Below are 57671 nucleotides of genomic sequence, written 5' to 3'. Positions count from 1 at the left end.
GCAGCCGCTGGCCGAGGGGCTGAGCGCGCTCGCCGTCGCAGGCGACCGCTCCCGGGGCGCCGCCGTCGAGGTCGCCACGACCCGCCGGCTGGGCAGGACCGCGCACCCCGTCCTGCTCGCGGCCACGCGCGACCTGGTCCGCGACGCCGAGGTCTCGAGCGCCGCGGCACGCGTCCGGATCGACGCCGACCTGGAGGACGACGAGGTCGTCCTGGTGCTCCGCCACGACGACCGGCGCTTCACGCTCGGCCTCGACCCGTCCGCCGACGCCACGAGGACGCTCACCCAGCTGACGGCCCGGATCCGTGCGATGGACGGTGGCCTAGATGTCGAGCACGGCGCCCAGGGTGAGCGCATCGTCACGATCCGGGTACCCGTAGCCCCCGCCTCTCCCCTCCTCGACCCCGCGCTCCCCTGGTCCCCCGGCGCGATGTCCGGTCCCACCCCGAAGCTCGGCTGATCCATGACCACCCCGCCCGACCCCACCCCCGGTGACCCGCTTCCCGCGACCTCGCGGATCGAGGACGTCCTCGCGGCGGCGCAGCGCGAGGTGGCGCAGATCATCTCGGCCGCCGAGGCGCGGGCCGCGGGGAGCCTCGAGGCCCGCACGGCGGAGCTCGATGCCCGTCGCACGGAGCTCCAGGCGTGGGCCGAGCAGATCGACGACCGCGCACGCGACCTCGACGCCCGGACGGACGCCTTCGACGACCGCTCCCGCCGTCTGGACGCCCGGCGCGCCGAGCTCGACGCCCTCGGCGCGACGCTCGAGCGTCGCCGCGCGGAGCTCGACGACCGGGCCGCCGAGCTCGAGACCCTGACCTCCGGTCTGCTGGCGTCGGCCGCCGACGTGCAGGAGCACGCGGTGCGGCTGTCGAGCCTCCGGCCGCTCCCCCCCACGCGACCCTCCGCGACCGCGGCCGCCGACGCTCCGACGTCGAGGCCGGACGCCGGGGACCAGCCGTCCGGCCGTGGCGCACCCGCCGAGGAGGCCGTCGTCACCTCCCGGCCCGACGCGTCGCCCGCGCCCGCGCGGGAGATCGCGCCCGATCCCGCACCCTCGTCCGCCGCGGCGCCCGCGCGCGACGCCGCCCCCGCGACCGATCCCGAGGGGTCGGCGTCCGTGCGGCCCGTCGTCGACGCCGACGTCCCGGTCGCCGACGAGTGGGAGACCGTCTACGACTCCGGGCCCGGCGAGCCGACCGCGTCGGCCGACACCGGGACGTTCGTCGAGCAGGAGCCCGAGGCGTCGCGCCGGGTCCGCCGGCCGCGCTGGTCCGCGTGGCGCGAGCCCGCACCGCGGTCGGCCGCCCGTCGTGCCCACGACCGGGAGGACTCCGACGAGCCGCGCGCCCTTGACGCCCCTCGCCCGTCGACCCCCGCGGCCCTCCGGATCGTGGAGGACCACGTCCGGGACGAGCACGCGAGCGGACCGCACGAGGTCGAGCCCTCGCGGCCCGGTGCGATCGCCGCCGCACCTGATCCGCGACCGGCGGAGCCGCAGGCCTCGGCGCCCGTGCTCGCCGACACCGCGGCATCACCCGGCCGGGACGCGTCGTCCCCCGGGCGCGAGGGGACGCCGTCGACCGACGACCACACGCCCGCGTCGGGCAGCGACGTCCCGTCCCCCGGTGACCGTCCGTCCCCGGGTGGCTCCGTCGAGGAGACGCACGTCGACCCGCCCGCCAAGCTCGACAGCGCGCGCCTGACCGCGCTCTCGATGGCGGCGGAGGGCCGGTCGCGCGAGGAGGTCGAGGCCGTCGTCCGCGACGAGCTCGGGATCATCGACCACGCCGCGCTGATCGATTACGTCTTCGGGACGTCGACGCCGTCGTCGGTCGTCCCGAGCTGGCCGCCCCTGCGTCGGCGCAGCCGCCCGTAGGCGTCCGAACCCGCCCGTCCGTCGGCGAGCGGGGCTCGCCGACGAACGGGGGCCGGTCTACCAGTTGCGGCCGCCGACGCGACCGCGTCGCAGGACCGCGGCGACGGCGAACAGCAGGAAGATGAGGCCGCCGACCGCGATGATCGTCGGGGTCCTCGACGGCGGCTGCGTCCCGGCCGCGGCGGCCGGGTCGAACCCGGCGACGTTCAGCGACGCGTCATCGCGGCTCGCACGCTCGGACCTGCCGTCGCGCGTCTTCGGCGTCCAGGTCGGGCGGCCCGACCGGGTGCCCGAGGCGGAGCCGCCCGTGCCCGCGGCGCCGGTCGTCGACGCGTCCTTCGCGTCCGTCGAGCCACGGGACGCCCGGTCGGCCCCGGTGGAGGTCCCGGAGGCGACGGTCGCGTCGTCAGGAGCGGGGCCGGCCTGGAGGCCGACGCCGATCCCGGCACCCGGACCGGAGGTGATCGCGGTGCCGCAGGAGGCGGGGTCGGTGCCCGCGTCGTCCTTGGCGGAGCCGAGGACGCCGCCGGCGCCGGTCTCGCCGTAGCCGCTGCCGGTCGGACCCGTCGGGTCGCCGGAGGACGCACCGGCCGGGTCGGAGCCGCTGCTCGGGGAGGTGGGGTCCGTGGCGCCGCCGAGGACGCCGCCGGCGCCGGTCTCGCCGTAGCCGCTGCCCGTGGGACCCGTGGGGTCGCCGGACGCCGGATCGGAGGACGAGCCGGTCGACGGGTCCGAGCCGCTGCTCGTGGAGGCGGAGTCCGAGGCGCCGCCGAGGACGCCACCGGCGCCGGTCTCGCCGTAGCCGCTGCCGGTCGGACCCGTGGGGTCGCCGGAGGCGGGATCGGAGTCCTTGCCCGTCGCGGGAGTCGTCTCGCGGGCGGGGGTGGCGGCCGCGGCGCCGCCGGCCGAGCCGGAGCCCGACGGGTCGGTCGGGCTGCAGGCGACCGTGGAAGGCGTGGCGCAGTCCGACGCCGGGGCTGCCGGGGTCGGGGTCGTGCCGGTGCCGCGCCCCTGGTCGCGGTCGTCGACGGAGGACCCGCCGCCCGTGCCGCTCAGGACGCCGCCGGCACCGGTCTCGCCGTAGCCGCTGCCCGTCGGGCCCGAGGCGGATGCCGCTACCGCGGGGGTGGTCGCCGCGACCTGAGTCGGCGCGCAGGACTCGGTCCGGGCGGCCGCCGACGACGAGAGGTCCGCGACCCGGGCGCCGACGAGCGCGACCATCACGAGGACCAGCAGGGCGAGCGCCGCCAGGACGGTGCGGCCGCCGGACGCGAGGAACGCACCGGGCTTCATGGAGCCGGATCCGGCGTCGGGGTCGGGGCAGAGAGAACCACTCCCTCATGGTCCTCGTCCGTCGCGTCGGCCACCATCGACCGGGCGGATGGCCTTCGGGGTGAGCGTCACGCCCGGTCGCCGGACCGGGCGTGGGGGGATGAGCACTCCACCGATCGACGGAAACCGTGCCGGGGGCCACAGAGCCCGCGCGGGCCCGCCGGCACGGACCGCGCGCTACTCGAGCATGTTGCGCCGCATCGCCGAGGCGACGGCCGCCGCGCGCTCGGAGACGCCGAGCTTGTCGTACACGTTCTGCGTGTGGGTCTTGACGGTCGCGGTGCCGATCTGCAGCTCGGCCGCGATCTCCGGGCCGGAGAGTCCTTCGGCGATCATCCGCAGCACCTCGCGCTCGCGCGGCGAGAGCACCGGGACGTCGTCGTTGACCCGGCCGCGGACCTCGCGGGTGAGGGCGGCCTGGGCCTCCGGGGCCAAGACGGTGCCGCCGCCGGCGACGGTGACGATGGCCTCGCAGATCATCCGGCGGTCGGCGTCCTTCGTCAGGTAGCCGTCGACCCCGGCCTGGACCGCCTCGTAGACGGTGGCCGACGCCAGCTCACCGGAGAGGATGAGGACGCGTGTGGGCAGGTCGTCCCGACGGATCGCGTGCAGCACCTCGACCCCGGTCATCAGCGGGAGGCGCAGGTCCAGCAGCGCGACCGCCGGGCGGTGCTCGCGCACCAGCTCCAGGGCCTCGGCCCCGTTGCCGGCCGAGGCCACCACCTCGACGTCGGGGCGTCTGTCCAGCGCACCCAGCACGCCGTCGAGGAAGACCGGATGGTCGTCTGCGACGACGACGGTGATCGGGGTGTCTGACGGCATCGGGTATCAGCGTACCCGGGACGCCTTCCGGCGGCACTCTCCCGACGGTAGGCTGCGTCGCGTGCACGAGCCGATCGCGCCGATCGCCGCGGCCACCCCCGGCGCCGCGGAGGACGACGTCGTCGCGGAGCGCCCGAGCTCCCCCGTGCCCGAGCGCGACCCGAGCCCGGTCGGCACGACGCTCGCCCGCCTCGCCGGCGCGGCCACCACGATCGTCCTCGTCCTCGTCGCGGACGAGCGCGCGTCGTGGCTGATCCCCGTCTTCGCGGCGTCCGTGGTGTGGTTCGCCCTCAGCACGGCGCACCTGCTCCTGCGCCGCTGGTCGCTGCGCCAGGCCCGCCTGGTCGGGACGGTCGACCTGGCGTTCATCGTCGCTGCGGTCGCCGCCTCCGGCGAGACCGAGTCCCCCGTCCTGCGGATCCTCTGCCTCGCCCCCGCAGCGTGGGCGGTCATCACGGACCGCACGACCACGGCGCTGCTGATCGTCCTGGGCGGCGTCGCCTTCGGCGCGGTGTGGGCGCACGACGTGCGCGCCGGGGCCGAGCAGCCGTGGGAGTCCTTCGCGACGTTCGCGAGCATCTACCTGTCCAGCAGCGCGATCGCGTACGTGGCGCTGCGGCTGCGGGACGGCTCGCGCGCCTACGCGGAGCGTCTCGCCGCCGCCCGCCGGGCGCTCACCCAGGAGCTCGGGCAGGTCGAGCGGGACGAGCGCGAGCGGCTCGCCGTCCAGCTGCACGACGGCCCGCTCCAGACCATCATCAGCGCCCGGCAGGACCTGGTCGACCACCTCGACGGGGACCCGGACGCGCTGGAGATCGGCATCTCGACGCTCGACGAGAGCATCGTCTCGCTGCGCGAGGTCACCACCGACGTGTTCCCGGACCAGGACGGCGGATCCGTCGTCCGGGAGCAGCTGCGGTCGATCGCCGGTGCGTGGGAGTCCCGCGGCGACTTCGAGGTCCGCGTCGTCGTCGACGACGAGGTCGGCGCGCGCTCGGACCCGATGCTGGTGGGGATGGTCGCCGAGCTCGTCGGCAACGCCGCCAAGCACGCCTCGCCCTCGATCGTCCTCGTCGACCTGCGCGGCACCGGCGACGGCGTCGCCCTCAAGGTCACCGACGACGGCACCGGCATGACCCGGGCGGACCGCCTCCACGCGGAGGAGACGGGGCACATCGGCCTGCGGTCGCTGAACCGGCGCATCCAGGCGGTCGGCGGCCGGCTGCAGATCCGCAGCGCCCCGGGGCGAGGGACGAGCGTCCGCGTGCTGCTGCCGCGCTGAGCCGCGCCGGGGCGACGGGATCCGCCGAGCCGGACGGGCGGACCGGGCCCCGACGCAGGCGGGCGCGTCGCTCCGCCGACCCCGACGGGCGCGCCGCCGAGCAGGGGCCGCTACGGCGAGGTCCCGATCGAGCGCAGGCGCGTGGCCAGCCGCCCCGCCACGATCGCCTCGACCTCACCCGGGTCCACCCGGTCGCCGCGCTCCACCGCGGCGAGGACGTCGCGCACCGTCGGCTGGTTCGGGTTCAGCCGGGCCGCCCGCCGGAGGGTGCTCAGCGCGGCGTCGCGTTCGCCCGCCTGCGCCTGCGCCATGCCGAGCTCGAGGTGCGCGAACCAGTCCTCCGGGGCGCGGTCGATCGTCTCCTCCAGGTCGGCCCGCCAGCCGGCGACGTCGCCCAGCCGACGGACCACGACCGCGCGGCTGAGGGGCGCGTCGCCGTCGAGCGGGTTCAGGCGTGCCGCACGGGCCAGGGACGTCGCCGCGGCCTCCGGGTCCTGCGAGGACTGGGCCGTGCCCTTGCGCAGGAAGTACGACGAGCCGCCGAGGGCCGCGAGCACGACCGTCGTGGCCGCGACGGCGACCACGACGCCGGCCAGGCGGGCGCGGGCCGCCCCGCGCGACGGCAGCCACGGACCGGACGGGCGGTCGTCGGGCACGACGATCCCGTGGGCGCGGGCGCGCTCCCGCACGGCGAGCAGCTCGGGCGACGGGGCGGCCCCCGCGGTCCCCGTGGCGCGCGCGGCCGCGCCCAGCAGGACGAACGCGAGCACGGTCAGGGCGGGGAACTCCCAGGTCCAGTCCCACGTCGCGCCCGCCGCCCAGGCGACGAAGGCGGCCAGGGCCGCGGCCGACCCCGCCCGGGCCGGGTCGTCCAGGCCCGACCGCCCCCGCAACGCGGCGAGCAGCGGGACGGCGAGGGCGACCAGGAGGAGCAGGCCGCCGACCAGGCCGATGCCGGCGAGCACCCCGAGCGGCAGGCTGTGGGCGTAGCGGGCGGACTCCTGGGAGTCGCGCTCGCGCAGGTAGGCGGCCTGGAAGTCCTCGGCCCCCACGCCGTTGAGCGGCCGCGAGGCGAAGAGGTCGAGCGCGACGCGGTAGAGGTCCCCGCGGTCGGACCCGAGCTCCCCGGTCAGGCGCGAGCCCGTCGGGGCGACCTCGCCGTAGCCGCCGTGCAGGGCCTGGTCGGCCTTGTCCCCCACCCACGTGACCGGGTTGCCGATCGCGGCCACCGCGCCGACGGCGAGCACCGCCGCGAGGGTCCCGGCGGTCGCGAGGCCGAGCGCCCGGGACGAGAGGGCCTCCCGCCGGACCTCGCCCATCCGGGCGAGCGCCACCTGCCAGGCCGCACCGAGGAGCGCCAGGCCGAGGGCGGCCAGCGCGATGCGCCCGCTCGCCCCGTGCAGGCCGTCCGCCAGCGCCGCGGCGTCCGGGGCGCCGCGGACGTCCAGGAGCCCCGGGGCCACCGGCAGGGTCGCGGCGGCGAGCGCGGCGACGACGAGCAGCACCGCCCCGCGGTGCGGCGAGAGGACGACGAGGACCGCCGTCGCCACGACGAGGGCCAGGACGGCCCCGCGGCTCTGCGACAGGAGCGAGGTCTGCAGGACGACCCCGGCACCGGTCAGCGCGAGGACGCGTCCTCCGGGGCTGCGGAGCCCGCCGGACGCCAGGTGGACGAGGACCACGAGCGCGATCCCCCAGAGCCCCGCCGTCGCGTTGACGTAGCCCGTCGGCGCGACGAGCCTGCCGTCGATGACCCAGCGCGTCGGGTCCGTCGCCAGGTCGACCCAGGCCACGGTGCCGACCGCGAGCAGGACCGCGCCCGCGGCGACCAGCACGAGCAGGCGGCGGAGCGACGCCGCGGGCCAGCGCGGCAGGAGCGCGAGGCCGAGGACCGCCGCGTAGAGGACCGTCCGACCCGTCGCGTCGAGCGCCGCGCCGGGCGTGGCCGCCCAGGTGATCGAGAGGGCCGTCCAGCCCGTCAGCAGCACCGAGGCCGCGATCGCGATCCGCGCGGGACCGGACGTCGCCGGCCGTCCCGGCACGACGCGGGCGACGACGACGGCCCAGAGGACGAGGACCGCGAAGGGCGCGTACCGCGACGGTGCGTACCCGCCCTGCAGCGCCCCGAGGACGAGCGCGCCGGCGGCGACGAGCCCGACGGCCCACCGCGTGCCCTGCTCGGGCGTGGCAGGCCAGGGCACCCCCGGACCGCGGGGCGCCACGACTCAGCGCGTTCCCGTGCGCAGCCGACGGAGCGCGCCGCGCAGCCCGTCCGCGCGTCCGCGGGCCGGCTCCTCGTAGTAGGTGGAGACCATGGTCTCGGCACCCATCACGACCCAGCCCGCCGGCGTGATCCCCGAGCGCTGGAACAGCCCGGCCATCGCGTCGAGCGACCGGCCGTCGGTGCGGCCCGGCCGGCCGACGACGAGCACGTCGTCGACGATCTCCAGCAGCGGCAGCGCGTCGCTGACCTCGCCCAGCGGCGACGTGTCGAGCAGGACGTAGTCCGCGAGCGGGGCGGCCTCCGCGAGGACGACCTCCATCCGACGGGTGAGCGTCGGCAGGAGCGCGACGTCGCCCGGACCGCTGGAGACCTGGACGACCCGCAGCGGCGGCAGGCGCGGGGCCGGGCGCATGATCTCGGTGAGCGGCTGCCCCGTCGCGATCGTGGTCGCCACGCCGGTGGGCTCGACGACGTCGAGCTGCCGGGCGACGTCGGGCTTGCGCAGGTCGAAGTCGATGACGATGACCCGGTGCCCCGCGCTGACCAGCGCGAAGGCGAGGTTCAGGACGGCGGTCGTCTTGCCGTCGCCGGAGCTCGGGCTCGTGACGAGGATGCGGCGGCAGCCCTCGGTGCGCCGCAGGTCCAGCTGGATCTGCAGCGTCCGGAAGGCCTCGCGCACCGCCGGCGGCATGTCGATGCCGTGACGGCCGCGCGGCGACGGGACGCCCGTCAGGACGGGCACCGGCACCCGGCGCAGGAGCCCGGCGCGGTCGCGGACGCGCCGGTCGACGCGCTCCAGGAGCAGCGCGCCGACGGTCCCGAGGAGCACGCCGGCGACCATCGCGGCGACGACGACGAGCCAGCCGGCGGGGCCGTCCGGGCCCTCCGGGGCGGCGGCCTGCTGCGAGAAGAGGAGGGTCGGGTCGCCCTTGTCGCGCAGGGTCCGCAGCTGCTGGCGCGGACCGACGAGCGCGGCCTCGTTGCGCCCGTCGATCTGCGCGATCGCGGCGCGGGCGTCCTGGGCGACCAGGGCGTTGCGGGCGTCGATCGCCGCCCGGGCGTAGGTGTCGGCGAGCCGGACGGCGCCCTCGGGGGTGTCGGCGGTGCCGTCGACGCCGATGACGTCGCCGCCGCCGATCGCGGACAGCGCGATGTGGTCGTGCACGTCGCGCTGCGTCGTCCCGTCGCCGAGCCGCCGGGCGGTCGTCGTCTCCGTCGCCTGGTTGGCGAGGAGGGTGATCGCGGTCTCGACGTCCCGGGTCGGGTCGCCGGAGTTCTGCAGCAGGCGGACCCCGAAGAGGGTGGACTCGTCGCCGGAGAACGGCTTGGCGAGGATCTGCGCCTGCGCGGTGTACGACGGCGCCTTCCGCCCCGTCACGACCGCGGCGGCGACGCCGCACACCGCGACGATGAGGACGACGAGCCACCACCGGCGGCGCACGGCGGCGAGCAGCGGCCACAGGGCGCTGTCGGCCGATGCGGGGTCGTCTCGAGGGAAGTCGGGGTTCATGAGGTGCTCCGTCCCGCGATCCGGTCCGTGCCGCCGGCGGCGTCGCACGGCAGTCGACCGTGGGCGACGGACGGCGACCATAGCGTGCTGCGGGACCGGGTCGGCACACAGCAATCGACGGTGCAGACGGGCGATCGGGGCCCGGAACGCGTCGCGTGAGAACGGTCCACAGCGAGGCGTACTGACGAGTAGCCCCATCGGGGGGTGCGCGGACCCACCGTCGGCGTTCCCCCCAGCGGGACGGGACGCTCGACCCCTGAACCCTCCCGCCGGTCGATGGTGCGTGCAAGCTGCGCGGACGAACATACGACACGTGTTCGGACCCGCCCACCCCGCTGACATCGAGGCCCCGGCAATCGCCCCGGCAGACGCGGTACGGGCTCCGTCGTCCCGGCGGATGACGGGCCGGTCCGTCGCGACGGTACGCGGCGTCGTCGTCCCGCTCGCCGCCGGCGTGCTGGTCGGTCTCGACGCCGATCCGACGTCCGGCCTGCTCGCCGCCGGGCTGCTGGGCGCCGCGGCCCGCCGGAGCCCCGCGGACCGCGACACGGTCGCCGCACTTCCCCTGGCCCGCGTCCTGCTCCCCGCCCTGATCGTCGTCCTGGCGCTCGGGCTCGTCGCAGCGGCCGGCGCGCTGGGCCTCGGCTCCCCCGTCGGCGCGGTCGCCCTCGTCGGGGCCGCCGCCCTGGCCCTGACGGCCGAGGTCCTCGGCGACGTGGTGCTCCGCCGCCACCCGACGCGGGTCCTGGTCATCGGCACCCCGGAGGAGGCCGACGAGCTCGCCGCGACGCTCGTCGCCGTCGGCCCGTCCCGGTTCCGCATCATCGGGTCGACGGGCTCCCTGCTCGACCTCGAGGCCGACCTCGCGCGGCTCCGGCCCGAGCTGGTCGTGCACACCGACCACCTGCACGCCCAGTCCGTCCGCGGCGCCCTGGCGCACCGGATGCGCCACGGCGGCCCGCACGTCCTGTCGCGCACCCGCTTCTGCGAGCACGCCTTCGGCGTCGTGCCGCTCGACGCCGTGGACGAGGACTGGCTCCTGCGGCTCGCCGAGCCCGGCCGCCGGTCCGCGGGCGGCGCCGCCTCCCGTGCCATGGACATCGCCGTCAGCGGCGTGCTGCTGCTGCTCGTCGCGCCGTTCCTGCTGCTGCTCGCGCCGCTGATCGCCGCCGACGGCGAGGGCCGGATCCTCTTCCGCCAGCGCCGCGTCGGCCTGCACGGCCGGCCGTTCACGATCATCAAGCTGCGGACGATGCGCGGCACCGGGTCGGACTGGTCCGGCGCGAACGACCCCCGGGTCACCCGCATCGGCGCGATCCTCCGCAAGACCCACGTCGACGAGCTGCCGCAGCTGTGGAACGTCCTGCGCGGCGACATGGCGCTCGTCGGCCCGCGGCCCGAGCAGGTCGCGATCTCCGACCGCCTGGGCGACGTCCTCCCGCTCTTCCCCTACCGCCACCTCGTGCGGCCGGGCATCACCGGCTGGGCACGGGTCCGGGCGGGCTACGCGGCCACCACCGAGGCCAGCGCGGTGAAGCTGGGCAACGACCTCTTCTACCTCGAGCACCGCTCCCCCGTGCTCGACGTGGCGATCCTCGTGGAGACGGTGCGCGTCGCGCTCTTCGAGCGGCAGTACGACGTCGACCCGCCCGCGGCGCACATCGTGCTCGGTCGCCCGGCGGCGACGCCGCCGACCGCCGAGCCGGCGCCGGCGCAGCGGATCGACGGTGCGTTCTCCCCCCGCACCGACGGCGCCGCCGCGCAGTGGGCCGCCTGAGCGGCGACCCGCCGGGGCCGGTCGAGGCCACGCCCGGCGCGAGCACCGCGCCGGTCCGGGCCTCGGCCCGCGTGAGCGTCGCCCCGGTCTAGACGACGCCCTGCGCCAGCATCGCCTCGGCGACCCGCAGGAACCCCGCGATGTTCGCGCCCGCGACGTAGTCGTCCTGCAGGCCGTGCTCCGCGGCGGTCCGCCGGCACGTCTCGTGGATCTCCCGCATCGTCGTCTGCAGCCGCTCGTCCGTGTTCTCGAACGACCAGCCGGCGCGCGAGGCGTTCTGCTGCATCTCGAACGCCGAGACGGCCACGCCCCCGGCGTTGCTCGCCTTGCCGGGGGCGTAGGCGACGCCGTCCGCGGCGCGGAAGACCGCGATCGCCTCGTCGGTGCAGGGCATGTTCGCGCCCTCGGCCACGAGCGTCGTCCCGTTCTTGACGAGCCGCTCGGCGTCCTTCTCGTCGAGCTCGTTCTGCGTCGCGCACGGCAGCGCGACGTCGCAGGGGATCCCCCACGGGGTCGCCCCCTCGTCCAGCGACGCCTCGCCACCTCGGCGCTCGACGTACTCGCCGAGCCCGCCGCGCTCCTCCAGCTTGATCGTCTTGAGCAGGTCGAGGTCCAGGCCGTCGGGGTCGTGCAGCGCGCCCGAGGAGTCCGAGCAGCCGACGACCGTGGCGCCGAGCTCCTGCGCCTTCTCGATCGCGAAGAGCGAGACGTTGCCCGCGCCCGAGACGACGACCGTGCGACCGTCGAGGTCCTCGTACCGCGCGGCGAGCATCTCGCGCGCGAAGTAGACGAGCCCGTAGCCCGTCGCCTCGGTGCGGACCTGCGCCCCGCCCCACCCCGTGCCCTTGCCCGTGAGCACCCCGGCGGCGTAGTGCCCGGTGATCTTCTTGTACTGGCCGAAGAGGAAGCCGATCTCGCGGGCGGCCACGCCGGCGTCCCCGGCCGGGACGTCCTGGTCGGGGCCGATGTGGCGGTAGAGCTCGCTCATGAGCGCCTGACAGAAGCGCATCACCTCGCCGTCGGACCGGCCCTTCGGGTCGAAGTCCGCGCCGCCCTTGCCGCCGCCGATCGCCAGGCCCGTCAGCGCGTTCTTGAAGACCTGCTCGAAGCCGAGGAACTTGATCGTCCCGAGCGTGACCGCGGGGTGGAACCGCATGCCGCCCTTGTAGGGCCCCAGGGCGGAGTTGAAGCCGACCCGCATCGCGCGCTGCACGTGGACGTCGCCCTCGTCGTCGACCCACGGCACCCGGAAGATGACCTGGCGCTCGGGCTCGACGAGGCGCTCGAGGATGCGGGCCCGCGAATACTCCGGGTGCGCCTCGAGGACCGGGCCGAGCGGCGCGAGCACGTCGCGCACCGCCTGGTGGAACTCGGGCTCGCCGGGGTTGCGGGCCTCCACGTCGGCGATCAGGTCGTCCAGATCGGTGCCGCGTGACGTCGTGCTCATCGTGCTCCTCCGGGGATGCGTGCCGACGCCCCGGCCGTCGACCCGGGCGCCTCCTCTCTCGGGGCGGAGGCTACCCCGGGGTAGGCGGGCGATGCGTCCGAAACTCCGGGCCGCGCGACCGGTTGTACCCGGCATGTCCCCCGTCCCGTCCCGCACCCTCGATCGCCGCCGGGCGGCGTTCGCCGCCGCCGGCACCGCCGCCGCTCTCGCCCTGCTGGGCCCCGCGGCGGCGTCCGCCGCCAAGCCGCCCGTCTTCTCCGCGCTCCAGACCGTCGTCCAGCCCGGCGGCGGGTCGACCGCCGCCGGCAACGGCGTCGTCGCCTGGGCGGTCGCCGACGCCGTGGACGACACCGACGGGCACGCCTTCAACGTCCCGACGACGATCTGGACCGTCCGCGACGGCGCCCCGGTCGCGGTCGCGAAGCTCACCGACGCCGGCGGCTACGGTGCCGATCTCGAGGTCGGCACCGCCAAGGGCGGCGTCCCCGTCGTGGTCGCCACCACCACGGCGAAGGACGAGACGACCGAGGTCCGCCGGATCGTCCGCCTCGACACCGGCGAGGTCGAGCGGCTGCCGGCCACCCGGAAGGGCCGCGTCGTCGGCGGCGTGGCCGTCGACAACGGACGCATCTACTGGGGCCTCCACGACCGGCGGACGACCACGAGGACGACGTCCACCCTCTACGAGGCCACGCTCTCCGGGACGACCTCCGGCCCGTTGCACAGGCGGCACGTGACGCCGAAGGGCGTGACCATCGACGGGCTCGTCGCCGACCGGTACCGGATCGCCGTGGAGACGTCGCGCAAGCTGCCGACGTCGGCGGACGCCGCGCTGCGCCTGGAGATCTACTTCGGGGTTCCGCAGGGCCGGTGGAACACGACCGGGCGCAACGACATCGACGCCGGCGCGTTCCGGCCCTTCGACGCCGTGGGGTTCACGCAGGACCGCACCCGGCTGATCACCGCCCAGCAGGAGGAGAACGGACCGGTCGCCCTCTACTCCACGCCGATCGCCGGCGGCACCTCCACCACCATCGGCCGTCTCGGCGTCGACGAGCAGGACGAGGGCCTCGGGGTCGGGCAGCTCGAGGCCGGCACGGGCCGTCTGTTCACCACCGGCAAGGGTCCCGACGGCGCGGCGGCCGTCGGCTGGTCCGCCCCGGTCGTCCCGGTGAGATCGGCCCCGGCCGGCTGACCCCCGAACCCGGGGCGGGCGGGCCCGGACGGCCGACTCGTCCGTCAGCCGCCGGCGGCCTTCGCCTCGGTGCGCATCTCGCTGAGGATGCGCTCCAGGCGGGGCTCGGTCTCGTGGTCGACGTGGCGCATCGCGGCGCCGACGGCGGGGTGCGCCTCGCCGATCAGGCGGTGCATCTCGTGCGCCACGGCGCGGTACGACGGGTGACCCTCGCGGCCCGAGCGCAACTCGATCATCTGCATCGCCGCACGGGCGTTGAGGTCCATCGAGTAGCGGATGCGGTAGCCGAGCGAGACCGCGTAGGCGGCCTCCTTCGGCCGGCCCTGGTCGCGCAGCACGGTCCACGCGTCCGCGGACAGGGCGAGGGCCCGGCGGTAGTCGTCCCCCGCGCCGGCGCGCTGCACCTCGTCGGGCACCTCGGCGCCGAGATCCGGGGTCAGGGTCTGCCACTGGATCGTCAGCATCCGGTGGCGCTGCAGGTCGCGGAACGCGCCGTAGTCCGAGACGACCTCGAAGCGGTAGCGCAGGCGCTCCAGGCCGCGGCCGGGGCGGTGGCGCCGGTTCTCGCGCTCGCCGACGAGGTCGTGCAGCATCCTGCCGCGCTCCTCCGTCGACAGGCCGGCGACGGCGGCGCGGGCGCGCTCCTCGGTGGTGGCCGTCGACTCGTAGAGCAGGCCCGCCAGCAGGTCGTCCTCGTCGCCGTCGACGTGGACGAGCCGGACCGTCGAACGCGCCTCGTCGGCGTCGCGGCCGGCGGCGGACGCGGCGTCGAGGCCCAGGCGACCGGCCCAGCGGTCCGTCGCCGCCTCGCGCTCCTGCAGGAACTCGATCCAGCGGCCGCCGCGGTCGGGGCGCTCCACCCGCGTGACGAAGCTCGGGGTGATCGCCTGCACCGCCTCGAGGATCCAGCGGCCGTAGCGGCGGGCCTCGGGCAGCGGGTGCGCGAGCAGGTGGAGGATCAGGCCCTCGTACGTCTGCCCCGAGGCGTAGATGCCGACGTGGCTGAGCGTCGACGCCGGCAGCAGGCCGCGCAGCAGGTCCAGCGCCTTGGCCTTCGTCGCCCGCGCGTGCGCGGCGGGCGGCGTGCCGTCCGGGGCCGGGTACTGCTCGGCGCACCACGCGGTGATCCGCGGGATCAGCGCGGCGTAGACCTCGAACACGCCGTCCATCGCGGCCGCGTACTCCGGTCCCAGGTCCGGGTCCCGCAGGTACCGGTAGCCGGCACCGGCGCCCGGCGCCCCGCCGTCCGGGGTCACCACGTCGGATCCGTCGATCCAGCGGTCGGCGGTGACCGGGGTGTCGAAGGCGATGTAGCGCGTGGACTGCTCGAGGTAGGCGCCGATCCGCGGGCGCTGCAGCACCTTGGTCAGGACGTTGGAGCACCACTCCGCGGCGACGTGCAGGCCGCCGAGCTGGGCGACGGAGTCGTCGCCGTAGCCGAGGAAGATGCGGTCGAAGAGCTGCGCGGCGCGCTCGCCCTCGGCCCCGTCGAAGGCGGAGGCCGTCCCGTCGGAGAGGTCCGGGAGCGAGTCGGCGAACTCGTCGAGGAACAGCCGGCGCAACGTGCCGGGGTAGCGGCTGTAGCGGGCGAAGAGCGCGCCCTTCACCGTCTCGGGCAGGCCGACCAGGCCGAAGACCGGCCGCGACGGATGCGTCACGTGCGGGGCCAGGCGGGCCTCTTCGGCGGGGGTCAGGGCGTCAACGGGGTACTGCACGGACGCGCCACGCTACCGGTCCGACCGGCGCCGCCCGCCCGGCGTCCCGGTCCGTCCCCGTCGGCGGCGCGCGGTGGTTCTGCGCGGCGCCCCCGGCGCGGTCACGACCGGGCGTCGTCCCCGCGGGCCGACGCCCGGAAGCGCCGGGCGAGCTCCGCCGAGACCTTCCGCAGGTCGTGGAACTCCTCCACGTGCGCGCGGGCCGCCCGCTGGAGCGCCTGGGGGTCCGGGTGCTCGAGGGCGCGGACGAGGGCGTCGGCCAGGCTCCGCGCGTCCGCGGGCTCGGCGAGGAACCCCGTCTCGCCCTCGCGGACCAGGTCCGGCACCCCGGTCACGCGCGAGGCCACCATCGTCGCGCCGCTCGCCGCGGCCTCGACGAGGGTCGTCGGCAGGCCCTCGGTGTGGCCGTCGGCCTCGATCGTCGACGGCTGCAGCAGCAGGTGCGCCTCGCCCAGGCGCCCCAGGACCCGCTCCTGCGGCCGGGGGCCGGAGAACGTCAGGCGGTCCGCGACGCCGCGCTCCCGCGCAAGCCGCTCGACGTCCTCGCGGAGCGGCCCCTGCCCGATCAGCTCGACCCGCAGCCGGGCCAGGCGGGGCTCGAGCGCCAGCGCCTCGACGAGGTACCGATGCCCCTTGTACTCGCGGAAGCTCGACACGAGGAGCGCGTCGACGGGACCGTCCTGCGGGATCGGCCGGGCGCGGAAGGCGTAGACGTCCAGGTCGATCCCCAGCGGCAGCAGCGGGGTGCTCGCGGCCCGGGCCCCGAAGTGCATGAGGAACATCCGGTGGTACCGCGAGATCGCGACGACGAACCGCGCCGCCCGCAGGCGCGTGCCCAGGCCGGCCTGGTGCGAGAAGACGTCGTGGGCGTGGGCGACCACGCTGTAGGGCACGCCCGTGAGCCGGTGGACCGTCCACGCGGCCTGCGCCGGGATCGCGGCGAAGTGCGCGTGGACGTGTCCGACCCGCTCCCGCTCGACGTGCTCGGCGTGGGCGAACCCCAGCGCCGTGGTCAGGAGCGCCTTCGCCAGGACGACCGGGTCGCCGGCGTGGTCGCGGACGACGCGGGCCCAGATCGCGGCGGTCCGCCACGGCCGGCGGACCGTCCACCGCCCGACGGCGCCGAGCGCGGCCCGCGTCGTCGGCAGGTATCGCCGGGGCACCCACCGCTCCGCGTCGGCGTGGACCGTGCGGTCCGGCGTCGGGTAGAGCGACATCAGGACGATCTCGACCCCGGGCTCGGCGTCGACGCCCTCGAGCTCGCGCAGGATGAACGTCTCCGTCAGCGCCGGGAAGCGCGACACGAGGTAGCCGACGCGGACGGGGGGTGCCCCGGTGCGCTGCACGCCGCTCGACATGGGCCCGAGACTAGTCGTCGTGTAGGAAAAACACCCGCCCCACCTGGACATAGCCGATCGGTGGAGCTCCGGGTCCGCCCATTCGATCACCCACGGGCGGGGCGCCAGATCATCCGCAAGATCCGTCCCACGACCGATGGCTGCTCGTACAACGGTCCGTCACATTTGTCATCCACTACCGAACTCGGTACGGCGCGCGTCCCCGACGCACGCTTCGCCGAGGCCACAGGAGACAACTTCCGTGCAGACGCTCGACGTCTTGGCCTTCGGTCCCGCCGGCCGCAAGACCACCCGCATCGCCCCGATCCGCCTCCCGGCCCGACCCCGGGTCGACGTCAGCATCATCGTCCCGGTGCTCGACGAGGTGGCCCACCTCGAGGCGACCGTCCGAGCGATGCTCGCGCAGGACTTCCCCGGGACGCTCGAGCTGCTGCTCATCGACGGTGGGTCGACGGACGGCAGCCTCCGGCTGCTCGACGCCATGGCGCAGCAGGACCCTCGGGTCCGCGTCCTGCACAACCCGGACCGGGTCGTCCCGCACGCGTTGAACATCGGGCTCCGTGCGGCCCGCGGACGCTTCGTCGCGCGAATGGACGCCCACACGGTGTACGGCTCGGAGTACCTGCGCCACGGGGTCGCGCGGCTCGAGCGCGGCGACGTCGACTGGGTCTCGGGCCCGCCCGTGCCGGTCGGCAGCGGTCGCTGGTCCCGCCGCGTCGCCGCGGCCCTCGGGTCCGGCCTCGGTCGCGGCGCCTCGGACAAGTGGCAGAGCGAGGACGAGACGGACGCTCCCGAGGAGTGGGAGCTGACGACGAGCGTCTTCGCCGGCGTCTGGCGCCGGGACACCCTCGACGCCCTCGGCGGGTGGGATCCGGACTGGACCGTCAACGAGGACTCGGAGATGGCTTCCCGCCTCCTCGCCGACGGCGGGCGACTCGTCTGCCGCTCGGACATGGCGTCCCGCTACAGCCCGCGCGACTCCATCTCCGGGTTGGCTCGTCAGTACCGCTCGTACGGCCGGTTCCGTGCACGAACGTTCGTCCGACACCCTGAGAGCGCAGGGCCGCTCCGCGTCGCCACCGCCGCATTGCCCCTGGCGATCGCCTCGGCCGCGCTGCCCGGGCGGGTGGGACGTCTCGGGCGCCTGGCGACGCTCGGGTACGGAGCCCTCGTCGCCGCCCAGGCCGTGCGCACCGCCGGCGTCTCGCGAGATGCTCCGGGCCTGGCCGCGGTCCTCGCCACGATGCACGTGACGTTCGCGTCCGGATTTCTCGAGGGCCTCGTGGTCGACGGCCCCCGGCGCCGCACCATCCGGTCGTCGGCTCCCGAGCCGATCGTCCGGCCGAGCGCCGTCCGGGGCGTGTGGCGCCTCGGCGAGCCGGTCTCGGCTGCTTCGGTGCAGTTCGCCGCCCGCGGCGAACGCCGCGTAGCCTAGGGCCCGTGTCGCAGACGCCCACGCTCGCCGGACCCGGCCCCGCCACCCCGCGCCTGCGCATCGCCACGATGGTCGACTACGTCGTCGGCGGCGGGGCCGAGCGCGCGGCCGTCGAGATCGCCTGTCGCCTGGCGGAGCGCCACGACGTGACGATGATCTCGTCGCGTCTGCGCCCCGACCAGCTCGGCGAGGACACCTTCCGGGGCACCGTGGCGCAGCTGGCCGACGCCGGGGTGACCCTCTGGCCGCTGGGCCGCACGAGCGCGAAGGCCGTCTGGGAGTGGCGCCCGCTGATCCGCCGCCTGCGTGCCGGCCGCTTCGACGTCCTGCACACGCACCTGTCGGGCTCCAACGCCTGGGGCCCGCTGCTGAAGGGCCTCGGGGGCGTCGGCGCGTTCGTCGCCCACGAGCAGACCCCGTTCCCGCACGTCGGCGGGTTCCGCGGCTTCCGGGAGTCCCGGTCCGAGGCGTTCGTCAACCCGTGGGTCGTCGGGCCGCTCGCCGATCGCATCCTCGTCCCGTCGCGTTGGTCGCTCGAGTCGCTCGTGGACCTGCAGGGCGTCCCGCGCGAGAAGATGCGGGTCGTCCCGAACGCCGCGCCGGAGACGATGGACCGCCCCAGCGACGACCGCCGGGGCGTCCGCGCGTCCATGGGCGTCGCCGACGACGAGCTCGTGATCGTGATCGCCGCGATGCTGCGCCCCGAGAAGGGCCACGAGATCGCGGTCGACGCGCTCGCCCGCGTGCTGCCGCGGTACCCGAAGGCGGTGCTGGCCCTGGCCGGCGAGGGCGAGCTCCACGCCCGCGAGGGCGTCCGCCCGGCGCTGGAGGCCCAGGCCCGCGCCCTGGGCATCGAGCACGCCGTGCGCTTCCTCGGCCGCCGCCACGACGTCATGGACGTCCTGGGCGCCTCCGACGTCGCGCTGCTCTCGTCGCACAACGAGAACCTCCCGCTCGCCGTCCTGGAGTACATGGAGTCGGGGACCCCGATCGTCACGACGGACGCGGGCGGCAACCGCGAGCTCGTCGACGACGGCGTCCACGGCCTCGTCGTGCCGCGAGGCGACGCGGCCGCGATGGCCGACGCCCTGCTCCGGACGCTGGACGACCCGGACGCCGCCCGCACCCGGGCGACCGCGGCCCAGGAGCGCCGCCGCCGCGAGTTCACCTGGGACGTCGTCAGCCGGCAGGTCGAGGACGTCTACCGCGAGGCGCTGGCCGCGTGAGCACCGTCCCGCTGCGGACGGCGGCGGGCACGACGATCCGTCCCGTCGACCGCTTCCTGCCGCCCCCGGGCGCGATCGTCGCGCTGCTCGTGCCCCTGGCCGCGGCCGTCGGGGGACTCGTCGCGATCAGTCCGCAGATGGGCCTGGGCGGCGCGATGGCGCTCGTCTTCGCGACGTTCGTCTTCCTCGCCCTCCCCGCCGCCATGGGTGCGTGGGTGGCGATCGCCTTCGCCTCGGGGCTGCCGGGCCTCATGGGCCTGCCGGCCGCCTCGACGCTGCTCGTCGCCCTCGCGTGGTTGGCGACGCTGCCCAGCCGCCGCGAGCACACCGCGGCCCTGCGCGCCGCCTCGCCGCTGGTCCTCGTGGCCCCGTGGGTGCTCTTCGCCTGGATGGTCCTGACCGGGATCTGGGCGCCCGACCGCTCCGTCGCCACGAGCCAGCTGTGGCTCGTCTTCACCGCGATCGCGACGGTGCCGATCATCGCCACCGCGGCCGACACCGTCCGGACCGTGCGGATCCTCGTCGCCGCCTACGTCGGTGGGGCGGCGATGGTCGTGGCGCTCGCCGTCGTCCTGGGCCCGTCGTCGTACGTCGCCGGCGACCACTCCGAGGGCCGGCTCGAGGTCGCCAACTTCTCCGCCAACCTGCTCGGCGCGGTCTGCGCGACGGCGCTCGTGCTCGTGCCCGCCCTGTGGCCGATCGCGCGCACCCGGCTGCAGCGCGCCGTGGTCGTCGCGGCAGGGGCGATCATCGCCTACGGGCTCGTCGGGACGGAGTCGCGCAGCGGGTTCATCGCGCTCTTCGTCGCGGTCCTCGTGGCGCTCGTCGTCTGCCACGGCCGACGGACCGCGATCCTCGGCCTGCTGCTCGCCGGCGTGGTCGTCCTCGGCGCGTTCGTGGCGGTCAGCCCCGGGATCCTCGACCGCACCACCTCGGGCGACAGCACCGGGACCGGCCGCACCGAGCTCTGGAAGGCCGGGCTCGAGGTCACGCGCGACCACCCCCTCGCCGGCGTCGGCATCGGCAACTTCGTCGTGGTCTCGAAGGACTACTCGCAGAAGGTCGGGACCCTGGAGTTCTCCGACGTGCTGATCGAGAAGCCCGTCCCCGTGCACAACACGATCATCGAGGCGCTGGCCGAGACCGGGATCGTCGGGCTGGCCCTGCTCGTCGTCGCCGTCGGCGCCTGCATGGGCGCCACGCGCCGGGCCGCCCACCGCCTCCGGGCCGTCGGACGACCGGACCTCGAGCTCACCGCGCAGCTCGTGCTCATCGCGCAGGTCGCGACGCTCGCCGCCGGGATGCTCCTGCCCATCACCTACAGCCGTCAGCTCTGGATGCTGCTCGCGATCGGCCCGGCCCTGCTCGGGATCGCGATGCGGATGCAGGCGCCCGGGGACGACCGGGCACCCGTGCGCCGCAGGCCGTGGGTCCGCCGATGAGCCCCTCGACCCCCGAGCTGCTGCGCCTGCGGCTCCGCGACGTCGGTCCCGCCGAGGAGGCGGCGTGGGGCGCGCTCGCCGCCCGTGCGATCGAGGCGAACCCGTTCTTCCTGCCCGGGATGCTGCTGCCCGCCGCCCGGCACCTCGACGGCGGCGGCGACGCCGAGCTGCTGGTCGTCGCCGACGGGGACCGCTGGCTCGCGTGCGTCCCGGTGGTCCGGCGGCCGAAGTTCTCGGACCTCCTCCTCCCCGGCGTGCGGACGTGGAACCACCCCTACGTGTTCCTCTGGACGCCGCTGGTGGACCGCGACGCCGTCGACGCCGTCGCCCGCGCGCTCGTCGGCGCCCCGGGTGCGTGGCGGGCCCGCGCGTACGTGGCGCTCGAGGCGATCGAGGACGGCGCGGTCGCCCGCGCCCTGCTGGCCGCCCCCGCCGCGGGCGCGACCGCGCCGTTCGTGCACCGGACGTTCTCCCGCGCCGCACTGCGTCGCCGGCCGCAGGACGACTACGTCACCTCCCACCTCTCGGGCAAGGCCCGCCGCGAGCTCGGACGCACGCGTCGCAAGCTGGCGCAGGAGCTCGGCGCCGAGCCCGAGCTGGTCGACGCCTCCGACGACGACGCCGCCTTCGACCGCTTCCTCGCGCTCGAGGCCGGCGGCTGGAAGGGCCGGGCCGGCAGCGCCCTGACGTCGGACCCCGCGCACGCGGCGTTCTCGCGCGACGTCTGGGCGGACTTCCGCGGCCGGGGTGCCGCCCACCTGCTCGAGCTGCGCTGCGGCGACCGGGCCACCGCCTCGGTCCTCTGCCTGCGGGCCGGCGACGCGCTCTTCGCCGTGAAGATCGGCTACGACGAGTCGCTGCGCCAGGGCACCCCGGGCGTGCTCCTCCTCGCCGACCTCGCCACGTGGTTCCACGAGCACACCGACGCGGACCTGCTGGACTCCTGCGCGGTGCCCGACCACGCCCTGATCAACCGGCTGTGGCCGGACCGGCGCGACCTGACGACGCTCGTCCTGCCCGCCCGCGGGCCGCTCGGCCGCGCCGCGAAGGCCTTCGACACCCGCGGCCGCGCCCGTCGGGACGACGCATGAGCGACGTCGACACCGACGCCACGGACGAGGGGCGGGCGGCGGACCTCGGGCCGGCGGGCGACCTCGGAGGACGGCCGGACGACGGGCGGGCGGCGGACATCGCCGTCCTCTCCCCCGCGCTGCGCACCCGCGTCCTCTCCCTCGACGAGGCCGACGAGGCCCGTCGGGCGTGGGAGCGGATCGCGGAGGCGCGCGGCGGGCTGCCCGTGATGCGCGACTGGCCGTGGACCGCCGCCTGGCTGCGGCACTACGGCGACGTCGTGCGCTCGTCGTTCCTGCTCGTCGAGGACGCCGCCGGCGCGCCGCACGGGGTCGCCCTCCTGGGGCGGAGCCGCCGCTGGTTCGGCCCCGTGCCGATCCGCACGCTGTGGATCGGCACGGCCAACAGCCCCGTCGGCCAGGAGATCTGCGCCGAGTTCGCACCGATCCCCGCCCTCCCCGGCCACGAGGCCGCGGTGACCCGCACCGTCCTGGACGCCGCACGGGGGATGCGCGGCTGGGACGAGCTGCGGATCGACGGCGTGCCGGGGACCGAGACCCGCGAGTTGCTCGCCGGCTGGCCGCCGGAGCGCGTCCACACCCGCGTCGAGCCCGCCCCCCACTTCCGCCTCGCCGACCTGGACGCCGGCGCGGACGTCGCCTCCGGCCTGTCGGGCGGCGCCCGGCGGCGCGCCCGCGCGAGCCTGCGGGCGATGGACGCCCACGGTGCGGTGACCGTCGAGTGGGCGGACGAGCGGGCGCACGCGGAGGACGTCCTCGCCGAGCTCACCGAGCTGCACCAGGCGCGGTGGACCGCCGACGGGCGGCCCGGGCTCTTCGCCCCCGGCCGCTTCGCGTCGGTGCACCGGGAGCTCATGCCCGAGCTCGTCGACGCCGGCCGCGCGGTGCTGTTCCGCCTGCGCGTGGACGGCCGGACCATCGGGTGCCTCTACCACCTGATCGACGGCGACCGGCTGGCGTTCTACCAGAGCGGCTTCGCCCGGCCGGAGGACAACCGGCTGCGCCCCGGGCTGGTCACCCACCTGCACTGCATGGACGAGGCGCGCACCCGCGGCTTCGCGGTCTACGACTTCCTCGCGGGCGAGGCGCGCTACAAGCGCGACCTCTCCAACGGGGCGGGCGAGACCTGGCGCATCGGCCTGCGCCGCCCGCGCCTGCGGCTCCGGGCCTACGACGCGGCCCGCCGGCTGCGGGAGCGGCTGCAGGACGGGGACGACGACGCGTGAGCGACGCCCCGCCCCGGGGCGTCCCGCCCGTCGGCGGTGCGCCCCTCGAGCCCGCTCCCACGGGCGACCCGCTGCCCGACGACGAGCCGACGCTGCGCAACGGCGTCGGCTGGTCGCTGTTCGCGCTGGTGGCCTCGAAGCTCGTCTCGTTCGTCGCCCTGCTCGTCCTCGCGCGGATCCTCGTCCCGGACGAGTTCGGTGTCGTCGCGGCCATCACGACGTACCTGGCGTTCCTCGAGATCGCCAGCGACCTCGGCGTCAAGGCCGTCGTCATCTACGAGCAGGAGCGCGACCACAGCGCACGGGTGCAGACCGCGTTCTCGCTGAACCTGATCGTGGTCGCCGTCGCGACGCTGATCGGCATCGGGCTCTCGTGGCCGGTCTCCGCCTTCTTCGGTCTCGAGGACCGGCACTGGCTGTTCCTCCTGGGGGTCTTCAGCCTGACCTGCACCGGGGTCTCCAACATCCACGACGGGCTGCTCCTGCGCGAGCTGTCGCTCGGCCGGCGCGTCCGGCCACAGCTGGCCCGCGGCGTCGTGCAGGCGATCGTCTCGATCGCCCTGGCCGCGGCGGGCCTCGGCGCGGCGGCGATGGTCGTCGGCGTCGTCTGCGGCTCGCTGGCCTGGACCCTGCTGCTGTGGTCCATGACGACGTTCCGGCCGGACTTCACCCTGGACCGGGCGATCGCCCGCAGCATGGTCGCCTACGCCTCCGGCGCCTGGCTCTTCTTCGTGACCTCGTGGCTGTCGATCCAGGCCGACGTCCTCGTCGTCGGCCACCAGCTCTCCACCGTGGACCTCGGCGTCTACACGATGGCCTACCGCCTGCCCGAGCTCCTCGTCTTCAACGTCGCGTGGACCCTCTCGATCGTGGCGTTCCCCGCCCTGGCGCGGGAGCGCAAGCGCACGGACTCCGACGTCGTCGCCTCGACCGTGGGCCTGATCGGCTGGCTCGCCCTCTACGCCCTGCCGATCGCTGCGACGCTGGCGGTCCTCGGCCAGCCCATCGTCGACGTCCTCTTCTCGTCCCGGTGGTCCGCGTCGGGCCCGGTGCTCTCGGGCGTCGCCCTCGCCGTCGCGATGCTCACCGTGATGACCCCGATCTCGGACGCAGCCAAGGCCGTCGGCCGCCAGTGGTCCATGGTCGTCATCTACGCCGCGCACGTCCCGCTCGTGGTCGCCGCCGTGCTGATCGCTTCCGACCGCGGCCCCGAGGCCGTGGCGTGGGCCAGCGTGGCGGCGACCATCGTCTTCGTCGTCGCCCTCCTCGCCTGGGCGCACGTCGCCCTCGGGATCACCATCGGGCGGGTCGCGGCGGCGCTCCGCGCGCCGCTGGCCGCCGTCGCGGGCGTCTGCGCCGTCGCCCTGCCGCTGCGGCTCCTCCTCCAGGGCGACGTGCCCGCCGTCGTCCTCCTGGTGCTCGGCGGTCTGGGCGCCGGTGCCGGGGCGCTCCTCGCGCTGCGGGTCCTCGTCCCGGGCACCCTGACCGCGGTGGCCGGCGAGGCGGGCGTCGGGGACGTCGTCGCGCGCCTGCGCGGTCGCCGGTCGCGGGCCGCCTGAGCGGCGCCGCCCCCGCCGTCCGCCCTACGCCCGCCCGCGGACCCGCGCACCGACCGCCATCGCGCGGTGCACGGCGACCTTGGCGGCGTCGCGCGGGCGCGAGACGCCCGGCGCATGCGGCCGACGGCCGGCCGACCGGATGCGGTGGTTCATCGCCAGGATCGCGCCGGTGCGCCCGGTGCTCCGGGTACGCCACGTGACGGAGAGCGAGATCGACACGTCGTCACCGTTCTGGACCCAGTGCGGGGCGTTCGGCGGCACGTAGACCCCCTCACCCGGGTGCAGGTCGAAGGTCTCCTCGTCGACCGGGCGGGTCTGCAGGTTGCGGTGGTGGCCGGCGTAGAAGCGCTCGAGCTCCCGCGCCCGCGACTCGTCGTCGGCGAAGCGGCCGACGTGCATGGCCTTCGTCCCCCGGACCTGCAGGAGCATGTTCTGCTCGGGGTCGACGTGCGCCGGCGTGATCGCGCCGGGCGCCGAGACGAAGATGAACGCCTCGCGGTGCAGCGCCGTGCCCTCCTCCCCCGGGAGCTGGCCCGCGGCCTCGTCGAGCAACTCGTCCAGGAGCGCGCGGTAGCGGTCGTCGCGCTCGACGTTCTTCAGCACGAGCCACGAGCCGTTCGCCGCGATCTCGGCCAGCACCTGGGCGGGCTCGAGCTCCAGGCGCGGGGCCTCGCCCCCCGGGAGCGCGACGGGGACGGCACCGAGGTTGTGCTCCACCGCGTCGGCCGGGTGGGTCCCGGCGAGCGCGACGAGCGACTCGAGCGTCAGCAGCGGGTGCGTGTGCGCGCCGTGGCCGACGGCGAAGGGGCTGCGGTCGTACGCCGCGGCGGCGAGGGAGGGATCGATCGTGAGCATCAGGTCGGGGTGATCGCTCTGGAGAGCCATCTGGGTCGCTGGACGGACTCGTTCATCGTGCCGGTCCGTCGGGAGCCGCACCATCGTCCGGGCATCGGAGCCGACGGGGGACCGCGCGTTCACCCGGTCACCATCGATCGGGGGGCCCGCGTCCCCCTCGGGCCCACCGTTCCGTGCGGAGGACCGTCACAGGTGGGACCCGTCGGGGCGCCCGGAGCGTCCACCAGCCGTCCAGATGCGACCCGGAACGGCCCGATCGAGCACCCTGCCAACGGGCGCGGTGCGCCACCGGGACCCGCCCTGGACCAGCACGGCACGTCGGGTCGCGAGTTCCTCCGACGGGCGCAAACGCTGTTCACACGGGCCGATTCGGGCCACGGTCGACGGTGTCCGCCGGGCCGCCGTGTGACGAGCACGCATCTCGTGTCACTCAACGTCCGTCCAGAGTCGGCCTAGACACCCGTTTGACACACAGCCTCTTGCTGAACCCTCCCCCGGCCGACGACGATGGGTGGACCATGGCCCCGTCCCCCCTCGGTACCACGCCCCCGCGCGCAGCCGTCCCGCAGCCCCGTCGGGCGGCCCGCATGCGCGGCGTCCTCCGCGGCCGCGCCGCGGGCGTGGCCGTCGTGACGGCCGTCGCGGCCCTCGGCGCCGGCACCCCCGCGGCGTCGGCCGGCGTCGTCCGCGAGGGATGCGCCGATCTCGGGGCGTTCAGCGCCGCCGCGCACCCCGGGGCGTGCTGGCGCCCGTTCGCCGACGACAGTCCGTTCAACCAGCGCCTTCTCCCCCGGGACCCCCGGACCACGCCCGACTCGGCCCTCGTCGTCTCGCGCCTGAACGCGTTCGGGGCACCGGGCACGATGGAGTTCGGGCCCGGCGCCGACGGCCAGGGCCGTGGCGCCAAGCCGCTCTACTACGCCCGCCCGAGCGACCCGGAGTTCACGGTCCGCCTGACGCAGGACCCGCGCAACGGCGGCAGCTGGGGCCGGAACCCGCTGAACGGCACGACGATCCGCATCCCCGAGGGCGCGAAGCCCGGCCCGGCTCCCGACCGGCACATGGTCGTCGTCGACCAGGCCTCGGGCTGGTCCTACGACCTGTGGCACGTCGGACGCGCCGCGACCGGCGGCGGCACCCTGACGGCCGAGTGGGGCGGCCGCGCCGACCTCCGCGGCAACGGGCAGGTCGCCGACCCGTACGACACCGCCAGCGCGGCGGGCATGGGCGTCGCGGGCGGGATCGTCCGCCCGGAGGAGCTGATCGACGGGGACATCCCGCACGCGCTCTACATCTCGGCGAAGTGCACGAACGGCCGGTCGGTCTACCCGTCGACCCGGACCGCGGACGACGGCGAGCACGAGTGCTCCGAGCTCGGCGAGCTCAACCTCGGCGCGCCGGCCCTGGGGCAGCGCTTCCAGCTGGGCTACACCGACGCCGAGATCGCGGGGCTCGACGTCCCCGCGCACGCGAAGGTGCTGCTCCGGGCGATGGCCCACTACGGGCTCTTCGTCATCGACACGACCCCGGACTCCTGGCACATCGAGCAGGAGAGCTCCGTCGACCGTCCGTCGCTCGGACAGACCGACCCGGGGGTGCAGTTCGCCAAGGACGCCGACCTGCCCTACTGGTCCGCCGGCGGGCGCTACGTCTGGGACATCGCCTCGATCCCCGGTGCCGACGGCGTGAAGGGCAGCTGGACGAAGGCCCTGCGCGTCATCGACCCGTGCGTCAGCGCCCGCACGTGCGCGGCCCCCGGCCCCGTGCCCACCGCCCTGGACCCGCTGCTGCCGACGGGCACGCGGCGGGGCGCGGCCCCCGTCCCCGCAGCGAACACCCCGTCCCCGGCGGTCACGGCCTCGGCCACCGTCAAGGCCAGCGCGACCGTGTCGGTCGGCACCCCCGCCGCCTCGACGGCCACCGCGACCGCCACCGCCACGGCGACGGCCTCGGCGCCGCTTCCGGCCATCGCCCGGCCGGGTGCCGCGAAGACGAAGAAGCAGACCGTCGCAGCGAAGAAGGCCAAGGCCGCCGCGAAGGCCAAGGCGAAGAAGCGCGCCAAGGCGCGTGCCCGGTCCAAGGCCCACGCCCGGGCGAAGACGCGCGCCAAGGCGCGCGCGGTGGCCCGCGCCAACCGGATCGCCGACGCCCGCTGAGGTCGGGGCGGGGCTGGGGCGGGCTGGGGCGGGCCCCCCCGATCCCGCCCCCGCCGACCGGTGGCAGGGCTACTGCTCCGGCGACGCAGGAACGTGCCGGCCGACGCCACGAACCTCCGTCGGTCAGCCGTCGTCCCGCTCCGACGCAGCGACGTGCCGCCCCACGGCACCAACCTGCGTCGGTCGGCCGGCGCCCCGCAACGCCGCAGCAACGTGCCGCCCCACGGCACCAACCTGCATCGGTCCGCCGTCGCCCCGCAACGCCGCAGCAACGTGCCGCCCCGCAGCACCAACCTGCGTCGCTCGGCCGGCGCCCCGCAACGACGCAGCAACGTGCCGCCCCGCAGCACCAACCTGCGTCGGTCAGCCGTCGCCCCGCACCGACGCAGCAACGCCCCGCCCCGCAGCACCAACCTGCGTCGCTCGGCCGTCGCCCCGCACCGACGCAGCGACGCGCCGCCCCGCGGCACCGACCTGCGTCGCTCGCCGGCGGCTCCGCCGGCCCGACGACCCCGGACGCACGAGGGCCCGGCGCTTCCGCCGGGCCCTCGTGCCGCGCCGCGGCCCGCCGTCTCCGGCAGGGTCCGTAGGTCGTCGTCCTAGGCGACGAGGCCGGAGACGGCCCGGGCGACGTCCTCGACGACCGTCATCAGCGGACCGGGGACCACGCCGAGGACGACGATGGCCGCGCCGGCGACGACGGCGACGATCGTCATCGGCAGCTGCGAGCCGCCCGCGACGGCGAGCGCCGCGGCCGACGGCACCGCCGCGGCGGGCGTGCCCTTCGGGTCCGCGGCGACGGTGCTGGTCGGCAGGGTCTCGGGCGCCTCGACCTCGACGGTCTGGGTCCGGACGACGGCCTCGCCGGCCGGTGCCTCGTCGGCCCAGACCTGGGCGACGACCCGGAGGTAGTAGACGAACGAGATCATCGAGCCGACGACGAGGACGATGGCCAGCCACGTGTAGTCGCCGTCGACGGCGGCCTGCACGATGCGCAGCTTGGCGACGAAGCCGACGGTGGCCGGGACGCCGGCGAGACCGAGCATGGCCAGGGTCAGCGCGACGCCGTGGAGCGGCTTGCGCCGACCCAGCCCGGCGAGCGCCTCGACGCCGTCGTGCCCGGTCTCGCGCTCCGCGGCCTCGACGACCGCGAACGCCGCGGCGGTCATGACGACGTAGGTGAGGACGTAGAAGACCGTCGCCTGCGCGCCGAGCTGGGTGGCCACGACGACGCCCACCAGCATGTAGCCGGCCTGGGCGACGGACGAGAACGCCAGCAGGCGCTTGAGCGAGCTCTGCCCGAGCGCACCGACGTTGCCGACGATCATCGCGATCGCGGCGAGGGTGGCCAGCGCGGGGCCCCAGGCGTCCGACGTGCCGATCAGCGCGACGTCGAAGAGCCGGATGAAGGCGATCAGCGCCGCGACCTTGGTGGCCGTCGCCATGAAGGCGGTGACGGGGGTCGGCGCGCCCTCGTAGACGTCCGGCGTCCACTGGTGGAACGGGGCGACCGAGGCCTTGAACGCGAAGCCGACGACGATCATCGCCACGCCGCCGAGCATCAGCACGTCGTTGGCGAGCCCCTGCTCGCCGACCTCGCGGGCGATCGCTCCGTAGTCGAGCTCCCCGGTGGCGCCGAAGATCAGCGCGAAGCCGTAGAGCAGCGTCGCCGAGCCGACCGAGCCGACGATGAGGTACTTCATGCCGGACTCGAGCGACCGGCGGCGGTGCAGCTCGGTGGCCGCGAGGACGTAGAGCGGGATCGAGAGCAGCTCGAGCCCGAGGAACGTCGTGATCAGGTTCTGGCCGCCGACGAACATCGCCATGCCGGCGGCGGAGACGAGCATCATCGCGTGGTACTCGCCGTGGGCGGCCTCGCGCGGGGCGGTGGCCCCGATCGAGAGCAGGACGGCGGCGATGCCGGCGACGCCGACCCCGATCACGCCGATCATGGCGAGGGGGTCCAGCGCGAGGGCGCCGGACATCAGGCTGCCCTGCTCGTCCCACTGCCAGATCGCCAGGCCGATCGAGGCGGCGAACGCGACGATCGACAGGGCGGGGACGAGGGTCTGGCGGGCGAAGCGCGCCCGCAGGAGACCGACCATGAGGACGACGACGGCACCGGCGAAGAGCGCCAGGAGCGACGAGATGCCGGCCCAGTCGATGTCGGGCGCCTTGGCGGCGGCGAGGGCGATCATCGGCCGGCTCCTTCGGGCTGCACGCTGGGATCCACCGGCTGGCCGGTGCTCGGATCGATCTGGATGGTCTGGGCGCCGCCGGTCGACGGCTGCCCGGTGCTCGGGTCGACCTGGACCGGCTGACCGGTGTTCGGGTCGACGGCCGCCCCGCCCTGGCCGGCCGCCCCACCGGTGGTCTCGGTGGCGCCCGACCCGCCGGTGGCGGCGGTCTGCGCGCCCGTCGGGGCCGGAGCCTCGGAGAACGTCTGCGGCACCCCGACCCCCACGATCCCGGGATCGGCCTCGAGGATCTTCTGGACGTGACCGGGGCCGACGGCGTTGGCCGCGCGCACGACGGATCGTGCGGTGGCCCGGTCGGCGGCGTCGACGGTCTGCTGCGGGTGCAGCGCGAGCGCGGCGATCAGCACGACCGGGACCGCCATCAGGGCGAGCTCGACGCGCGAGCCCTCGCGGGGCTCGATCGTCGGGCCGACGCGGTTGTGCGAGCTGCGGATGAACAGCCGCAGGGCGTAGACCGCGGCGAGCGCGACACCCAGGGAGGCGACGATCGCCAGGGCGGGGGCCGTGCCCTCCCAGGCGCCGCGGAGGATCAGGAACTCGCCGACGAAGTTCGCGGTGCCCGGCATCGCCAGGACCGCGTAGGAGACGACGACGAAGAGCACCGCGAAGATCGGGGCCTTCGTCGCCGCGCCGCCCATGTCCCGCAGGTCCTCCGACCCGCCGGCGCGCCTGCCGAGGATCGCCACCGCGAGGAACGCGCCGAAGACGGCGACCCCGTGGTTGACGGACTGCAGCAGCGCACCCGACGCGCCGTCGGGTCGCAGGCTCATCACGCCGAGGGTGATGAAGCCGAGCTGCGCGACCGACGAGTACGCCAGCACGAGGCGGGCGTTGAACGTCGTGAACGCGAGCGTCGAGGCGTAGAGGATCGACAGCACCGCGAGGATCAGGACGACCCAGCGCAGGTCCGCGGTCCCCTGGGGCAGGATCGGCAGCGCGATCTGCAGGAAGCCGTAGACGGCGACCTTCGAGAGCACGCCGGAGAACACGGCGAGCACCGGCAGCGGCATCGCGCGGTACCCGTCGGCCAGCCACCCGTGGATCGGGAACGCCGGCATCTTCACGAGGAAGGCGGCGGCGAAGCAGGCGAAGAGCCAGCCCTGCGACCCGCCGGGCACGCCGCGGTTGGCGATCTCGACGAGGTTGTAGGAGACCGTCTCGCCGGACGGCGTGGCGAGCACGCCGACGGCGATCGCCGCCACGAGCATCAGCAGGGAGCCGACGAGCGTGTAGACGATCATCTTGATCGTCGCCGGCACGCGATCCCCGTTGCCGAACTGCGCCGTGATGAAGAAGAACGGGATCAGCATCAGGTCGAAGTACGCGACGAACAGGATCAGGTCCTGTGCGAGCAGCGCGCCGAGGACGGCCGACTGGGCGATGCCGAGGTGCAGGACGACGTGCTTGGCGCGCGGGTCCCGCCCGAGCTCCGAGACGGCGATCCAGATCATCGAGAAGGCGAAGCCGACCGTGGTCAGCAGCACGAGCCAGACGTTCAGCCCGGTGATCGCCAGCTGGTAGCGGACGCCGAGGGCGCTGATCCACGAGGCGTCCGTGACGTGCTGGAACGGCGCCCCGGAGGCGTCGAAGTCCAGGACCAGGACGATGGAGAAGGCAAGCGCGAGCACGGCGCCCAGGACCCCGACCCAGCGCGCGGAGCGCGAGGGGACGAGGAGCCCGAGCAGGCCGAAGGCCGCGGGGAGCCAGAGCAGGATCGACAGGTGCAACATGATCAGCCCTGGAGCAGGAAGTAGACGAGCAGGGCGGCGAGCCCCACGAGGACCACCGCGGAGTACGTCCGCAGGTAACCGCCCTGCAGTCGTCGCACGACGGCGGACGCGCCGCGGACGGCGCCGGTCGAGCCACCGACGATGGCGCCGCCGACGACGAGGCGCTCGAACGTGTCGTGCGCGAACCGGCCGAACCACCGGACGGGTCGGACGATCACGAGGTCGATCAGCTCGTCGAAGTACCACTTGTTCAGGAACAGGCGGTGCAGCGGGGCGAAGCGGGCCTGCCACTGCGAGGAGACCGCGGTGGCGCCGCGGCCGTCCATGGCCGGCTTGGCCCAGATGACGTAGGCGACGTAGATGCCCAGCAGCCCGACGACCGTGCCGAGGATCAGCCCGACGACGATGATGCCGCCGCCCGGGTGGACCGCGTGGCCCTCGAGGGCGGACTCGAACGACGGCTCGAGGAAGTGCTCCAGCGGCGTGAGGACCTTCGGGATGCCCAGCAGGCCGCCGAAGATCGCCAGCAGCGCCAGCGTCCCCATCGCGAGCTTCATCGCGGGGGCACGCTCGGCGATGTGGTGGTCCGGGCCCGGGAAGCCGACACCGGTGTCCTCGACCTCGCCCGTGGCGGGGTTGCGGTGCTCCGCGGCGTGGTGGAGGTGGCCCTCCTCGAGCTCCTTCGCCTCGGCGACCGGGGGTCCCCAGAAGGCGCGGAAGATCATGCGCCAGGTGTAGACGGCGGTGAGGAACGCGCCGAGGTAGCCGGCGGCGTAGAGGATCCAGTAGGCGCCGCCCTGCTCGCCGATGACGGCGAGGATCTCGTCCTTCGAGAAGAAGCCGGAGAACGGCGGGATGCCGGCCAGTGCCAGGCCGCCGATGACGAAGGCGGCGTAGGTGAACGGCATCGCCTTCTTGAAGCCGCCCATCTTGTCCAGGTTCTGCTCCGACGCCATCGCGGCGATGACGGAGCCGGCCGCCATGAAGAGCAGCGCCTTGAAGAACGCGTGGGTGGCCAGGTGGAACATCGACGCGAAGTACGCCCCGGCCGAGACGCCCATGATCATGTAGCCGATCTGGGACATCGTCGAGTAGGCGATGACGCGCTTGAGGTCCGTCTGGACCAGGCCGATCGTCCCGGCGACCAGCAGCGTCACGGCGCCGACCACCATGCCGACCGTCTGGGCCGTCTGCGACAGCTCCATCAGCGGGTGCAGGCGCGCCAGCAGGTAGACGCCGGCGGTCACCATCGTCGCCGCGTGGATCAGGGAGGAGACCGGGGTCGGGCCCTCCATGGCGTCCGGCAGCCAGGTGTGCAGCGGGATCTGCGCGGACTTGGCGAACGCGCCGACCATCACGAGCAGCAGGCCCGCGGTCAGCGACCCGTCGCCGCCCTCCCCGAACGTCTCCTTGGCGGTGGCGAACGTCTCGAGGAAGTCGACCGTGCCGGTGTGGCGCAGCAGCAGGATGACGCCGAGCACGAGGCCGATGTCGCCGACGACGTTGATGACGAACGCCTTGATGCCGGCCGTCGTCGCGGTGCCGCGGCGGTACCAGAACGAGATCAGCATGTACGAGGCGGCGCCGACGAGGCCCCAGCCCACGATGAGGATCACGAAGTTGCCGGCCAGGACCAGCACCAGCATCGAGAAGACGAAGAAGTTCAGGTACGCGAAGAAGCGGGTGTACCCGTTGTCCCCGCGCATGTACGCGACGGAGTAGAGGTGGATCAGCGTCGAGACGCCGGTGACCACCAGGAGCATCACGAGCGAGAGGGGATCGACCAGGATCTCCATCCGCACGTCGACGCCGCCGACCTTGACGTAGTCGTAGAGCGACGACGCGATCTGGCGCTGGCCCTCCTCGCGGCCCAGCATCGAGATCAGCGAGACGAGGGTGAAGACGAAGGCCAGGCCGACGGACGCGGTGCCGACGATGCCGGCCCCGATCCCGCGCCAGCTCTTGAAGCCCAGCCCCAGGACGATCGCGCCGATCAGTGGGAGGACCAGGACGATCCATGCTGCCTCGGCAGGACTCATCCGTGCAGCTCCCGGAGCTCGTCGACGTCCACGGGGACGCGGTTGCGGTACATGGCCACGACGATGCCGAGGCCGACGACGACCTCGGCCGCCGCGACGACCATCACGACGAGCGCGAAGACGTGCCCCTCGGTGGTGCCGTGCTGCCGGGCGAAGGCCACGATGGCCAGGTTGCCCGCGTTGAGCATGAGCTCGAGGCAGACGAGGATCAGCAGCGGGTTGCGGCGCGTGGCCACACCGGCCGCGCCGATCGCGAAGACGATGGCGGAGACCGCCAGGTACCAACCGGTGCTCATCGCGCGTCTCCGTCGTCGTCGCCGCCGCCGTCGTGCTCGCCGGGGGGCGAGCTCGGGCCCTGCGACGGGGTGATGCGGCTGCTGAAGCCGCCCGGGGTCGGGTTGATCGCGCCGACGCCCTCGCGCATGGAGCCGGTGCCCGTGGGCGCCAGCAGGTCGAGCGCCGCGACCATCCGCTCCTCGCCGGGCAGCGCGCCGCGACGGCGGCGGGCGAGCACGACGGCGCCGATGGCGGCGACCAGCAGCAGGAACGACGCGGCCTCGAACGGCAGCAGGAACTTCGTCAGCAGCAGCTCGCCGATCTCGGAGGGCGAGCCGAAGGACGCCCGGACGTTCTCCGGGCCCGAGCCGTCGATGACCTGCAGGCCGGAGCCGAGGATCGCGATGCCGATCGTGGCGATCAACGTGAGGCCGATCGCGTAGGAGAAGGCGCGCAGGGTCGGGGCTCCCCCGCCCTGCGGCTCGGTCCCCCCGCCGACGTACGCGTTGACGAAGACGTAGAGCACCATCACCGCGCCGACGTAGACCATGACCTGCACGACGGCCACGAACGGCGCATAGAGGAGGAGGAAGAGCAGCGACAGGGACAGCAGGTGCACGACCAGCGACAGCACCGCGTAGAACGGGTTGCGCAGGAAGACGGTCCCGGCCGCGGCGACGACCGCCGCGATGCCCGCGACGAAGAAGAGGATCTCGTCCACGACTACTCCCCTTCCGCCCGCAGCGGCGTCCGGACCATCGGCTCCGCGAGGAGCATCTCCTTCGTGAAGATCAGATCGGAGCGGTTGTAGTCCGCCAGCTCGAAGTCGGAGCCCATCGTGATCGCGTCGAACGGGCAGGCGATCTCGCAGTAGCCGCAGAAGATGCAGCGGCTCATGTTGATCTCGTAGACCGCCGCGTAGCGCTCGCCGCCGGAGACGCGGTTCTCGTCGGTGTTCTCGGCCGCCACGACGCGGATGCAGTCCGCCGGGCAGGCCGCGGCGCAGAGCGAGCAGCCGACGCACTTCTCGAGGCCGGTGTCCTCGAACTTGTGGAGCTTGTGCCGGCCGCGCCAGCGCGGGTACACCGGGATCTTCTCCTCGGGGTACTCCACGGTGTGGGTGCCTTCGACCACGCGCATGAACGAGGTCTTCAGGCCGCGGAGCGTCTCGCCGAAGACGCGGTACGCGCCACCGAGCCCACCGGGCTCGGGGCCGCGGGCCACCTCGACGACGTCGCTGTCGGGATTCCAGGTCATACGTGCCTCCGGGGTCCGGACTAGGACCAGGGCGCGACGACGAACAGGGCCGTCACGAGGGCGTTGAGGGTGGCGAGGGGGAGCAGGATCTTCCACCCGAAGGACATCAGCTGGTCGTACCGCAGCCGCGGCAGCGTCGCGCGGATCCAGATGATCACCGACACGACGACGAGCGTCTTGGCGAGCACGACGAACGGATCGATGAAGCCGGGGGCACCCTGCCAGAACGGGATGTGCCAGCCGCCGAGGAACAGCGTCGAGAACATCGCGCCGGCGACGATCAGGTGCACGTACTCCGCGACGTAGTACAGGGCGAACCGGCCGCCGCCGTACTCCGTCATGAAGCCGCCGACCAGCTCGGAGTCGGCCTCGAGCAGGTCGAACGGCGTGCGGTTGATCTCCGCCAGCGTCGCGACGAAGAAGATGAACGCGCCGACGATCTGCGGGACGAGGAACCAGACGTGCTGGTCGCCCTGCTGGTCCACGATCGCCGACAGCGACAGCGAGCCGGTCGTCATCACGACGCCGAGGAGCGCGAGACCCTGGGCCGCCTCGTACGAGATCAGCTGGGCCGCGCCGCGCATCGCGCCGAGGAACGAGTACTTCGAGACCGACGACCAGCCGCCGAGCAGGATGCCGTACGAGCCGATCGCGGAGAACGCGAAGAAGATCAGCAGGCCGATCTCGGAGTCCAGCCCGTACAGGCCGACCGGCGTGCCGAAGATGTCCTGCGGCCGGTTGGAGAACGGGATCAGCGGCATCGTCGCCAGCGCGGCGACCATGGAGATGATCGGGGCGGCCACGAACAGCCAGCCGATGGCGCCGCGCGGCTTGAACTGCTCCTTGAAGAGCAGCTTGCCGATGTCGGCCAGCGGCTGCATGGAGCCGTAGACGCCGACGCGGTTGGGTCCTGGGCGGTTCTGGAACCTGCCCAGCAGCTTGCGCTCGTAGAGGAGGACCAGCGGGACCAGGGAGAACCCGATCGCGAAGATCAGGAACGCCTTGATGAGCTGCGCCCACCAGGGCTCGGCGTAGTTGACTGCGCCCAGTGGGGCGGCGACGAGAGCCGTCATGCGCTCTCCACCGTCACCATCGACGGGACGGTGGCTTCGGTGCTCTGGAGCGCCGAGGCGCTCTGGTCGCCGAGACCCGTCTCGAGGAAGACGCTGCCGCGCGGGGACGCGGTGCGCAGGTGCGCGGTGGCCGAGACCGACGTGCCGTCCGCCGTCACCGTGACGCGCTGGCCGTGGCGGATGCCCCGGTCGGCGGCGTCGTCGGGGTTCAGCTCGGCGCGCTGCTTCGGCGCCAGGAACTTCAGCGCCGGCGCGTGGGCGACCTCGGGCGAGGACCACACCGACCGGAAGCTGCCCAGGCGCAGGGCGCCGTTGGGCGACGCGGCGGCGACGGGTGCGACGAGCGAGAACGGACCGGAGTCGCCGGCGGGGAAGGCGTCGGACGCCTCGCGCTCCTGCCAGCGGATCCCGAAGCCACCGATCTCGTCGTGCGTGATGCCGGCGTAGAACGGCACCGCCTCGGCGATCTCGCTCGTGATCATCATCGACGTCAGCGCGGTGGCGCGGCCGCCGAGCGCGGTGATCAGGTGCGAGAGCACCTGCCACGTCGGCAGCGTGCCCTCCGGCTTGCCGACCGCGGGACGCAGGCGCTGGAGGCGGCCGTCGGGGTGGGTGACGGTGCCCTCCTTCTCGGCGCCGGCCTCGGACGGGAAGACGACGTCGGCGTGCTCGAGCACGCCCTCGGTCAGGAACGACGCGTGGGCGACGACGCCCGTCGCGGCGGCCAGCCCGGCCTCCCACAAGGCGCGGTCGGGGTACGACGCGACCGGGTCGACGTGCAGCAGGTGCAGCGCCCGGACCTCGCCGGCGGCCGCGGCGACCGCGATCTCGCGCGACGAGCGACCGACCTGCGCCGGCTCGCTGTAGCCGGGGCCGACGTTCGGCAGGACGCCGAGCTCGCGCAGCCCGCGGGCGTTCATGCCGGTGGGCACCTGCAGGAGACCGGCACCGCGGCGGCCGTCGAGCAGCCCCAGGCGGCCCGAGGCCTTCAGCAGGGCGCGCGCGGCGTTGGCGCCGACCTCGGGGTCGGCGGCGTGCGTCAGGCGCTCGCCCCAGACCACGACGACGTCCTCGCCGGCCTCGCGGAGCATGCGCCCCAGGGCCTCGACGGCCTCGCGGTCCGCTCCGGCGGCCGCGGCCAGGCCGGCGACGTCGCCGACACCGCCGACGGCGGCGTCCAGCGCGCAGACGAAGGCCTCCCCCGCGCCCGGCGCGAACCGGACGGAGAGCTCGGCGTTGGGGTCCAGCGCCGACGGGCGGCTGGTGGCGACGGCGAGGCGGACGCCGTTGCGCCGCACGCCCTTGCGCAGGCGCAGGTCGAGCACCGGCATGTCGTCGACGGGCTCGGTGTCGAGCACGAGCACCGCGTGGGCCCACTCGAGGTCGGCCACCGTGGCCTGCGCCTCGGGGGCGTCCAGCGCGGCCTGCAGGCCGGCCGACAGCACGCCGGCGGGACGCGAGTCGAAGTCCCGGGAGCCGACGACCTCGGTCATCAGGCGGCGCAGGAGCCAGCCGTCCTCGTTGGACGAGCCGCCCCCCGCGAGCGCCCCGACGCGACCGTCGGCCGCGTCGATGATGTCGACGGCGGTCGACAGCGCCCGGTCCCAGCTGGACGGCACGAGCCGGCCGTTCTCGCGGACCATCGGGCCCTGGACGCGCTCGTCGACGTAGGTCGACTGGTACGCGAAGCGCCCGCGGTCGCAGAGCCAGCCGTCGTCGACGTCGTCGTTCTGGCGGTTGAGGACGCGGACGACCCGGTCGTCGCGCACGGTGTAGGAGACGTTGCACTGCCCGGGGCAGAGCGTGCAGACCGACCCGGACTGCTCGATGTCCCACGGGCGGGCGCGGAAGCGGTAGGCCTGGCTCGTCAGCGCGCCGACGGGGCAGAGCTCCATGATGTTGCCGGAGAACGGGGCGACGTACGGGTGGCCGTCGAACGTGCCGACGAAGGTGTCGGCGCCACGCTCGTGCAGGACGAGCTGGTAGTCCTCGGAGACCTCCTGCGAGAACCGCACGCAGCGGTAGCAGAGGATGCAGCGCTCGCGGTCGATCGCGATCAGCGGCGACAGCTCCACCGGCTTCTGGAAGTGGCGCTTGGGCTCGACGAAGCGGCTCTCGCCACGTCCCCAGCCGAAGGAGATGTCCTGCAGCGGGCACTCGCCGCCCTTGTCGCAGACCGGGCAGTCCAGCGGGTGGTTCAGCAGCAGGAACTCGACGACGGACTCCTGCGCGGCCTTCACGCGGGGGTTCTGCGTGTCGACGACCATGCCGTCGCGGACCGGCGTGGAGCACGCGGTCTGGAGCTTCGGGATGCCCTCGATCTCGACGAGGCACATGCGGCACGCGCCGACCGGAGCGCCGAGCTTGGGCTCGTAGCAGAAGACCGGGATGTCGACGTCGCCCAGCTTGGCGGCGTCGGCGAGCATCGTGCCGGCGGGCGCCTCGACCTCGCGGCCGTCGACGGTGAACGTGATCTGGTCGATCTCGGGACGCGGCATCAGTCGGCGGCGATTCCTTGGAGGACGTTGCCCGGGGCGTCGAGCTCGGCGAGCAGACGAGCCTCGTTGGCCGCGCGCGCCTGCTCGATGTGGGCCTCGAAGTGCGGGCGGAACTTGGTGACCATGGACGCGACCGGCATCGCCATCGCGTCGCCGAGCACGCACAGGCAGTTGCCCATGATCTGCTCGCAGACGGAGGAGATGACGTCGAGGTCCATCGGCGTGGCCTCGCCGGACTGGATGCGCTTGAGCATCTTCGTGGTCCAGCTCGTGCCCTCGCGACACGGGGTGCACTTGCCGCAGCTCTCGTGCTTGTAGAAGCTCGCCGTCTTCACGGCGATGTCGACGACGGAGTTGCCGTCGTGGGCGACGATGATCGCGCCGGAGCCGAGCATCGTCTTCGCACCCGCGAGCGAGTCGTAGTCGTACGGCAGGTCCAGGTCGTCCTTCGTCAGGACCGGCGAGGACGAGCCGCCGGGGAACCAGAGGAGGACCTCGCGGTCGTCCTCGATGCCGCCGGCGAGGCCGTAGATGATGTCCCGGCCCGTCATGCCCATCTCGATCTCGTAGTTGCCCGGGCGCTTGACATTGCCCGAGACGGAGATGAGCTTGGTGCCGGAGGACTTCTCGACCCCCATGGCCGCGTACGCCTCGGCGCCGACCTTGAGGATGTAGGTGATCGCCGTCAGGGTCTCGACGTTGTTGATCAGCGTCGGCCCCTGGTAGAGGCCCTGGTTGGCCGGGAACGGCGGCTTCAGGCGCGGGTTGCCACGACGGCCCTCGAGCGCGTCGAGCAGGCCGGTCTCCTCGCCGCAGATGTAGGCGCCGGCACCGCGGTGGACCCACATGTCGAGCTCGACGCCGCGGCCCATGACGTCCGGTCCGAGGTACCCGGCCGCCTTGGCCTCCTCGATCGCCTTCTCGAGGATCTCCGCCTGCTGGACGTACTCGCCGCGGATGAAGATGAACGCCTTGTTCGCCCCCACGGCGTAGGCCGCGATGATCATCCCCTCGATGAGGGAGTGGGGGTTCTTCTGCATGAGCTCGCGGTCCTTGAAGGTCCCCGGCTCCGACTCGTCCGCGTTGCAGACGAGGAACTTGTCCATCTTGCCCTGCGGGATGAACGACGCCTTCAGGCCCGTCGGGAACCCGGCGCCGCCACGGCCGCGCAGGCCGGAGTCCTTCAGCGAGCTGATGATCGAGTCGCGGGCCATGGCGAGCGCCTGCTCGGCCATCAGGTAGCCGCCGCGCCGCTTGTAGACCTCGATGGTGCTGAGGCCGGGCTCGTCGATGTCCTGGAAGAGGAGGTGGTTGGTCATGCGGAACGTCCTCCGTCGAGGGAGACGGGATCGAGGGTTCCCGAGTCGAGCGACGCACGGGCGACGTCGTCCGAGTTGGCGGCGACGTCGGCGACGCGCCGGCGGACGAGCTGCTTGCCGGGCAGCGGGTCCTGGGCCGAGATGATCTGACGGGCGAGCTCGGGGACCTCGTCGGCGTCGATCGGCCCGACGTACGTGCCGTTGACGGAGCACATCGGCGCGATGTCGCAGGCGCCGAGGCACTCGAAGCCCCGGATGTTGACGTCCGGGTGGTCGCCGATCTCGCCCTTGAGCGAGGCGAGCAGGTCGTCCGCGCCGCGCAGCGAGCACGAGATGTTGGTGCAGACGTAGACCGTCTGACGACCGACCTCGGTGCCCTCGAGCATGTCGTAGAAGCCGACGACCGCGGTCAGGTACGCCGGGGTCAGGCGCATCACGCAGGCGACCTGCTCGACCGCCTGCGGCGAGCACCAGCCGTGCACGCGCTGGGCGGCGGCGAGCGCCGGGATCGCGGCGGACCGGGAGTCCGGGTACCGCGACATGAAGTCCTCGATCTCGGCGCGCAGCGCCGCGGGGACCTCGACCTGCGCGGGGTCCGGCACGCCGGCCGGGTCCTTCGTCAGGTCCGTGGCGCCGTGCTGGCCGGGGACGCGGGAGCCGCCGTCGAAGCGGACGACCTCCTGCGTGAGGTCCGCACCGTCCGGGAGCTCCGGCATGTACGCGCGGCGCGGGCCGGCGGGCGACGGGGCGCCCTCGCGGACGAGCTCGCGCTCGTTGGGGTCGAGCGGGTCGCGGCGGATGGTCATCGGTCGATGCCTCCGAGGAGCGGATCGAGACACGCGAGCGTGGCGATCATGTCGGCGATGTACTCGCCGCGGGCCATGTCGCCGAACGCCTGCAGGTTGACGAACGAGGGGTCGCGCATGTGCACGCGCGCCGGCTTGCTGGAGCCGTCGGAGCGGACGAAGCAGCCGAGCTCGCCGCGCGGGCCCTCGATCGGGTAGTACGACTCGCCCTCGGGGACGCGCATGCCCTCCGTCACCAGCTTGAAGTGGTGGATCAGCGCCTCCATCGAGGTGGCGAGCTCGTGGCGCGGCGGCAGCGCGACCTTGCGGTCGCCGGTGATGACCGGGCCCTCGGGCAGGCCGTCCAGCGCCTGCTGGATGATCTTCACCGACTCGCGCATCTCGGCGATGCGCACCGCGTAGCGGTCGTAGTTGTCGCCGACCGTGCCGACCGGGATCTTGAAGTCGAAGTCGTCGTAGCTCGAGTACGGCTGCGCCTTGCGCAGGTCCCACGGCACGCCGGCGGCGCGCAGCAGCGGACCGGACACGCCCCAGGCCTGCAGGCTCTCGGCGTCGAGCACCCCGACGTCCTTCAGGCGCTGCAGGATGATCTCGTTCTTCGAGAGCATCGCCTCGTACTGGTCCAGACGCGTGGGCATCTCGTCCAGGAAGCGCTGGAGCTTGTCCGCCCAGCCGGCCGGGATGTCGTCCGCGACACCACCGATCTGGAAGTAGCGCGTGTGCATGCGCTGGCCCGACGAGTACTCGAAGAGGTCGAGCACCGTCTCGCGCTCGCGGAACGCGTACCAGAGGATCGAGATCGCACCGAGGTCCAGCATCGTCGTGCCGAGCCACACGAGGTGGCTCATGATGCGGTTGAGCTCCAGGTGGATGACCCGCAGGTACTGGGCGCGCTTGGGGACCTCGACGCCGAGGAGGTCCTCGACGGCGCCGCAGTACGCCATGGCGTTGAAGTAGTACGCCAGGTAGTCCATCCGCTCGACGACGGGGATGGCCTTCCAGTACGCCTTGTCCTCGGCGGTCTTCTCGATGCCGGTGTGCAGGTAGCCGATGATCGGCTTGACGTCGCGGATGACCTCGCCCTCGAGCGTGGTCAACAGGCGCAGCACGCCGTGGGTCGCCGGGTGGTGCGGCCCCATGTTGATCGTCAGGAGCTCGGTCTCGTCCTGCGTGGCGACCGCGCCGAGCTGGGAGGAGAAGTCGATGGTCGCCTCGTCGGCGCGGTAGCGCTTGGCGATCGTCTCCCAGTCCTCCTCGCGCTCCTTCAGCGCGGTGGCCGTCGGCGCGCCGGTCGAGGCGCCCTCGGGGTCGGCGGACGTGGAGCGTCCCCCGCCCTCGTCGGGCTGGCCGGGCGTCGAGGCGGACGGCGTCGTGGCCGACGTCTCGTCCGCGACGCGGGCACCGCGCTCGCGCTCGGTGGTGCTGGCGTCCGAGTCGTGCTCGCGATCCGCCGAGGCGGCGCTGCCGTCCTCGGGGACGGGCCCGTCGCGCTTGTCGTCGTCGGAGCTCACTTCCACCACCCCGGGTTGCGCTGCTCGTTGCCGGTGAAGAGGATCGGCTCGCCACCGATCGGGAAGTCCCGCCGCTGCGGGTGACCGAGGTAGTCCTCGGGCAGCAGGATGCGACGCATGTCGGGGTGGCCCTCGAAGACGATGCCGAACATGTCGAACGCCTCGCGCTCCTGGAAGCTCGCGGTCGGCCACTTCGGCGTGACCGACGGCACCCGCGGGGCGGACAGCGGCACGCGCACCTTCACGGCGACGCGGTCCTGGTGCTCGTACGACAGCAGCTCGTAGAGGACGCCGAAGCGGGGCTCGTCCGGGTAGTAGTCGAGCGCGTGCAGCGACATCAGGTGCGTGTAGCCCTGGGACCGCAGCCGCTCGAGGGTCTCGCCGATGACGTCGGGCCGGACCTGGATCTCGGCGCGACGCCCGCGGTGGTGCGTGGTGACGACGGCGTCATCGCCGACGGCGCCGACGATGCCGACGAGGCGCTCGAACGCGGCGAGGTCAGGCACGCGCGTCCTGCTCCCGCGACTCGAGCTCCGCGGCCTTGCCCGCGCGATCCTCGAGCTCGGTGAGGCTCCAGGGCTTCGTCTCCTCCGTGCCGTGGGCGCGGTACCGGTCGCGCCAGGCCATCGTCGGGTCGTCCTGGATCATCTTGCGGAGCTTGAGGATCCCGTAGACGACGGCCTCGGGGCGCGGCGGGCAGCCCGGGATGTGGACGTCGACGGGCATGAACTTGTCCGCCGGGACGATCGCGTAGTTGTTGAAGACGCCCATCGACGAGGAGCAGGCGCCCATCGCGATGGCGTACTTCGGCTCGAGCATCTGGTCGTAGATGCGGCGGACGACCGGCGCCATCTTCATCGAGACGCGGCCGGCCAGGATGATCATGTCCGCCTGGCGCGGCGTGGCCCGCATGGCCTCGGAGCCGAAGCGCGACAGGTCCATGCGCGAGCCGACGAGCGAGATCATCTCGATCGAGCAGCAGGCCAGGCCGAAGGTCAGCGGGAAGATCGAGTTGCCCTGCGCCCAGTGGGCGGCCTTGTCGAGCGTCGTCGTGACGATGGAGTCGCGGACGTGCTGCTCGAGGTCGTCGCCCTCGAGCTCGCCGCGGAGGAGGTCCCGGGCGCGCAGCTGGCGCGCGCGGAACGCGTCCTTGTCGCCGGGCTGCAGCGCGTGCGGGGACGCGGCCGCCGGGCCGATCCCGGCCTCCGCCTTGCCGTGCCTGATCACTTCCATTCGAGAGCACCCCTCCGCCACACGTAGATGAGCGCCACCATGAGCAGCACGATGAACACGGCCGTCTCGATGAGGGCGAAGGTGCCGAACGCCTTCAGCTCCACCGCGATCGGATAGAGGAAGACCACCTCGATGTCGAACAGCAGGAAGAGCATCGCGATCAGGTAGAAGCTGATCCCGAAGCGGAAGCCCTGCTGGACGTCGGACGGCAGTCCGCTCTCGTACGCATCGTCGTGGACCGTCGTCGGCCGCCGCTTGAAGCGCGGACCGAGGAACGAGTTCGCCGCGACGAAGAGCGCACCCACGCCCGTCGAGAGCACGAGGAACACCAAGAGCGGGAGATACGACCGGAGCACCGCCTCCTGTTCTACCAGTTGTGGCGGGCGCTTCTTGAGGTTCGGTGACCCTCACTTTTAGCTGCTCGTAACGTCCTGCACGAAGTCCCGGTCGACTTTGCACCATCGGTTGCGAGCCGGGGTGCGCGGTGTCACGAGCGTGTCACGAGCGGCGTCGGCGCGGGTCGGAGGGGCCCGCCGCGGGGTGTCGGCGGATCGGGCGTTCCGGTGGTCGGTGTACGCCGGGTCGGTGGTGGGGTGCGGCGGGCGGGGTGTCGGCGGGCCGGGTGTTGTCGGGCGGGGTGTCGGCGGGCGGGGCGTCGGCGGGCGGGGCAGTCGGTGCGGCATCAGACGGGATGGCCAGGACGCGCAGCCCGGGCGGATGCGAGGTGGGACGCCCGGGTCGAGGGCCGGGTCGTGCGCGTCGCGGTCGGCGTGCGAGCCGGTTCCGGGTGGACGTCCTGGTCGGCGGCCATGGCGAGCAGGGCATGTGGCAGGTGACGCGACGGGCGCGGTCGTGGCAGGCGGCGCGAATCGTCGGATCGTCCACCTGACCGACGGGGGTCGAGCCGCGACGGTCGGCGGGGTTCCGGACCGGGCGGGCCGGACGGGACGGCCCGGCCGACACGTCCGGGCGCGACGGCCCCCGCCGCGTTCCGATCCGAGATCCCTCGGCGCGCGTCCTCGGACCACGGCTCCGGTGCGGTCCGGTCGCCGCCGCGCGTTCCCGGGAAACGCTCGCGTGGATCGCATTCCTGGAACACGACGACGGGGCAGGCGCGGCGGAGCGCCGCGGTACCGGAAGGTGCTCCCAGGCATCGGATTCCTGGAACACGACGACGGGGCAGCTGAGGCGGAGCGTCTCGTTACCCGGAACGTGCACCCAGGCATCGCTTTCCTGGAACACGACGACGGCGCGGCCGCGGCGGAGCGCCGCGGTACCCGGAACGTGCACCCAGGCACCGCATTCCTGGAACACGACGGCGGCCGGCCGACCGCGGCATCGCGCTGCCCGAAACGTGCACCCCGGTACCACGCTCCCGGAGCACCGGACCGCAGGGGCCCGACCCGGCGGCGGCCGGACCCTGTCCGTCCTTCCGGCCGTCTCCCCGTCGCCCGTGCGACGATCCGCGACGGATGTCCTCGGTCGCACTCGTCGTCTCCCTCGTCGTCGGCGTCGTCGCGCTCGCCTCCGGGGCCTGGGGAGCGCTGCTCTGGTGGCGCTTCGACGCGCGCGGCAGCTACTGGATCGCGGTGCGGACCACCCAGGTGGGCGCCCTCGCGCTCGCGGTCACGGCCGGTGTGGTGTGGGTCTCCGGCGAGGAGCCCACGAGCTGGCTGTTCTGGCTCTACTCGCTGATGCCGGTCGCGATCTCGCTCGTGGCGGAGCAGCTCCGGCTGATCGCCGCCGAGCAGGTGCTCGAGCGCCGCGGCCTCGACGGGGCGGCCGACGTCGCCCTGCTCGACGACGCGGGGCAGCGCGGGGTGGTCCGGGAGATCGTCCGCCGCGAGATCGGCGTGATGGCCAGCGCGGCCTTCGTTATCGCGTTCCTCGCCCTGCGGGTCACCGTGGAGCGCGGCGGCCTCTGACGCGCGCCGCGTCCGGCGCCCGGGAGGCCGCGGGAACGCCGGCCGCGGGCAGTCCGGCCGCTTCCGCGTCGCCACACGGCCGACGGCCTCGCGCCCGGAAGCGGTCGCTCCGACCACCTCGCGCCCGGAAGCGGCGTGGGTCCTGAAGATGACTCACCCCCGGCACCGGCCAATTGGTTGCCGCCGTCAAAGACCAGTCGCGGGCATCAAGTGCAGATGCGAGAGGGTCTTCGTGGCCGGCACCGGGGGGCGATGACCTGTTTCGCCCCCGCGCGACGGGTTCCTTCCCGGGATCTCGAAAAGTTCTCGCCCGGCGTCCGGCGCTCGCCGCGGCGCCCGCGTCCGCTCAGCCGTCCTCGCCGCCGGCCGGCGCGTCCGCCGGGTCCTCGCGGCGGCGGCCCGGCTCCGGGGTGCAGTCGGGCTCGGGGCCGGTGACCTTCAGGTCGGCCACCATGCCCAGGTCCTCCTCGCCCGCCTGACCGCTGATGATCCGGTAGTCGCCCGGACCCAGGCAGATCGCGATCATCTCGCGGCGGACGTCCCCCGGCTTCAGCGGCGGGCGATCGGAGGCGGCGAAGCGCGCCCGTCGGTTGCCGCGCTTGTCGTCGTCGGAGACGATCCGGAGGCTGTGGACGAGGCGGCCGGTGTTCTCCGCGTCGATCACGAGACGCCCCGCCGGCATCACGAGGTTGCGCGGGGTGATCGAGTACTCCGTCAGGTCCAGCCGGACCTCGCCGTCCTCGATCTCGCGCTCGGGGCCGGTGTTGCACCCGGCCTGCACCAGGAGGACGGCGACCACGAGGACGACGAGCCCGATCAGGACCCAACGGAGGTCGTGAACGGGGTCCACGGTGCGGTCCCGGCCGGGCATCGGGGGCACTATCGCTCATCGACGCGTGGGGGCGCGCCTCGAGGAGGACCCTCTCGTCTAGGATCCAGCGCACATGCAGCGTCGAGCCCTCACGACCCTGGGTGCCCTGGTGGCAGCCCTCGTCCTCGCCTCCTGCGGGTCCGAGTCGGTCCAGACCAACATCGACAACGGACCACTCAAGGGGGAGAAGGACCCAGTCGTGCTCAAGGGCGCGAACCTCTTCGCCGAGCGGTGCTCGGGATGCCACACCCTCGCGGTGGCCGGCACGCAGGGCGGCGCCTACGCGATCAAGGATCGCGAGCGCACCGACGGCCCGAACTTCGACCTCCGCGCGGAGTCGAAGGGCTCGGTCCTCTACGCCCTCCACAACGGCGGCTACTCGGGCGCGATCATGCCCGCGAACATCGCGGTCGGCGACGACGCCGAGGCGATCGCCGAGTTCCTCTGCAAGTACACCGGCCTCAAGGCCAAGGCCTCCTCGAGCCCCGCCAAGCGCCCGACGCCCGCCCAGCGCTGCGCCGACACCGGTCCGCCGAAGGCCGGCAACGCCGAGAAATCCCCCGCCGGCTCGGGCGTGGCCGACACCGAAGACTCGGGCGCGCAGAGCAGCAACCCGTCGCAGGGCACCGACACGGGGCAGTAGCCCCGGGGCCGGCTCGCCGGCCTCCCGCAGGACTTCCCGGAGGGGCGGCACGTGCCGCCCCTTCGTCGTTCTCGGGACGCCGTCAGGTCGGATCCGCGGCGGCCGGGATCCGTGAGCGGTCGCCCGCGGTCCGACGGCGGCCGGGAGCGGCGCCGGGGCGCCCGCCGGCCGCTCCGGACCCTCAGCCCCGCCGGGCGATCTCGAACGCGACCAGCGTCGTCGCGCACGCCACGTTGAGCGACTCGACGCCCCCAGGCATCGGCACCGACGTCCACGAGTGCGCGAACGCGGCGGACTGCTCCGAGGCGCCCTCGTGCTCGCCGCCGACCAGGAAGGCGATGCGGTCGGGCAGGTCGAGCTCCCACAACGACGTCTCCGCGCCCGCGTCGAGACCGACGATCGCGAAGCCCGCGTCCGTCAGCTCCGAGAGGGCGCCCGGGGCGTCGGAGGTGCGGAGGATCGGGGACGAGAACGCCGTCCCGGCCGACGCCTTGACGACCTGCGGGCCGATCGCGGCGGTGCCGCGGCGGGGCACCACGATGCCGTCGATGCCCGCGGCGGTCGCCGAACGGATGATCAGGCCCAGGTTGCCCGGCGTCGTGACGCCGTCGACGACGAGCAGGCGCTGCTTGCGGGACGGGTCGCGAGTCAGCTCGTCCAGGCGATCGGTGAGCGCCCCCATCTCGGGGGCGACCACGTCGGCGACGACGCCCTGGTCCTGCCGGCCGTTGCCCGAGATCAGCGACACGCGGTGCGCCGAGGTCTCGCGGACGTCCACCCCGCGCTCGGTGGCGGACTTCTTCACCTCGCTGGTCACCGCCCCGCCCATCTCGGCGATCGTCACGCCCGCGACCTCGAGCTTCGGGTCGCGCAACGCCTCGAGCACCGCACGACGGCCGTAGACGGTGATGCAGCGGTCGCGCCGCTGGCCGGGATCCATGGACGGAGGCATCGCCGTGGAGGGTACGGGCGGGAGCGGGGACGAGCGCGCGGCCCCTGCGGCCTGCGGGCTACCCTTGCCCGCGATGCTCGATCTGAAGGCCCTGCGCCGCGATCCCGACGCCGCCCGTGCCGCCCTCGCCCGTCGCGGGGGCACGGACGCCGAGGCGTTCGACGCCGTCCTCGAGCTCGACGAACGCCGCCGCGAGCTGCTGCCCCAGCTCGAGACCCTGCGGGCCGAGCAGAACGCCGCCAACGGCGCGATCGCGCAGGCGAAGAAGGCCGCGAAGGCGTCGGGCGACCAGACCGAGGCCGACGCCGCGGTCGCCGCGATGCGCGACGTCTCCGCCCGGGCCAAGGCGATCCAGGAGGAGCTCGCGAGCGTCGAGTCCGGGCTCGCCGACCAGCAGGCGCGCCTGCCCAACCTCCCCCACGCCGATGCCCCGCCACAGGACACGGTGCTGCGGACGATCGGCGAGCCGCGGATCGACGGCCTGGGCGCCCGCCCCGCCGCGGCCGGCAGCGTCGCCGCACCGGCCCGCCCGGGCGCCCCCACGGAGGACGGCCCCGCGACGGTCGAGGTCGCCGCTCCCGCCACCGAGCCGAAGGACCACCTCGAGCTCGCCGGCGCCCACCGCGTCGACATGGAGCGCGGCGCGAGGCTCTCCGGCTCGCGATTCGCGTACCTGCGCGGCGACCTCGTCTTCCTCGAGCTCGCGCTCGTCCAGTGGGCGCTGTCGAAGCTGCGCGACAAGGGGCACGAGGCCGTCATCCCGCCCGTCCTGGTGCGCGAGGACGCGCTCTACGGCACCGGCTTCCTGCCCGACACGGAGCAGCAGATCTACGCGCTGCCCGGCGACGACCTCTACCTCGTCGGCACCAGCGAGGTCGCCCTGGCCTCGATGCACGCCGGCGAGATCCTCGAGGTCGCCGAGCTGCCGCTGCGCTATGCCGGCTTCTCGCCGTGCTTCCGTCGCGAGGCCGGCGCCGCCGGGGCCAGCGACCGCGGGCTCTTCCGCGTGCACCAGTTCGACAAGGTCGAGATGTTCTCGTTCGTCCCGCCCGAGGACGCCGAGGAGGAGCACGCGCGTCTCCTGGCCATCGAGGAGGAGATCCTCACCGACCTGGGCATCCCGTACCAGGTGGTCGACATCGCGGTCGACGATCTCGGGGCCTCGGCCGCCCGCAAGTTCGACTGCGAGGCGTGGTTGCCGTCGCAGGGGCAGTACCGCGAGCTGACGTCGACGTCGAACACGACGGACTTCCAGGCCCGGCGCCTGGGCACCCGCCTGAAGGACTCCCGCCCGGAGTCCGCCCGCAAGCCGGAGCCGCTGGCGACGCTGAACGGCACCGCGGTCGCGGTCGGCCGCACGATCATCGCCCTGCTCGAGCACGGACAGCGCGAGGACGGCACGATCGTGCTGCCCGAGTGCCTCGCGCCGTTCGGCGCGCCGCGGGTGCTGCCGGCGGCGTAGGTCCGGAGCCTCGTCGCCCGCGGACGGCGGCGGCCCCTCGGTGTCGTCGGGTGGCGTCCCTCCACGGGACGGACCTCGACGACCGGCCCGGCCTCCCGGCCCGCGGTCGCTCAGGCGTCGGTCGACGGCGCCGCCTTGGCGTCGAGCTCCCGGCGGATCAGGAGGTCGGGGACGATCACCAGCGCCGCGATGCCGGCGATGACGACCGCGACCGGGTACTTCATGTTCCAGCGGCCCTGGCGGGCGCCGATGAACGCGATGCCGACGAGGACGAGGAAGAGCAGGCCGTGCGTCATGCCCAGCGGGGCGACGAACGAGTCCGAGTCGATGATTCCGAACTTGCCCGCCAGCAGGACGATCAGCATCACGAAGTCGATCGTCGCCAGCACGAACATCGCCGAGAGGATCTTGCGGGTGCGGGGCGAGTCGGTCTGCGAGACGTCGAACATGGTGCGAAGGGTACGAGGCCGGGGCCGCCGGCGGTCGCCCCGCGTCACACGACCGGCTCAGGTGCGGCGCCGCGTGCCGCACCCGTCGGCGGAGCACCGGGACGAGCGGCGGCGCGCCACCGGCGACGCCCCCGACGCCACTCCGACCGAGCGGCGACGCGCCACGTCGTCGGGTCCCGCGACCCCCGCCCGAGCGCGTGTGGGAGGGTCAGGGCATGACCTCCGACGCCCGGTACGACGAGCTCGTCGCGAACCACTCCTGGAACGTCCCCGAGCGCTTCAACGTCGCCGCCGAGGTGTGCGACAAGTGGCCCGACGACAAGCTGGCGATGGTCCACGAGGGCCCCGACGGGACGATCCGCGAGGTCCTCTGGAAGGAGCAGCGCGAGCTGTCCAACCGCTTCGCGAACCTCGCCACGCAGCACGGCATCGGTCGCGAGGACGTCGTCGCGATGCTCGTGCCGCCGCGCCCCGAGGCGGCCGCCGCGTTCCTGGGCACCTACAAGGCCGGCGCGATCCTGCTGGCGATGTCGGTGCTCTACGGCGAGGAGGGCATCCGCCACCGCATCCGCGACTCCGGTGCCCGGCTGGTCGTCACGGACGAGGCCCACCGCGAGCAGATCGCCAAGGCGATCACCGGCCTCGAGGGCTGGGACGCGGGCGGTGGCGCGGACGGTCTGCCCGGCTCGGCCGACCACACCATGCTGATCCTCACCGCCGAGCTGCTCGACGGCGCCTCCCCGGACTTCGAGACCGTCGACACCGCGTCCGACGACCCGGCGCAGCTCTTCTACACCTCAGGCACCACCGGTCTGGCGAAGGGCATCCTGCACGCCCACCGCTTCGTCCTCGGGCACGAGGAGTTCGAGTACTGCCACGAGGTGCAGGACGGCGAGCGCTTCCGGTCGATGAGCGAGTGGGCGTGGGCCGCGGGGCTGAACCCGTTGCTCGGTGCCTGGCGGACCGGGGCGACGCACTACGTGCTGGAGCGCGAGGGCGGCTTCGCCCCCGAGGCCGAGCTCGACTTCCAGAGCCGCCACCAGATCACGAACCTCTTCACGACCCCCACGGCGATGCGCTCGCTGATGGCCGTGCAGGACGCCGGGTCGCGCTTCCCGATCCCGCTGCGCCGCGCGTGCTCGGCCGGCGAGCCGCTGAACCCCGAGGCGATCAAGTGGTTCCGCGAGCAGTTCGGCGTCACCGTCATGGACTTCTACGGGCTGTCGGAGGGCTACCCGCTCTGCGCGAACTTCCCGTGGATGGAGGTCCGAGAGGGCTCGATGGGCAAGGTCATGCCGGGCTGGGACGTGGCGATCCTCGACGAGGACGAGAAGCCCGTCGCCGTCGACGAGCGCGGCGAGATCTGCTGGCGTCGCGAGTCCTCCCCCACCTGGCCGCTGCGGTTCTGGAACAACCCCGAGGCCACGGAGGAGACCTTCGGCGGGGAGTGGTTCCACACGAAGGACGCCGCCCGCATGGACGCCGACGGGTACGTCTGGTTCGAGGGCCGCGCCGACGACGTGATCCTCACCGCCGGCTACCGCGTCGGCCCGTTCGAGGTCGAGTCCGCCTGCCTCGAGCACCCCGCGGTCAAGGAGGCCGCGGCGGTGGCGAAGCCCGACGAGCGCCGCGGCTGGATCGTCAAGGCGTTCGTCGTCGCGGCGGCCGGCCACGAGCCGAGCGACGAGCTCGGCAAGGAGATCTCCTCCTTCGTCCGCGACAACCACTCCAAGTACGCCTACCCCCGCGAGGTGGAGTTCGTGGAGGACCTGCCCAAGACGCTGACGGGCAAGATCCGCCGCATCGAGCTGCGGGCGATGGAGGAGGAGCGGGCGAAGGGGGCGGCGGCGGACTGAGGCCGCGCGCCCGGGTGCGCCGGCGGCGGGGCGACGCCGGCGGGTGCGGGCCGGAGCGCCGCGTACCGGCCCGACCGCTACTGTCCCTCGGGTCGCGCGGACTCGCCTCCGTTCGGCCGTGCTCCGGGGCGCTCACACGCCGCCGGGGCGTTGTCGTTCCCGGGCGTGTCCGCCCGGCGACCGCCGGCCTACGGGTGGTAGGTCCAGACGATGCGGCGCGTGCCCCTGCGGCAGTCGAAGTGCCCCGTCCCGTCCGGGTCGCCCGCCGTGGTCTGGATCGACCTCATCCGGCAGCGGTAGCCGCGGAGGGTGAAGCGGGCGCCCTGGTCGCCCTCGCCCTGTGCGCGCTGCCAGGCCTTCGCCTGGGTGCGGCCCTCGCGGCACGAGACACCGTGGACCTTGAGCGTGCGGGCGACGCCGTCGGGCGACGAGCAGCGCGTGAACGGCGTGGCGGCCGACGCCGGCGCGGCGACCGCGCCACCGAGCGCGAGCGCGGCGATCGTCGCGACGCCTGACGCGGCGATCCGGGAGATGGACTGGTGCTTCACGGGACGTGACTCCTCGACTGCGGACCTGGGACGGGGCAGCCTAGCCGGTCGCGGGCCACCGTGACGAACACCGTTCACCAGGGCCGCCGACGCGGCGGTGCGGCGGCGCCCCGGCCGACGGTGGGGCGCCGCGGACGGCGGGCGTCGAACGAGCGGCACTTGCCACGGACGACGGGCACGGGACGGGCGGGGACGCGTCACGGACGACGGGCCGCGACAGCGCCCGTCGCCCCGTGCAGGCGGAGGGGAGGGGATTCGAACCCCTGGACCGGGGTGACCGGCCTCCAGTTTTCAAGACTGGCGCAATCGTCCACTCTGCCACCCCTCCGTGGCGCGCCGGAGCGCAGCCCAAGGGTAGTGCGCATCCCCGCCGCATGGGGTGGTTCCCGCGGGGCCCGCCCGCCGGACGGGCGACGTCGCCGGGGGCGCGCCGACGCTCGACGGCGTACGCGCGGAGCCCGGTCCTGACGGGGCCCGCACGTCGTCGCGCCGCCGAGCCCCGGCCGGGCCGTCCCCCCGGGTCCGGCCCGGGTCCGGCCCGGTCAGCCGAAGATCGCCAGGTGCAGCAGCCCGGCGCCGAAGCCCAGGACGGCGCCGTGGAGGAAGAGCAGCCACTCGTCCTCCTTCATCGCCGTGCGCAGCATCTCGACGAAGTCCGCCGGCGGCATCTCGCGCATGCGGGTCGAGACCAGCGTCCGGATCCGCTCGCCCTGGACGCGGTTGAACTCCGGGTCGCGCAGCGGCGTCAGCGTGTAGTCGACGGCCTCGACGGCGACGGAGTCCCGGATCGCGTCGTAGCTCTTGCCGCCCATGATCAGGCGCACCGCCGTCCGGGCCGGCCCGGTCGCGCGGTCGACGGCGGGGCGCAGCGCATCCTCGATCATCCGCCTCGTGGTGTCCGAGCGCGGGCCGTGCAGGAGCTCGTCGCCGATGCCGGCGAGCGTCAGGATCTCCCGCGAGATGACGGTGGAGTAGATCTCCGCCGCCTCGGCCTGCCGGCGGAGGAACAGGCCCTGCACCTTCACGCCGAGGATCCGGCGCGGCTCGATCGGCTCGAAGATCATCCAGATGCCGACGAGGTTGGTCGCCCAGCCGACGAACGTGCCCATGATCGGCAGGACGAACCAGTACGGGATCGCCTCCGTGATCAGCACGACCGGGAACCCCAGGAAGAACGCGAAGACGAAGCCGAAGTTCACCATGAACCGCAGCTCCCGCCGCCCCGTCTCCTGGAAGATCTGGTTGGCGAGCTCGGGCCGGTCCTCGAGGGCGCGGATGACCATCAGCTTGACGTCGAGCAGCTGGTCGATGTGCTCGCCGATCTGCTCCGTCACGTCGCGGACGATGTCGGGCAGCTGGTTGCGGACGCGGGTGTGGATCGCCTCGCGGACCTGCGGCGGCAGGTCGTGCCAGAGCCGCGGGTGCTCGCGCTCCATGATCCGCTCGACGAGCGGGCGCAGGTCCTGCTCGACCGAGGCGATCATGTGCTCGGCGATCTTGTCCGGCTCGAGCTGCTGGTAGAAGTCCGCCGCGTTGCCGAGCTTGGAGATGCCCTTGTCGACGGCGATCGACCCCATCTTCGCCGCGCGCGACGGGATGATCCCCTGCCAGCCGATGCCGCCGTGCATGACGCCGGGGATCTGCTGGACCTTGCGCGGCGAGAGCTTCACGAAGAAGCGCATGCCGGGGACCCGCACCCCCTTGAACTCCAGGGGGTTGAAGAGCATCCAGACGGCGGACCAGTTCGTGATGTAGCCGATCGCCCCCATGAACAGCGGGACGGTGATGATCTCCTGCAGGTGCAGCTCGAGGCCGAGGAGATGGATGCTGGCCAGCAGCGACGCCCCGGCGCTCACGACGTCCGCCCGGGCCCGGCGGGGCGACCGCGGCGGCCGAACGGGCCCTCGGCGCGCGGCGTGTCCTGCGCGGGCACGGGGCCGGAGGCCTCCCGGGCCAGCCCGCCGGTGGGCTCCGCCGGGACGCCGCGCGAGCTCGTGCTGGCCAGACCGGCCTGATCGATCGCGTCGCGCGAGCCGACGCCGAGCGGCAGGCAGACGCGGCAGAAGTCGTCGCCGAACGGGGTCAGCGCGATCGAGCGGCGCACCACCCGGGACGCGCGGCCGGCGCGCTTCATCGCGTCCCCGACCTCGGGCTGGGCCTCGAGGACCTGGTAACCGCGCAGGTCGTGCAGCTCCTCGTGCGAGAACCAGATCAGGCCGAGGCGGAAGAGGTTGTTCAGGTACGAGGGCACGCGCTCGACGTAGCGGCAGCCCGCCTCCGCGCCGATGACGGTGAGCCCGGCGGCGATCATCTCCGAGCCGATGCGCAGCGGCCGGCCCGTGCGCACGTCGACGGCGGGCTGCGCGCCCTTCGTCGCCATCAGGCGCAGGATGCGCGCCTCGTCGGGGGTCAGCTCGTCGAGGATCCGGCCGTAGGCGGGATGCGTGGACTCCTCGAACCGCACGTCGGCGGCCTGGGCGAGCAGCCCGGCGCCACGGGCCAGCAGGACGTCGCCCGGCTCGGGCTCCGGCTCGGCCTCGTGCCCGTGCGTGCCGCCCGGGCCGACCGGTCCGGTGGCCTGGGGTCCGCCGGAGGACCAGGCGCGGCCGGCCTCGGTCACCCGCTCGGGGACCATCCGCATGACGCGGCGCTCGACCTCGTCGACGCCGAGCATCCGGCGGGCGGTGTGGCGGGCCTGGTCGGCGGCCTCCTCGGCCACCTTCAGCGCGACGCCGCCGAACGGCAGGCGGCGCGCGATCCCGACGCCGGTGCGCACGGAGGTGCGGGCGCCCCAGGACGCGGCCTGGATCGAGCCGCGCGTCGCGATGCGCGCGACGCCGGGCAGGGCGTCGATCGCCGAGGGCTCCCGGGGTGACGCTGGGCCGTCGTGGTCGTTGTCCGGGAAGGCGGAGATACGCGCGATCGTAGGGGAACCGCCGACACCGCGGCAACACGTGCAGACGCCCGGCCGCCGCCGGCGCGGAGGGGCTCCTACCGCGGGTCGAAAGCGGCCCCGCCGCCCGGACGACGGGAGCGTGGGGCGGACGGCCCACCGTCGTCCGGGGCTGCGCGTACCGTCGTCGATCCGATGCGGCTCCTGCACACCGCCGACTGGCACCTCGGGCGGACCCTCCACCGCCTCCCGCTGCTCGACGCGCAGCGCGCGGTCGTCGACCACCTCGTCGACGTCGCCCGCGCCGAGCGGGTCGACGTCGTGCTCGTCGCCGGCGACGTCTTCGATCGCGCGCTGCCGCCGGTGGAGGCCGTCCGGGTGGCGGGCGACGCCCTGCGCCGCCTGGCCGAGGTCGCCCCCGTCGTCGTCGTGTCGGGCAACCACGACTCCGCCGGCCGGCTGGGCTTCGCGGCCGAGCTGATCGCCGCCGGCGGCGTCCACCTGCGGACGGACCCGCTGACGTCGGGCGACCCGCTCGTCCTCCGGGACGAGCACGGGCCCGTCGCCATCTACGGCCTCCCCTACCTCGACCCTGATCTCGCCCGCGGACCCCTCGGCGTCGAGGAGCGATCGCACGAGGCGGTCGTCGGGGCGGCGATGGACCTCGTCCGCGCGGACCTCGCCGGGCGCGACGGGGCGCGGGCCGTCGTCGTCGCCCACGCCTTCGTCCAGGGCGGCGAGGCCTCGGAGTCCGAGCGCGACATCTCGGTCGGCGGCGCGGAGACCGTCCCGGCGTCGCTCTTCGCGGGCGCTGACTACGTCGCCCTCGGTCACCTGCACCGGCCGCACGCGGTCAGGGCCGGCGGCGGCGGCGGCGCGACGGGCGGGAGTGCGGCGACGGGCGGCGAGGCGGCGGGCGGCGAGGCGACGACCGGCAACGATGCGACGGCCGACAGCGGGGCGATGGCCGGTGACCGCGGATCGCTCCGGGCCGGCCCGGAGGTCCCGTCGGTGCCCCCGACGCCCGCCGACGCGGTCTCGGCCGAGGCGCAGGTCGAGCTGGGCGGACTCTTCGCGCTGCCGCTCGAGGACGCCCCGTCCGAGGAGACCCGGCCGGGTGCCGGGTCGGCCGGCGACCCCGGACCCGGGCCGGACGTCGCGTCGGACCCCGACCCCGGCCCCGACGCGTCCTCCGGGACCCCCGCCCTCGCCGGGCCCGACGTCCCGACCGACCACCCCGGCGCCGTCCGCTACGCCGGCTCCCCCCTCCCCTACTCCTTCACCGAGGCCGACGCCACGAAGACGACCGCGATCGTCGACCTGGCCGCGGACGGGTCGAGCACCGTGCGGTTCGTGCCGGTGCCCGCCCCGTTCCGGCTCGTGCGCCTGCGCGGGCCCCTCGAGGAGCTCCTCGCCGACGCGACGCTGAACGAGCACGAGACGGCCGACGCGTGGGTCGAGGTCGTCCTCACCGACGCCCTGCTGCCGGCCCGCCCGATGGAGCGCCTGCGGGCGCGGTTCCCCCAGGTGCTCGTCCTGCAGCACGCCCCCGACGGGGAGCTCTCCGCCGCCACGGTCGCGCGGGACCGGATCCGGGGCCGCAGCGACCTCGAGGTCCTCGAGGCGTTCGTGGCCGACGTGCGCGGCGAGCCCGCCGGGGCCGACGACGTGCCGCTGCTGCAGGCCGCCGCCGAGTCCGTCCACCGCGGCGAGGACGACTGATGCGCCTGCACCGGCTGACCCTCGAGGCGTTCGGGCCCTTCGGCGGGCGCGAGGAGGTCGACTTCGACGCGCTGTCGTCGTCGGGCCTGTTCCTGCTCTCCGGGCCGACGGGCGCGGGCAAGACGAGCGTCCTGGACGCCGTCTGCTTCGCGCTCTTCGGCGAGGTCCCCGGCGCCCGCGGCGAGGGCCGGCTGGGCAGCGACCACCGCGCGCCCGACGCGACGCCCCGTGTCGTCCTCGAGGCGACCCTGGGCGGCCGGCGCGTCCGGGTGACCCGCTCGCCGAAGCACGAGCGGCCCCCGCTGCGGGGTGGTGGGGCCCCGGTGCTCGAGGGTGCCACGGCCAAGCTCGAGATCGCCGACGGGGACGGGTGGACGGCGGTCGCCGCCAAGATCCCCGACGTCCGGCACGAGCTCGACCCGCTGCTGGGCATGACCGCCGAGCAGTTCCTGCAGGTCGTGATGCTGCCGCAGGGCGCGTTCGCGACGTTCCTGCGCGCCGACGCGAAGGCCCGGCAGCAGGTGCTGGAGCGGCTGTTCGACGCGGAGCGCTTCTCGAAGATCGAGTACTGGCTGCAGGACCGGGCGCGCGAGGCCCGGGCCGGCGTGCAGGCCGCCCGCGTCGACGCCGACCGATCCCTGTCGGCCGCCGCGGGCGCCTGGAAGGCCGAGGACGAGGTGCCCCTGCTCTCCGGCGACGCCGCGTCCACCGTCGACGAGGTCCGCGCGTGGATCGCGGCGGAGCAGGCGCGGACCGCCACCGCCGAGGCCGAGGCCGAGGCCGCCCGCGCCGTCGCGGACGCCGAACGGGTGCAGGCCG

46 protein-coding genes, 1 tRNA gene and 1 pseudogene (1 of these 48 running past the window's edge) are annotated in these 57671 nt (G+C 74.3%); 19 read left to right on the top strand and 29 right to left on the bottom strand.

Going from position 1 to position 57671, the window contains the following annotated elements:
• Both Q7T67_RS02430 and Q7T67_RS02425 read left to right on the top strand, forming a co-directional pair.
• Positions 1 to 460, top strand: the final stretch of a protein-coding gene (locus tag Q7T67_RS02430) for a sensor histidine kinase (protein ID WP_304785742.1). 830 nt of this gene lie to the left of the window's left edge; the window shows 460 of its 1290 coding nt (coding positions 831-1290); its start codon lies beyond the left edge, outside the window; its stop codon occupies positions 458 to 460.
• Between the two features lie 3 nt (positions 461 to 463).
• A complete protein-coding gene (locus Q7T67_RS02425; protein WP_304785741.1) occupies positions 464 to 1879 on the top strand; it encodes a hypothetical protein in 1416 nt (471 codons plus the stop codon).
• A gap of 57 nt (positions 1880 to 1936) precedes the next feature.
• Here the strand turns inward: Q7T67_RS02425 and Q7T67_RS02420 are convergent, their stop codons facing one another.
• Positions 1937 to 3172 carry a hypothetical protein gene (locus Q7T67_RS02420; protein ID WP_304785740.1) on the bottom strand — a complete coding sequence of 412 codons (1236 nt, stop codon included), beginning with the start codon at positions 3170 to 3172 and terminating at the stop codon, positions 1937 to 1939.
• 216 nt (positions 3173 to 3388) lie between these two features.
• On the bottom strand, positions 3389 to 4033 hold the full coding sequence (locus tag Q7T67_RS02415; protein ID WP_304785739.1) for a response regulator transcription factor: 645 nt from the start codon (positions 4031 to 4033) through the stop codon (positions 3389 to 3391).
• A gap of 61 nt (positions 4034 to 4094) precedes the next feature.
• On the opposite strand from Q7T67_RS02415, the gene Q7T67_RS02410 reads away from it, so the two are divergent.
• Positions 4095 to 5315 carry a sensor histidine kinase gene (locus Q7T67_RS02410; protein WP_304785738.1) on the top strand — a complete coding sequence of 407 codons (1221 nt, stop codon included), beginning with the start codon at positions 4095 to 4097 and terminating at the stop codon, positions 5313 to 5315.
• A gap of 110 nt (positions 5316 to 5425) precedes the next feature.
• Here Q7T67_RS02410 and Q7T67_RS02405 read toward each other — a convergent pair whose 3' ends face one another.
• Both Q7T67_RS02405 and Q7T67_RS02400 read right to left on the bottom strand, forming a co-directional pair.
• Positions 5426 to 7516, bottom strand: coding sequence for a M48 family metallopeptidase (locus tag Q7T67_RS02405; protein ID WP_304785737.1), 2091 nt, complete (start codon positions 7514 to 7516; stop codon positions 5426 to 5428).
• A gap of 24 nt (positions 7517 to 7540) precedes the next feature.
• Entirely contained in the window at positions 7541 to 9049 is a 1509-nt protein-coding gene (locus Q7T67_RS02400; RefSeq protein WP_304785736.1) for a CpsD/CapB family tyrosine-protein kinase, read from the bottom strand.
• Positions 9050 to 9446: 397 nt separating this feature from the next.
• Between Q7T67_RS02400 and Q7T67_RS02395 the strand changes: the two genes are divergently transcribed.
• Entirely contained in the window at positions 9447 to 10826 is a 1380-nt protein-coding gene (locus tag Q7T67_RS02395; protein ID WP_304785735.1) for a sugar transferase, read from the top strand.
• Between the two features lie 88 nt (positions 10827 to 10914).
• Here Q7T67_RS02395 and gdhA read toward each other — a convergent pair whose 3' ends face one another.
• Positions 10915 to 12273, bottom strand: a complete 1359-nt coding sequence (gene gdhA / locus Q7T67_RS02390) for an NADP-specific glutamate dehydrogenase (protein ID WP_304785734.1) — start codon at positions 12271 to 12273, stop codon at positions 10915 to 10917.
• A gap of 133 nt (positions 12274 to 12406) precedes the next feature.
• Here gdhA and Q7T67_RS02385 point away from each other — a divergent pair, with 133 nt between their 5' ends.
• Positions 12407 to 13468, top strand: coding sequence for a hypothetical protein (locus tag Q7T67_RS02385; RefSeq protein WP_304785733.1), 1062 nt, complete (start codon positions 12407 to 12409; stop codon positions 13466 to 13468).
• Between the two features lie 44 nt (positions 13469 to 13512).
• On the opposite strand, the gene Q7T67_RS02380 is transcribed toward Q7T67_RS02385, so the two are convergent.
• Positions 13513 to 15183, bottom strand: coding sequence for an FAD-dependent thymidylate synthase (locus tag Q7T67_RS02380; RefSeq protein ID WP_304785732.1), 1671 nt, complete (start codon positions 15181 to 15183; stop codon positions 13513 to 13515).
• A gap of 101 nt (positions 15184 to 15284) precedes the next feature.
• On the bottom strand, positions 15285 to 16541 hold the full coding sequence (locus Q7T67_RS02375; RefSeq protein ID WP_304785731.1) for a glycosyltransferase: 1257 nt from the start codon (positions 16539 to 16541) through the stop codon (positions 15285 to 15287).
• A gap of 241 nt (positions 16542 to 16782) precedes the next feature.
• Here Q7T67_RS02375 and Q7T67_RS02370 point away from each other — a divergent pair, with 241 nt between their 5' ends.
• From Q7T67_RS02370 to Q7T67_RS02345, 6 genes are read left to right on the top strand one after another with little or no spacing between them, the layout of a single operon-like run.
• A complete protein-coding gene (locus tag Q7T67_RS02370) occupies positions 16783 to 17976 on the top strand; it encodes a glycosyltransferase (RefSeq protein ID WP_304785730.1) in 1194 nt (397 codons plus the stop codon).
• Between the two features lie 5 nt (positions 17977 to 17981).
• Positions 17982 to 19202, top strand: coding sequence for a glycosyltransferase family 4 protein (locus tag Q7T67_RS02365; RefSeq protein WP_304785729.1), 1221 nt, complete (start codon positions 17982 to 17984; stop codon positions 19200 to 19202).
• A complete protein-coding gene (locus Q7T67_RS02360) occupies positions 19199 to 20644 on the top strand; it encodes an O-antigen ligase (RefSeq protein ID WP_304785728.1) in 1446 nt (481 codons plus the stop codon). The genes Q7T67_RS02365 and Q7T67_RS02360 overlap by 4 nt, the downstream gene beginning before the upstream one ends.
• The gene (locus Q7T67_RS02355; RefSeq protein ID WP_304785727.1) at positions 20641 to 21735 is read left to right on the top strand and encodes a GNAT family N-acetyltransferase; all 1095 of its coding nucleotides are present in this window, start codon (positions 20641 to 20643) and stop codon (positions 21733 to 21735) included. Before Q7T67_RS02360 ends, Q7T67_RS02355 begins: the two co-directional genes overlap by 4 nt.
• Positions 21732 to 22961 carry a GNAT family N-acetyltransferase gene (locus tag Q7T67_RS02350; RefSeq protein ID WP_304785726.1) on the top strand — a complete coding sequence of 410 codons (1230 nt, stop codon included), beginning with the start codon at positions 21732 to 21734 and terminating at the stop codon, positions 22959 to 22961. Before Q7T67_RS02355 ends, Q7T67_RS02350 begins: the two co-directional genes overlap by 4 nt.
• A complete protein-coding gene (locus Q7T67_RS02345) occupies positions 22958 to 24520 on the top strand; it encodes an oligosaccharide flippase family protein (protein WP_304785725.1) in 1563 nt (520 codons plus the stop codon). Before Q7T67_RS02350 ends, Q7T67_RS02345 begins: the two co-directional genes overlap by 4 nt.
• Positions 24521 to 24544: 24 nt before the next feature.
• On the opposite strand, the gene Q7T67_RS02340 is transcribed toward Q7T67_RS02345, so the two are convergent.
• Entirely contained in the window at positions 24545 to 25405 is an 861-nt protein-coding gene (locus Q7T67_RS02340; protein WP_304785724.1) for a JmjC domain-containing protein, read from the bottom strand.
• Between the two features lie 488 nt (positions 25406 to 25893).
• Between Q7T67_RS02340 and Q7T67_RS02335 the strand changes: the two genes are divergently transcribed.
• The gene (locus Q7T67_RS02335) at positions 25894 to 27531 is read left to right on the top strand and encodes a hypothetical protein (protein WP_304785723.1); all 1638 of its coding nucleotides are present in this window, start codon (positions 25894 to 25896) and stop codon (positions 27529 to 27531) included.
• 599 nt (positions 27532 to 28130) lie between these two features.
• Here the strand turns inward: Q7T67_RS02335 and Q7T67_RS02330 are convergent.
• The 14 genes from Q7T67_RS02330 to Q7T67_RS02265 all read right to left on the bottom strand — a co-directional run bounded on the left by Q7T67_RS02330 (position 28131) and on the right by Q7T67_RS02265 (position 43887).
• Positions 28131 to 29729 (bottom strand): NADH-quinone oxidoreductase subunit N, encoded by a 1599-nt coding sequence (locus Q7T67_RS02330; RefSeq protein WP_304785722.1) that lies wholly within the window; start codon positions 29727 to 29729, stop codon positions 28131 to 28133.
• Positions 29726 to 31519: a NuoM family protein gene (locus Q7T67_RS02325; protein ID WP_304785721.1), complete on the bottom strand. Its 1794-nt coding sequence runs from the start codon at positions 31517 to 31519 to the stop codon at positions 29726 to 29728. The genes Q7T67_RS02330 and Q7T67_RS02325 overlap by 4 nt, the downstream gene beginning before the upstream one ends.
• 2 nt (positions 31520 to 31521) lie before the next feature.
• Positions 31522 to 33558, bottom strand: coding sequence for an NADH-quinone oxidoreductase subunit L (nuoL, locus tag Q7T67_RS02320; RefSeq protein ID WP_304785720.1), 2037 nt, complete (start codon positions 33556 to 33558; stop codon positions 31522 to 31524).
• Positions 33555 to 33854: an NADH-quinone oxidoreductase subunit NuoK gene (gene nuoK / locus Q7T67_RS02315; RefSeq protein WP_304785719.1), complete on the bottom strand. Its 300-nt coding sequence runs from the start codon at positions 33852 to 33854 to the stop codon at positions 33555 to 33557. Before nuoK ends, nuoL begins: the two co-directional genes overlap by 4 nt.
• Complete coding sequence (locus Q7T67_RS02310) at positions 33851 to 34555, bottom strand: NADH-quinone oxidoreductase subunit J (protein ID WP_304785718.1); 705 nt, start codon at positions 34553 to 34555, stop codon at positions 33851 to 33853. Before Q7T67_RS02310 ends, nuoK begins: the two co-directional genes overlap by 4 nt.
• A gap of 2 nt (positions 34556 to 34557) precedes the next feature.
• On the bottom strand, positions 34558 to 35091 hold the full coding sequence (gene nuoI / locus Q7T67_RS02305; RefSeq protein ID WP_304785717.1) for an NADH-quinone oxidoreductase subunit NuoI: 534 nt from the start codon (positions 35089 to 35091) through the stop codon (positions 34558 to 34560).
• A gap of 20 nt (positions 35092 to 35111) precedes the next feature.
• Positions 35112 to 36164, bottom strand: coding sequence for an NADH-quinone oxidoreductase subunit NuoH (nuoH, locus tag Q7T67_RS02300; protein WP_304785716.1), 1053 nt, complete (start codon positions 36162 to 36164; stop codon positions 35112 to 35114).
• Complete coding sequence (nuoG, locus tag Q7T67_RS02295; protein ID WP_304785715.1) at positions 36161 to 38662, bottom strand: NADH-quinone oxidoreductase subunit NuoG; 2502 nt, start codon at positions 38660 to 38662, stop codon at positions 36161 to 36163. Before nuoG ends, nuoH begins: the two co-directional genes overlap by 4 nt.
• Positions 38662 to 39981 carry an NADH-quinone oxidoreductase subunit NuoF gene (gene nuoF / locus Q7T67_RS02290; RefSeq protein ID WP_304785714.1) on the bottom strand — a complete coding sequence of 440 codons (1320 nt, stop codon included), beginning with the start codon at positions 39979 to 39981 and terminating at the stop codon, positions 38662 to 38664. Before nuoF ends, nuoG begins: the two co-directional genes overlap by 1 nt.
• Positions 39978 to 40787, bottom strand: coding sequence for an NAD(P)H-dependent oxidoreductase subunit E (locus tag Q7T67_RS02285; protein WP_304785713.1), 810 nt, complete (start codon positions 40785 to 40787; stop codon positions 39978 to 39980). The genes nuoF and Q7T67_RS02285 overlap by 4 nt, the downstream gene beginning before the upstream one ends.
• Positions 40784 to 42025 carry an NADH dehydrogenase (quinone) subunit D gene (gene nuoD, locus Q7T67_RS02280; RefSeq protein WP_370695342.1) on the bottom strand — a complete coding sequence of 414 codons (1242 nt, stop codon included), beginning with the start codon at positions 42023 to 42025 and terminating at the stop codon, positions 40784 to 40786. The genes Q7T67_RS02285 and nuoD overlap by 4 nt, the downstream gene beginning before the upstream one ends.
• 269 nt (positions 42026 to 42294) lie before the next feature.
• Complete coding sequence (locus Q7T67_RS02275) at positions 42295 to 42804, bottom strand: NADH-quinone oxidoreductase subunit C (RefSeq protein ID WP_304785711.1); 510 nt, start codon at positions 42802 to 42804, stop codon at positions 42295 to 42297.
• Complete coding sequence (locus Q7T67_RS02270) at positions 42797 to 43531, bottom strand: NADH-quinone oxidoreductase subunit B (protein ID WP_304785710.1); 735 nt, start codon at positions 43529 to 43531, stop codon at positions 42797 to 42799. The genes Q7T67_RS02275 and Q7T67_RS02270 overlap by 8 nt, the downstream gene beginning before the upstream one ends.
• On the bottom strand, positions 43522 to 43887 hold the full coding sequence (locus Q7T67_RS02265; RefSeq protein WP_304785709.1) for an NADH-quinone oxidoreductase subunit A: 366 nt from the start codon (positions 43885 to 43887) through the stop codon (positions 43522 to 43524). Before Q7T67_RS02265 ends, Q7T67_RS02270 begins: the two co-directional genes overlap by 10 nt.
• A gap of 1116 nt (positions 43888 to 45003) precedes the next feature.
• Between Q7T67_RS02265 and Q7T67_RS02260 the strand changes: the two genes are divergently transcribed.
• Positions 45004 to 45456, top strand: coding sequence for a hypothetical protein (locus tag Q7T67_RS02260; RefSeq protein ID WP_304785708.1), 453 nt, complete (start codon positions 45004 to 45006; stop codon positions 45454 to 45456).
• Positions 45457 to 45802: 346 nt separating this feature from the next.
• On the opposite strand, the gene Q7T67_RS02255 is transcribed toward Q7T67_RS02260, so the two are convergent.
• Complete coding sequence (locus tag Q7T67_RS02255) at positions 45803 to 46327, bottom strand: hypothetical protein (RefSeq protein WP_304785707.1); 525 nt, start codon at positions 46325 to 46327, stop codon at positions 45803 to 45805.
• 73 nt (positions 46328 to 46400) lie between these two features.
• On the opposite strand from Q7T67_RS02255, the gene Q7T67_RS02250 reads away from it, so the two are divergent.
• On the top strand, positions 46401 to 46970 hold the full coding sequence (locus tag Q7T67_RS02250) for a c-type cytochrome (RefSeq protein WP_304785706.1): 570 nt from the start codon (positions 46401 to 46403) through the stop codon (positions 46968 to 46970).
• A 181-nt stretch (positions 46971 to 47151) separates the two neighbouring features.
• On the opposite strand, the gene Q7T67_RS02245 is transcribed toward Q7T67_RS02250, so the two are convergent.
• Entirely contained in the window at positions 47152 to 47922 is a 771-nt protein-coding gene (locus tag Q7T67_RS02245; RefSeq protein WP_304785705.1) for an RNA methyltransferase, read from the bottom strand.
• Between the two features lie 73 nt (positions 47923 to 47995).
• Here Q7T67_RS02245 and serS point away from each other — a divergent pair, with 73 nt between their 5' ends.
• Entirely contained in the window at positions 47996 to 49384 is a 1389-nt protein-coding gene (gene serS, locus Q7T67_RS02240; RefSeq protein ID WP_304785704.1) for a serine--tRNA ligase, read from the top strand.
• A gap of 110 nt (positions 49385 to 49494) precedes the next feature.
• On the opposite strand, the gene Q7T67_RS02235 is transcribed toward serS, so the two are convergent.
• Complete coding sequence (locus tag Q7T67_RS02235; RefSeq protein ID WP_304785703.1) at positions 49495 to 49833, bottom strand: DUF3817 domain-containing protein; 339 nt, start codon at positions 49831 to 49833, stop codon at positions 49495 to 49497.
• 215 nt (positions 49834 to 50048) lie between these two features.
• Here Q7T67_RS02235 and Q7T67_RS02230 point away from each other — a divergent pair, with 215 nt between their 5' ends.
• On the top strand, positions 50049 to 51689 hold the full coding sequence (locus tag Q7T67_RS02230) for an acyl-CoA synthetase (protein WP_304785702.1): 1641 nt from the start codon (positions 50049 to 50051) through the stop codon (positions 51687 to 51689).
• A gap of 188 nt (positions 51690 to 51877) precedes the next feature.
• Here the strand turns inward: Q7T67_RS02230 and Q7T67_RS02225 are convergent, their stop codons facing one another.
• From Q7T67_RS02225 to Q7T67_RS02210, 4 genes are all read right to left on the bottom strand, one after another.
• Positions 51878 to 52237 (bottom strand): hypothetical protein, encoded by a 360-nt coding sequence (locus Q7T67_RS02225; RefSeq protein WP_304785701.1) that lies wholly within the window; start codon positions 52235 to 52237, stop codon positions 51878 to 51880.
• Positions 52238 to 52477: 240 nt separating this feature from the next.
• Positions 52478 to 52565: transfer RNA gene (locus tag Q7T67_RS02220), tRNA-Ser, on the bottom strand.
• A 214-nt stretch (positions 52566 to 52779) separates the two neighbouring features.
• Positions 52780 to 54093: a DUF445 domain-containing protein gene (locus Q7T67_RS02215; RefSeq protein ID WP_304785700.1), complete on the bottom strand. Its 1314-nt coding sequence runs from the start codon at positions 54091 to 54093 to the stop codon at positions 52780 to 52782.
• Positions 54090 to 55013, bottom strand: coding sequence for a DUF4393 domain-containing protein (locus Q7T67_RS02210; protein WP_304785699.1), 924 nt, complete (start codon positions 55011 to 55013; stop codon positions 54090 to 54092). The genes Q7T67_RS02215 and Q7T67_RS02210 overlap by 4 nt, the downstream gene beginning before the upstream one ends.
• Before the next feature lie 312 nt (positions 55014 to 55325).
• Between Q7T67_RS02210 and Q7T67_RS21185 the strand changes: the two are divergent.
• From Q7T67_RS21185 to Q7T67_RS02200, 3 genes and pseudogenes are all read left to right on the top strand, one after another.
• Positions 55326 to 55985, top strand: a pseudogene (locus Q7T67_RS21185) (exonuclease SbcCD subunit D); the annotation flags it as partial.
• Positions 55986 to 56093: 108 nt separating this feature from the next.
• Positions 56094 to 56852: an exonuclease SbcCD subunit D C-terminal domain-containing protein gene (locus tag Q7T67_RS21180; RefSeq protein WP_370695341.1), complete on the top strand. Its 759-nt coding sequence runs from the start codon at positions 56094 to 56096 to the stop codon at positions 56850 to 56852.
• Positions 56852 to 57671: SMC family ATPase (locus tag Q7T67_RS02200; protein WP_304785697.1), on the top strand; the 820-nt coding region annotated here is incomplete at its 3' end. The genes Q7T67_RS21180 and Q7T67_RS02200, both read left to right, overlap by 1 nt.

The organism is Patulibacter sp. (assembly GCF_030655195.1).
Lineage (GTDB): Bacteria > Actinomycetota > Thermoleophilia > Solirubrobacterales > Solirubrobacteraceae > Patulibacter.
This window is presented reverse-complemented; position numbering and strand designations above follow the sequence as displayed.

Excerpts from the sequence above, each read along its gene's own strand:
- nuoF (WP_304785714.1), bottom strand. The coding sequence starts at position 39,981 with ATGACCAACCACCTCCTCTTCCAGGACATCGACGAGCCCGGCCTCAGC.
- Q7T67_RS02245 (WP_304785705.1), bottom strand. The coding sequence starts at position 47,922 with ATGCCTCCGTCCATGGATCCCGGCCAGCGGCGCGACCGCTGCATCACC.
- Q7T67_RS02230 (WP_304785702.1), top strand. The coding sequence starts at position 50,049 with ATGACCTCCGACGCCCGGTACGACGAGCTCGTCGCGAACCACTCCTGG.
- Q7T67_RS02375 (WP_304785731.1), bottom strand. The coding sequence starts at position 16,541 with ATGTCGAGCGGCGTGCAGCGCACCGGGGCACCCCCCGTCCGCGTCGGC.
- Q7T67_RS02285 (WP_304785713.1), bottom strand. The coding sequence starts at position 40,787 with ATGACCATCCGCCGCGACCCGCTCGACCCCAACGAGCGCGAGCTCGTC.
- Q7T67_RS02340 (WP_304785724.1), bottom strand. The coding sequence starts at position 25,405 with ATGGCTCTCCAGAGCGATCACCCCGACCTGATGCTCACGATCGATCCC.
- Q7T67_RS02250 (WP_304785706.1), top strand. The coding sequence starts at position 46,401 with ATGCAGCGTCGAGCCCTCACGACCCTGGGTGCCCTGGTGGCAGCCCTC.
- Q7T67_RS02400 (WP_304785736.1), bottom strand. The coding sequence starts at position 9,049 with ATGAACCCCGACTTCCCTCGAGACGACCCCGCATCGGCCGACAGCGCC.
- Q7T67_RS02330 (WP_304785722.1), bottom strand. The coding sequence starts at position 29,729 with ATGATCGCCCTCGCCGCCGCCAAGGCGCCCGACATCGACTGGGCCGGC.
- Q7T67_RS02270 (WP_304785710.1), bottom strand. The coding sequence starts at position 43,531 with ATGGAAGTGATCAGGCACGGCAAGGCGGAGGCCGGGATCGGCCCGGCG.
- Q7T67_RS02385 (WP_304785733.1), top strand. The coding sequence starts at position 12,407 with ATGTCCCCCGTCCCGTCCCGCACCCTCGATCGCCGCCGGGCGGCGTTC.
- Q7T67_RS21180 (WP_370695341.1), top strand. The coding sequence starts at position 56,094 with ATGGCCGGTGACCGCGGATCGCTCCGGGCCGGCCCGGAGGTCCCGTCG.
- Q7T67_RS02420 (WP_304785740.1), bottom strand. The coding sequence starts at position 3,172 with ATGAAGCCCGGTGCGTTCCTCGCGTCCGGCGGCCGCACCGTCCTGGCG.
- Q7T67_RS02425 (WP_304785741.1), top strand. The coding sequence starts at position 464 with ATGACCACCCCGCCCGACCCCACCCCCGGTGACCCGCTTCCCGCGACC.
- nuoL (WP_304785720.1), bottom strand. The coding sequence starts at position 33,558 with ATGAGTCCTGCCGAGGCAGCATGGATCGTCCTGGTCCTCCCACTGATC.
- nuoG (WP_304785715.1), bottom strand. The coding sequence starts at position 38,662 with ATGCCGCGTCCCGAGATCGACCAGATCACGTTCACCGTCGACGGCCGC.
- Q7T67_RS02415 (WP_304785739.1), bottom strand. The coding sequence starts at position 4,033 with ATGCCGTCAGACACCCCGATCACCGTCGTCGTCGCAGACGACCATCCG.
- Q7T67_RS02395 (WP_304785735.1), top strand. The coding sequence starts at position 9,447 with ATGACGGGCCGGTCCGTCGCGACGGTACGCGGCGTCGTCGTCCCGCTC.
- Q7T67_RS02235 (WP_304785703.1), bottom strand. The coding sequence starts at position 49,833 with ATGTTCGACGTCTCGCAGACCGACTCGCCCCGCACCCGCAAGATCCTC.
- nuoH (WP_304785716.1), bottom strand. The coding sequence starts at position 36,164 with ATGACGGCTCTCGTCGCCGCCCCACTGGGCGCAGTCAACTACGCCGAG.
- gdhA (WP_304785734.1), bottom strand. The coding sequence starts at position 12,273 with ATGAGCACGACGTCACGCGGCACCGATCTGGACGACCTGATCGCCGAC.
- nuoI (WP_304785717.1), bottom strand. The coding sequence starts at position 35,091 with ATGACCTGGAATCCCGACAGCGACGTCGTCGAGGTGGCCCGCGGCCCC.
- Q7T67_RS02325 (WP_304785721.1), bottom strand. The coding sequence starts at position 31,519 with ATGTTGCACCTGTCGATCCTGCTCTGGCTCCCCGCGGCCTTCGGCCTG.
- Q7T67_RS02255 (WP_304785707.1), bottom strand. The coding sequence starts at position 46,327 with ATGCCCGGCCGGGACCGCACCGTGGACCCCGTTCACGACCTCCGTTGG.
- Q7T67_RS02260 (WP_304785708.1), top strand. The coding sequence starts at position 45,004 with ATGTCCTCGGTCGCACTCGTCGTCTCCCTCGTCGTCGGCGTCGTCGCG.
- nuoK (WP_304785719.1), bottom strand. The coding sequence starts at position 33,854 with ATGAGCACCGGTTGGTACCTGGCGGTCTCCGCCATCGTCTTCGCGATC.
- Q7T67_RS02355 (WP_304785727.1), top strand. The coding sequence starts at position 20,641 with ATGAGCCCCTCGACCCCCGAGCTGCTGCGCCTGCGGCTCCGCGACGTC.
- Q7T67_RS02350 (WP_304785726.1), top strand. The coding sequence starts at position 21,732 with ATGAGCGACGTCGACACCGACGCCACGGACGAGGGGCGGGCGGCGGAC.
- Q7T67_RS02335 (WP_304785723.1), top strand. The coding sequence starts at position 25,894 with ATGGCCCCGTCCCCCCTCGGTACCACGCCCCCGCGCGCAGCCGTCCCG.
- serS (WP_304785704.1), top strand. The coding sequence starts at position 47,996 with ATGCTCGATCTGAAGGCCCTGCGCCGCGATCCCGACGCCGCCCGTGCC.